The sequence below is a fragment of the Dyadobacter sp. AC419 genome (genome assembly GCF_979253085.1).
In genome coordinates, this window is the sequence record NZ_CEEDCD010000019.1 from 632,140 (window position 1) to 689,810 (window position 57,671).

The window sequence follows — 57,671 nt, forward strand, 5'->3', positions numbered from 1 at the left end:
ACTTCTGCCAGTTCCGTCAGCTGCGCTCTGTCCAACTTCCGGGCATAGGAATAGCCGGTGATCGAACATTCGTGGAAGGCTATGACCTGCGCGCCTTGCGCAGCCGCTTCTCCGGCTAGTCTGTCGATTGTTTCGAGATTAAAATTTTTGTCGCCGCTCTTATTTTCAAACTGTGCGGTAGCGACTTTAAGATTTTCCATGGTCGTTTTTATTACAAAACTAGCAGCACACGGACAGCGTGCATTGTAAAAATCCGACAAAAAAGGAATGCTTACTTATTAGTGATTTGCATCAAATTAACCGCCAGCCGATTGGTGCTGAGATCATATTGTGAAGGTGTAATGCCTGCCAGATCGGTGAAATCTTTGATGAAGTGCGCCTGATCGTAATAGCCAGCTTCGTATCCGAGTGCAGTCAGTGAGGTTTTAGGATTGGCTTTCCGAAGTTTCAAATAACGCTGTAAACGCGCAATGCGAGCGTAAGTTTTTGGCGAAACCCCAATGTGCAGATCAAATGCGCGTTCCAAACTTCTTTCACTAACAGCCAAATGATCCGCAAGTGACCGTACAGAAACAGGCGAAACAGCATGATCCATCATTTGGGTGCAGGCTGTGACAAGTCGGAGATCATGCCGGTTAGCAGCCAACTGACTTACCAGGAAATTTTCGATCACCTTAATACGGTTCGAATGATCGCGCGCAGAAAGCACTTGCTCTGTTAATGTGTTCGCCGAAGCCGGGAAGATCTCATTCAGTGCGAGCGTCTGATTGGCCAGCAGCTTTGCGGGAATTCTGGTAAATGCAGCGAGTCCGGAAGGTTTGAAAACGACGATCAGCATGCCGATCCTGGTCCCGGAAATTAAGTCAAAGTGATGATTAACCTGTCCGTAAACAAAACTTTCGGGATGCTGCACCGGCGATTTGGAAGTCAAATCCTGTTGTAAAAAAGCATCACCAAAATGAAATGCAATGCCGGGATGGCCGTCCGGAAAGAAACGGTGCCGTGATGGCTGACCGGCAAGATCTTCCAGAATAAGATAATGCAGAATGTAAGGGGCCAGGTGCGGGCGATGGATATAATTGCATGGAACGTCTTTCAAACCGTCCATGCAAAGTAACAATTTCCAGCGGAATCAGGAATTTGTGCTTTCCGAATTTTTGTGCTGGACGCAGACAAACCTGCCCGTCTCGCAGCAGATGAAGATTTGGGTATATAGGATTATTTTTTTGAAATATTAGATAAAAATGTTTCCAGGTAAGGTTTGATTAATGTTTTATTAATCATTTCTTAATAAGCCCCGCCTTAATTTGACCCATGGTTTGGCCGACCTGGATACCATTGAAGCTTCACATTGCTGTCACCGACTTTAAAGACTTAATATGGAAAACCGACTTTTATTAGAACGGGAAGTGCTTCGAGCCTTCCGAAAATATCTTGCGTGCATATGTCTGACCCTGAGTTGCACGCTCGCATTTAACCAACCGATTTTTGCGCAATCGGGCAATGAAACCACTGTCTCTGGTGAGATTAAAGATGAAAAGAACAGCGCAATCCCGGGCGCAAGCATTGTGCTGCAAGGTTCGGCGAAAGGAACCACCACGGACGTTGACGGTAAGTTTTCATTGAATATTCCCAGCTCAGGCTCTGTGCTGATTGTGAGCTTTCTGGGTTACAAACGCCAGGAAATCGCCGTTGGCAACCGCACCAATTTTCAGATCCAAATGGAACCGAGCACGGATGATCTGCAAGAGGTCGTTGTGGTCGGATATGGAACGCAGCGGAAGCAAACATTGACCGGCGCGATCTCCAACATTGTTTCGGAAGATATTAAGACGACGACTCACACGAGTTTGGCGCAAAGCTTGCAAGGCAAGGTGGCGGGCGTTCAGATCCGGCAGAATTCCGGTGAGCCCGGATCGTTCAGTACGAGCATCAACATTCGTGGATTCGGCGAGCCGTTGTATGTTGTGGACGGCGTGGCTCGGGACGGCGGTTATGAATTTCAAAAGATCAACCCGGACGACATTGAAAGCATTTCGGTTTTAAAAGATGCTTCTGCCGCCATTTTCGGAATCCGCGCAGGGAATGGCGTTGTCATTGTGACGACCAAAAAGGGCGCAAAAGGCAAACCGAAGTTCAGTTACAATGCAGTTTACGGCCGTCAAAGCCCGACAGATGTTCCTAAAATGACGTCTGCATTGCAATGGGCTGAAATGCGCAATGATGCGGCGAAAAATTTGGGTGAAAATCCTGTTTACACTGCCGAAGAAATCGAGAAGTTCAGGACGGGAGCGCCGGGTTATGAAGGAACGGATTGGTATAAAGAGGTTTTGAACAAATCGGCCTCGCAGCAACAGCATTTCTTATCTGCTTCGGGTGGCGAAGGCGCGGTGAATTATTTCACAAGCTTTGGTTATCAAACTGAAAATGGTCTGCTGAAAAGCAAGGATATGGGTTATAAAAAATACACTTTCAGAGCGAATGTGGGCATTGACCTAACCAGAAACCTGAAAGCCGATCTGATCCTTTCCGGGTTGTTTGACAAGCGGAATCAGCCAGGGGATAACTTTTTCAACATTTACAAAGGAACGAGGATTGCGCTGGCAACTGAACGGCCTTATGCGAATGATAACCCGAAATATCCATCGTTGCTTAGTGGTGGCTACAATCCGGTGGCATTGGCAAATGGCGACCTAACGGGTTACAATGAAGAGGCAAACAAGTTTTTTCAATCGACATTCTCGCTGACTTACACCGTGCCTTTTGTGCCGGGTTTGAAAGTAAGAGGTTTGGTTGCTTATGACAGCAATAATTATCGCAATAAGTCTGTCTCCAAAAGCTATAATCTTTACACTTATGATGCCGCGACGGAAAAATATACGGCACATTTGCAGCGGAATCCTTCGCGCATTGGCAACAATTTTTCTGATAACAACCGCGTCACATTCCAGGGTCAGCTCCTTTACAACACGGTTATTGCCAAAAATCACAACATTGGTGCGACCCTCGTTTACGAACAGCAGGAGTCGAAAAACCGCTGGGCTGGCCTGGGCAGAGAGTATGCATTTTACACCAATGACCAGATTGATCAGGCTGGTTTGAACAACCAGACCACAAGCGGGTCCGAGAGCGAATATGCGAGTCAATCTTACGTGGGAAGGTTGAATTATGACTTTAAGGAAAAATATCTGCTCGAAGTTGCAGCCCGTTATGACGGTTCCTATCGCTATCACCCGGATCGTCGCTGGGGCTTGTTTCCGGTTGTTTCTGCCGGGTGGCGGATCTCGGAAGAGGCTTTCCTGAAAAATGTTTCCCTGATCTCTAACCTCAAATTGAGAGGTTCGTATGGACTTGTGGGAGCTGATGCGGGTGCGCCGTTCCAATATGTTCCGGGCTTCTCGCTCACGGGCGGTGGCGGTTATGAGTTTACCAATGGCAATTATACAACCGGCGCAGCTTCGCCCGCTATTGTAAACGAAAATCTAACCTGGTTTAAGTCAAAAATCAAAGACGTCGGAATTGATATTGGTCTGTGGGACAACAGAATAGATCTTACTTTTGATGTTTACCAAAGGGATCGTAAAGGTCTGCTGGCGAGAAGAAATGTTTCTTTACCCAACACTTTCGGCGGCACATTGCCTGATGAAAACCTAAATAGTGACCGTGTAAGGGGAATTGAATTTTCTGTGGCTTACAATGGTCAGATCAGAGATTTCAAATACGGAATTTCCGGCAACTTCAACTTTGCCCGCACGATGAACCGCTATGTCGAACGCGGTGATTTTTTAAGCAGCATGGACAAATGGCGCGGCGGAACAACCAACCGGTGGAACGATGTCGTATGGGCTTACCAACTCGAAGGCCAATTCCAGAACAAGGAAGAAGTAATCTACGCACCGATCCAGAACGGAGACCTGGGCAACACACGTGAATTGCCGGGTGACTTCAAATACAAAGATGTGGACGGAAATGGCGTGATCGATGGGAATGATGCCATGCCGCTTTTCTTCGGTGGCGATCCAAAAATGTACTATGGCGTAACGCTTAATGCATCATGGAAGGGCTTCGATCTGACCGCATTGTTTCAGGGCTCAGGAAAATACAGCGTGCGGTTCCGCGAAGTGTATGCAGAAGTTTTCGCGTTCCGTGGCAACACGCCTGAATATTTCTACGACAGATGGCACTTGTCCGGCGACAACGAATGGATTCCCGGCAAATGGCCCGCTTCACGCTTCAATTACAATGTGGGAGCCATGTATGCTGAAAGTTCTGCCTGGCGTAAGGATGCGTCTTACCTGCGTTTCAAAAGTGCGCAGCTGGGCTACACATTCAATCTTCCCTGGCTGAAGAAAATTGGAATCGACGACGTTCGCGTCTATGGCAATGCGCATAACATTTTCACCTGGGCAGATCCGTTTGTAAAACCATTTGATCCGGAGAAAATTGAAGGATTGTTTGGTGCAGGGCTTACATATCCGGTGACCAGAAGTTACAACTTTGGAATTAACGTTACATTCTAACAAAAGAAAATATGAAATTGACCAGACATATATTATTGCTTTTTGTGCTGTTGACCGCGATCAGTTGCGACAATGTGCTCGATAAGCAGCCATTGGACAAATTGCAGGGGGAAAACCTTTTTTCCAATCCGGAAGGCGTGAAGCTTTACATGGCTAACCTGTATTATCAGCTGCCGATTGAAGATTTTACCTTTTTCAGACAAGGTTTTAATTGGAATACAGGCGACCCGAATAATGGAGGTTTCGCACCTGCGATGATCACGGACGAGGCCGTTCACACGGAGTTTGGCGACTTCATCGGCAATGATGATTTTCAATGGTGGGACCAGGGTTACAAGTTGATCCGCGACACGAACATTCTGATTGATATCATTCCAACATTGGATGTTACGGAGGAAGAAAACAAAGCTTTGGTTGGAGAAAGTGCATTTATACGCGCCTATGCCTATTTTGCTTTGGTAAAACGTTACGGTGGTGTTCCGCTTATTTCTTCTGTACAAAAATACGAGGGTGATGTAGAAGCATTGAAAGTGCCGCGCAGCACTGAAAAAGAGACCTGGGATTTTGTAATGAAAGAATGTGATGTGGCCATTGCAAATCTGGCAGAATCCTGGCCCGGCGGAGAGCGTCGTGCGACCAAATGGGTGGCATATGCGCTGAAATCGAGGGCTGCATTGCATGCTGCATCGTTGGCAAAATACAGCGATCGGGCACCGATTTCTGGAACGGCTGTGGATCAGAAATTGGTGGGAATGGATAAATCTGCGGCGGCTGAATTTTACAAAGCGGCTATTGAAGCATCTGAGGCAATTATTAGTTCAGGGAAATTTGCGCTTTACAAGCCAACGCCTGCCAATCCGGAAGAGGCTGCTGAAAATTACCGTAAGCTGTTTGAAGATCCCAACATTGCACCGAGCGAAGCCATTTTTATCAAAGGTTATGCGCGCCCGGGCTCTGGCACGGGTCATAACTATGGCATTTGGTATCAGCCCAATCAGACCGCAAATGGCTGGCCGCATCCGGGACGCATGAACCCGACGCTGGACCTGATCGACGCTTATGAAACTTACACCAATCCAGGCCAGAGCGCACCGATTACCACCACTGTTGCCGGCAATGATGTGAGTGACTACAACGGTTTTGATCCGGCCAAAAATTACAAGCGTTATGATGATCCGGCAGGCATTTATAAAGACAAAGATGCGCGTTTATGGGCGACTGCTATCTTACCGGGAACGGCTTGGAAGGGTCAAAAGATCATCATTCAGGCTGGATTTGTGAAGCCGGATGGCAGTGCGCAACTTTTTGGCGGAGATCCGATCAAGGTTGGTAGCACGACTATCTATCCATACGGAGCCGCGGACCGCACGCAATATTCGGGCTTCGACACCTGGGGCGGCAATAACACCCGGACGGGCGTGAGTTTCAAGAAGTTTTTAAATGAGGGTGTGAATGTGGCTCCGGGCTGGAATCAGACCGTGTCGGATTGGGTGGATTTCCGTTATGCCGAAATTTTGCTGAATTACGCCGAAGCCATTGTTGAAAGTGGAACCGGTCCTGCTGCAAAAGGCGCGCAGGCTTTGAACGACATTCGCCGCCGCGCGGGTCACACAAAGGACATTCCGCTTACGATCGATAATGTAGTCCGTGAAAGAAGGGTCGAGTTGGCTTTTGAAAACAAGCGTTTCTGGGACCTGATCAGAAGGCGGGAATATCATACGCTTTTCAACAATCGGGTGAGGCATGCATTGATCCCGGTGTTGGATCTGCGTGTGACGCCTGCGAAATACATTTTCCTCCGCCAGAACATCGCCCGGTTGAATCCATCGACGTTCGATTACAAACAATATTACCGATACATTCCGGGCATTGGTGCCAATGGTTTGGTTCAAAATCCCCAGTATTAATCTGCATAGGGCAGTCGGCAATCAACTTTTAGATGTATGTGCCGGCTGCCAACTAACGACTTTTGACGATAACAATTTACTATGAAAAAGATACAGATATACATTTCGGTTTTGGCAACAATGCTGTTTGCCACAAGCTGTAAAATAGACAATTATCCTGCGCCTGACGCCCAGCTTTACGGGACATTCCTGGATGCAGAAACCAATGAACCTGTGGAGCAGGATATTATTCGTGGGAGTACCATTGAGTTTATCGAACATGGATATGCTTCTCAAACCAAGCAGGTAATGATCGTTAAAAACGATGGGACTTATCGTAACAACCTGATTTTTGCCAATCAATACACCATTACGCCAGTTAGAGGAAACTTTGTTCCTACGGAGCCGAAGGATGTGACCGTCTCCGGTGAAACGCAGCTCGACTTCAAAGTGCAGCCATATATTCGTGTGAAAGATGCTAAGATTGAGAAGTCAGGCTCGAAAGTGGTTGCAACCTTCAAAATTCAGCAAACTGTCATTAATAATGTGAAAAAAATCGGCTTGTATGTGCATCCGGAGCCTTCGGTCGGGGAGCCGATGCGAACCGTTGTGTCGGAACTGGAAATTAACGGCGTCGCTGATCCGAATAAAGTTTACAAACTCGAAATCGACGTCCCAGCCAACAGCAATAACCTGAAAGTGGGCAGCCAATATTTTTTCCGCGTAGGCGCGTTGATCGACGCTCCGGAATCGAAGTTCAACTATGCCAAGGCTGTGCGTCTGACTTTGTGATGGGGATGTTTTCTTAGCTCCCCGGGTTGAAACCCGGGGCCTTGTTATCGGCCGAGCCTATGGGTCTTTGCGTTTTTCCAAGGAAGTAGCATTCCGTCCGAGCAAAAGCCAGAGCCATCGGCTCGACCGATATCCTAAGGACGGATTTTAATCCGTCCGACATCAAAAAAGAATCTTTATGTAAATGAAGAGACTACATGCTAGCTCCCCGGGTTGAAACCCGGGGCCTTGTTATCGGCCGAGCCTATGGCTCTTTGGGGTTTTCCAAGGACTGAGCATTCCGTCCGAGCACAAGCAGAGCCATCGGCTCGACCGATATTTTAAGGACGGATTTTAATCCGTCCGACATCAAACAAAGAAACTTTACATAAATGAAAAGACTACATGCCAGCTCCCCGGGTTGAAACCCGGGGCCTTGTTATCGGCCGAGCCTATGGCTCTTTAGGTTTTTTCAAGGAAGTAGCATTCCGTCCGAGCACGAGCCAGAGCCATCGGCTCGACCGATATTTTAAGGACGGATTTTAATCCATCCGACATCACCATCCGACATCACCATCCACAACCCAAAACCCATGAAAATCTTAAACTTCCTAATACTCTTACCTTTTCTTTCTTTCAGCTGCAATGGTGCTGATAATGCTAAACAAACCGTTGATCCTAAACCAATTGAAGAAGTTAAATACGATGAGACCGGTGTGCTTTTTAAAAGTTACAAAGGGCTGGTGATGGCTGGTTATCAGGGCTGGTTTACGGCGGAGGGCGATGGAGCCGGACGTGGTTGGCATCATTATCAAAAAGGCGGCAAGTTCGAGCCGGGAGCGACTTCGATTGACTTTTGGCCAGACGTTACTGACTATCCTAAAACCTATAAGACGGCATTTAATTACAAAAACCAGGAGCCTGCGCATGTGTACAGCCCGTATGACGAAGAGAGTGTTGATCTGCATTTCAAATGGATGAAGGAACATGGCATTGACGGCGTTTATATGCAGCGTTTTGTTGGAGAAGTGAAAGGAGAAAGTGGCAAACGGCATTTCAACAAAGTGCTGGCTAATGCATTGAAAGCATCCAAAAAGTATGGCAGGGCGATCAGCATTATGTATGATCTGAGCGGTTCCAGTTCAGCGGATATGGATTTTATTGTCAAGGATTGGGAAGAGCTGCAAAGCACTTTTAAACTTTTTGACAACAAAGAGAATCCACAATATCTACGGCATAACGGACGCCCGTTGCTGGCAATCTGGGGCGTAGGGTTCAACGATGGTCGTAAATACACCATTGCAGACATTCAAAAGCTTGTGGAGAAAATCAAAGGGCCAACCAAAAAAGCCTCAATCCTGTTAGGCGTGCCTTACTATTGGAGAACATTGGGCAATGACACTGAAAATTCAACATTGCTCCACACCGTCATAAAAAGTGCGGATGTGGTGATGCCGTGGGCGGTTGGACGTTATAATGCATCGAGTTACACGAGCATTGCCGGGACGCATCTTCCGGGCGACATTGCCTGGTGCAAAGCCAACAAACTTGACTACGCGCCGCTTGTTTTTCCGGGATTTAGTTGGGGTAACTTGAAGAATGATAAGTCGTTATATAACCAGATTCCAAGAGGCAAAGGCGATTTCCTATGGCAGCAAATCGCCGGTGCCAAACTATCCGGCGCAGAAGCTTTGTACGTCGCCATGTTCGATGAAGTGGATGAGGGCACTGCGATTTTCAAATGCAAAAGGGAAGGGGAGCTGCCCGAAAATGCAGATGGAAAGTTCGTAGGCATTGAGGTCGATCTGAAACCGGATCATTATTTGTGGCTCACAGGACAAGGCGCAAAATGGTTTCACGGGGAAGCGGGATTCAGCGCTAGGAAACCTGAAAGACCCAATTAAGAGATCAGAAAGGGCTGTTATGAATGCAAAACTTCGGGCATGTCCTTCTGAAACTCTTCCCCGTAAATCCGGCTGTATTCTCTGGCGAAATTTTCAAACGTGGTTTTTGCCAGAGAATGCTTGCCCAAAAGGGCCAAAGCCTTGCATTTGATCGTCATGGCTTCCTCATTAACCGGATCGAAATAGAAAATGTAATTGGCAACTTTAATCATGAATTCCGGATCATCAGAAACCTTTATCGAGGTCGCATAACGCAAATAAGCATCAACGATTTCATTGGAAATCTCAGATTTAAAGCTGTCCAGCCATTCATATTCGAGGTCAGCGAGGAATGTGCCGCGCTTGCTGATCTGCGAAAGATCCACAATGTCCTGTTTTGAAAGCACACGCTTGTCAGAAACCAGCTTCAAATATTCTGCATAATCGACGTGAATGTGCTCGTCGTCAATCTTCACGCGCCAATAACCGCTTTCCTTTGAAATATGGCAATGTTTCAACTTGTCCAAAATCCCCTTCAATTTCGCAATGTTAACCGCCCGATTGTTCCGCGCGCTTTCCGAGCTTTTATCAAACCAAAGCAATTCTTTAAGCTTTTCAGAACTGATTCCGTCTTTTCGGATTGAATGCAGCAAAATCACTAAAAACAATTCTTTCAGCAAAGGCGTGAACAACCGCGTGATCTCATTCCCTTGCTCGTCAAATAGTTGCAGATTACCAAACAGCATAATGCTGCTGTGCAATGGCGCAATCTTCGTTTCAACGCTTTTTTCGTGATTTTCCTCTGCAACTAATGGCGTTGCCGGGGCGTTGTGTTGCACTTCCGGGTTCCTAAGCACAACTGGCGAAGTTGCAGGTGTTGCTTCCTGCGGTTTGCGGCGTTTGTAAAAGTAAAAGCCAGCCAGCACCGCAACCAGCGTCAAAACAATCCAAAGCGTTGGATCGGACTTGGCAGTCGCTTGCTCAACTTTTGAAACAGCACCCAGCGGCGGTGCGAAAAGCGAATAAATGGAAACCTTTGTCTGATTCTTATCCGTCCTGAACAATGTTACGGCCACAAATCGCCCGGTAGACTGGTCATAAAAAAGATCAGCATAAGATTCTGTATCAATGAATTCAAAAGGGATTTTGGATCCCACGATCTGATATTCTGGCTTGGTGAGTGAGCCTCTGATTAATTGCAGCTCCGAATTGAACTTGTCTTTTGGAAAAATCAATGCATAATAAGTGCCTTCTTTGTCATTAATGACCATTGAACTGGCGCAAACAAAATCTTCTTGCGGTTTTTTTAGCTCATATATTTTTTTGAAAACGCCCGTCTTCGCATTAAAAAAGATCAGATCATACCAATTTCTCGGATTTAGAATCTGCCTGCCCGTTGTGCTTCCATAACCACCCAAAATGTACGCGCCGCCCGTTGCAGTCCCGGCAGCAGCCAGATATCGCGGAGAAAAAACGGAATCCTGCAACGTGATCTGTTCCCATTTATCAGTCGCCGGCTTATATTTTTGAATGGTGTTTTTGTATTCCAAATGTCCATATCCGCCCAGCATATAAATCGTGGAATCAGCTGCACTGTAAAACTTGTTCGCATGCAGAAAGTGCGTTTTCAGCGCTGGGGCAATGTTGTTTCCATCCCACCGGGTAGAAACCGTATCAAAATGCGTCGCTTGTTTTTCGTTAATAAATAGGTTGTAAATGCGGTTCGTCAAGGGTTCGTACAACACCTGATTGTCCATAAAAATGGCCTGCTTAGCTGCATAGGCAAACCTTTTCGTCTGATTCGTGGCAATGCGGTGTGTCGATAAAGTGTCCGTGCCGACAATGTAAACGGTTCCGGCTTTCTGATCTGCGGTAACGCGTGCGGGCCCTTCTACAATGAAATTGAGTAGCGGCTGCCAATCGTGATGCATCTTTTTGATCCATAGCGGATTATCGACGAGGCCGTTTGAGTTTTTCGTTTCACCGATCGCCTGAACTCCGCTCATTTCATCGAGTTTCCAATGAAACTTTGCCTCGCCGTTTTCCGAAATAGCAACATTTCGGATCTTCATCGGCGGGACGTCTGTCGTATTGAAATTCTTGTATTTATTGGCGCCAAAAAGAATTTTGAAACAGCCATCTTTTTCCATAGCAACCGCCTGCTTAAAGCGTTGTGCGCCGTTGAAGACGGTTAATGTTTCTTCTTTTTTACTAAAAACCAATCTTATCCTGTTCCAGCTTTTGTAAAGCTCCTTTTCGTCGATATCAAATGTGATCTTTGAAAATTTGTCGCCGATGACAACTTTGAAACGATCTTTATTCAGCGACGAGTTGTCGTAAAGGATGTCAATGTTCCGCTGGTCATTTTCGATGAGCCGGACAATGTATCCGAAATAATTCTTCTTATGCGGCAGAAATGAGAGTTCAAATGAAAGCTCAAAATCCTTATCAAAGCAAAGCGTTTTGCCCGGAGACAGGTCAAGGCCCGTTCTTTTGTCCTGAACAGATTCAAAACTTTCGAAACCAAGTCCATAAGACTGCGCTGAGCATAGATTGGCAGCCCCGTAAAAAAACTGGATTGTAAGAAGGATAAAAAGGATTTTCAAACGTATACACATATTCAAACGACCACGATCTGGCAAGGGCTTGTTACCGGCTGCTAAGTGAATATTAAGATTTTTTTTCCGCTGTTTTACTTGGAACGGCTTTTATTTGTTTGCGTCACATCTTGCAAGGCATTGATTTAGAACGAAAAAAGGCACCGGAACACTTTCCGATGCCTTTTGCAAGATTGAAACAGAAATACTATTTAACCGGCTTTTTGAACATTGCGGCGTCCACCGGCGTATTTACAGAAACTTTGTTTGTAATAAATGACATTGTGCCCATCTGCGGATTGGTAATGTCCATGGTGTTTGGAAATTTAACACCCTGCACTTCCTTGTAATCTGAAAGCTCAATTTCACCGCTCTGGCCATTCATATCCACTTTCACTTTGCTTACCAGGAACGTTTCCGCATCCAGATATTCGTCCATCGCAGTGCCTTCTTTTGAAGTCACTTTCAGGTGATAAACATCCTTTTTATCGAGTTTTTCTTTTCCTATCAGCTCCACTTTATTTCCTTTTTCCTTGTAATTAACCAGCCCGCCAAATGGATCCAGAGAACTCATTTGTTGCTTCAACTGATCCGCAGGCATATCTTCCGGCTCGCCCGTGCCGCCCATTTGCGTAGGGCGGATCATCCAGCCTTTAGAATCATCCACAACTTGCACCATAGAGTTGCCCATGATCGTAGACTCGTTGCGAAGCGATTTTCCCACAACCAAAACCGTTTTGGTAGGAATCTCCATTCCCTGAACTGCAAGTGAACGCTCTGTGATGACCGTGTTCACCGCCTTGATTTTGTCCATCCCGCCCAACGCAGCCACGTGCTTGTCGACGATTTCATCCACGCTTTGCGCAAAGGAACCTGCTGATATTAAGGCCGCTGCAAACGCAACGAATACTGTGGTTGTTTTCATAACTTGTTTTGTTGGAGTAGTGGTTTGTTTTGTAAAGCCTTGTTTGAATAAATACTACCGGGGAGTCGCGCCGCCAGCTGGTGCCGGACCGGATTGTTGCCCGCCTTCACTTTTAACGTCGTCGTTGTTCACCGACTTCGCCTTGCGTTTTGGCGCATCCATTGTCATTTTACCAATTTTGTAAGTGAATGTCAGCCTGAAACCGCGGTTGTACATATATATGTCGTTCACCTGGTTGAAGTTAAGCGATGCCAGTTCGGTGTGCATTTTGAAACGTTTGCTAAGGAAGTTTTCAGCTGCCAGACCCAAACTTGCTTTTTTGTTGGCAAATTCTTTTTTCACACCCACTGTGTAAAAGCCAAATCCGCCCTGCTGACCCTGTAACTGAACCTGATTTCCCTGCATAAATCCGAATGCTTGTGCGCCCCAGCCATTTTTGAATGTTGCCTGCGAGAACAGACCGCCGCTGATCACCATGCCCGAATTATTGATCGTTTTATTAACGCCGCCTTCCAGCGTCTGGCCGCTCAGTTCCTGATAAAAGATGTTTGAGAAAATACCGAAGTTGATTTTGGTCGTCGCGGCAACGTTGGCAAACAAGTTAAGTCCGTAAGCATTCTGCTTTCCAACGTTTTCATAAGTTGTTATAATGGCACCCGCCAGTGTGTCGGACGGTTGGCGCACTTGTGAAATCGCATTATTCGTAATTCTGCCGAAGAAAGTCGCGTTAATAAATGTTTTTTTGATGTTTTTACTCAATCCCAACTCAAAATTATTGGTCAGCTCCAGGGCGCAGTTCCGGGTTACCAATGGTAATGTTCTGCGGATTGGCCGAGTTGAAGTTAGGGTTCAGCTGCTGCAAACCCGGACGCTGGATCCGGCGGTTATAACCAAGCTTAACGGTCGTTCCTTTGAAAGTTTTAGAAGCATTCACACTTGGCACCAGCACACCATAATTGCCCACGCCAACCGTTCCTTCATTGGTGCTCGCATCGATAAATGTATGCTCGTAACGCAGCCCGCCTTTGAATGTGTAGCGCTTTTTGGTCGTATAAGTGTAGGATGTGTAACCGGCTGCAATATTCTGATGGTAAGTCAGGTCGCCCGCTGGCTGGTCTGTTTCCGGGCGGAAATCACCGGTCGGATCTGCAATCAGGAAGTTGTATGCGCTTGTTACTTCACGGAAAATTGCTTTTCCACCAAATTCCAGCAGCTGGTTTTTCTTGATAGGCGTTTGATAATCAGACTGCAATGTGAATTCCTGGTTAATGCTTTTGTTCAAATTGCGCTGACGGTTCAGCAACTCATTGCTGCCGTTCAAAATATCCGCATCAAAATCATTGGTCAGGTCATTGCGGCTGTAAAGCGTTGAAATGCTCCATTCCTGTTGCGGTTTGAAAGTATGCAGATAATCAATGTTGGCATCAATTGTTCCTGAAAGATTTTTCGCATCCACATTACGCGCAGAGTTGATATCCGTTTCACCCGTTTTCATAATGCGCGTGATCAGATCCTGCTGGCTGCGGAAATTGCGAACACCATAACGAACTCCGGCTGTAATGCTTTGATTTTTAGCCAAATCGTAATCAAAACCAAGGTTGTAGTTTCCAAACAAACCACGGCTTGAACCGTCTCCCGTCTGGCGTGTAGTGCTTTGAACATCGTCTACAATGCTGGTTTGTTCCAAAGTCGTTTTGGTGATCGTGTTATACATTCCACGACCGAAACCACCAATGGTAAAACCAGCTTTTCCCTTGCGGTAACCGCCATTCAGAGACAGGATAGAACCGCGGTTTCCAACTCCTGAATCCACATTCAGGTTCAATCCCTGCAAGCTGTTTTTCTTGGTAATGATGTTAATGATCCCGCCCGAACCTTCGGCATCGTATTTAGCAGATGGGCTTGTGATTACCTCAACCGTCTTGATCTGGTCCGCAGGAATCTGCTTCAATGCATCCGCAACGCTGTTGGCAATAATGGTGCTTGGCTTATTATTTACAAGCACGCGAATGTTCTGGCTTCCACGAAGTGAAACATTTCCGTCCAGATCCACAGTCAGCAAAGGCACTTTACGCAGAATGTCCGTCGCGTCCCCGCCTTTTGCAGTAATGTCTTTTTCTGCGTTGTAAACAAGCCTGTCTACTTTTTCTTCAATCAATGCAGCTTGTCCGGTCACCGTAACCTCGCTCAGCGTTTTCGTATTCGAGGAAAGATTTACGGCGCCCAGGTCAAGCTCTTGCCCTTTAGCAATGGAAATGTTATCAATTGTTTTGTTAGCAAATCCGATGAATGAGATCAAAATTTTATAATCTCCGGCAGCCAGTTTGGTCAATGCGAATTTGCCTTTTTCGTCAGCCACGGTTCCGTCCACAGCTTGTCCGCTGGCTTTGTTATAAAGTGCGATGCTGGCAAATTCAATCCCTTTTGCGGAAGCAGAGTCTACGATTGAACCTGATAATTTGGCGGTTCCTTTCGGGCTTTGGTCGCCGGCAGTTCCCGGCAGGGCTTTGGGTTGGGTTGATCCTCCACCGGTCGGGAATTGTGCAAATGCCGGTGAAAGAAATGACGCCAGAGTGATTAGCGTTGCAAGCAGAAGTTTTGTCATTGTTATGGGATAGTAATTATGCCATAAAAATGCAACGGAATAAAAAAACCTTTTACTAATTTATGATAAAGGCTTGATTAAGCGGGATGGATGTGGCTATGCGGAAGATGGGCTTACTGCGCCAGGTCCTTGTATCCGATCAATGCAATTTTCTTTTCCTTAATCGCTGCTTTCACCTTCGGACTGGTAAAAAGATCCGTAACGCCCTGCCTGTCCTGTGCCACATCTTCATAGCCAATGTGATGGATCGCGCGTAATTCCGCATCGTCCAATCCAGGGTGGTCCACAAAAAGATAAGTTTTGCCTGGTTGCAGCTTATCGAGCATCTTGATAAAGCTGGTCACCTTTTTCTTCGGCGGTCTTGTGCGGCCCTTCATAGCCAGCGTAAGTGAGTCCGGCAGGTTCAGCATCGATTGGGATCTTGTATTCCTTCGCAAGTCGCCGCGTCAATGCGCGCACTTCTTCGGATATGCCCGTGCAGCCCATGTGAGACGAAATGTGGCTGATCGTCGGAAGTTTTTTCAAAGCCATTTCAATCTGGGCACGCAGTTCTTTTTCAACATCTTCAATCTTCCACTTATTTTCCATGATCGCGCGATTCGGATAATTTTTATTAGCGCGCACCATCGGATAAAAATAGCCGTCTTCATCACGCAGGCTAGGGCAGTCCGACACCGGCCGCCATTTCACATTGTCCCATTCGCTGGTAAGTGCAATGTGAATGCCAATGTCTGCACCAGGATTTTCCTGCAACATTTTCACCGCCTCAGGAAACCAGGGCGAAGGCACAATGATCTCAATAGAGGTCTGAAAACCTTCTTTAAAGCATTTAAGCAAAGCAAGATTTCCCGAATGCGAATAACCCATGTCATCGCCCCGCACAATCAGGCGCGGCGCATTTTGTGCATAAGCGGCGCAGCAAATGAGCACCAGGGCAATCGTATTATATATTTTCGACATGGATTTTATCGGTTAAATGTTATTTCAAAGCCAGGTAAATGGATCGCCGGAGGCAATGTGCGCCACCTTAATGCCTTCCAGTTTCGGTTGCAGCCATTCTACAAACAATTCCATCCCAGGCTCTTCGCTTACGGCATGTCCGAGAATGATCAGCGCCGTTTTGCCGCCCAGTAATGTGCTGTCCCGCATGTATTCGGCCGTTTCCCATTCAGACAATTCGCCTACGATCAGCACATCAGGATGCTCTTTTTCGACGACGCTCACGTGTCCTTTTCCGCCCGAAGCGCCCGGCATCAGCGAAACACGTTCACAGGATTTGTTCAAATCTCCAATCACCCGCAGCTGCTTGATTCCCAACGATTTCTTCAAATGCGCAACGAGATTTTGCAATGTGATCGCGGGGATGGTGAATGTCCTTTCGTCTTTTGGATAATAAGCCGTCCAGTTCAGTTTCTTGGCCACGCCATACGAAACCTGGTCCGGGTTGAGCGAATGGCAATAGTCATGAAAACGCCAGATTGCGATCTTATGTTTGTCTAAAAGTGCTTTCTTTTGTTTCACAACAGCATTATTCGGCACCCAATCCAGATCGTCGCGGTGGTTATAAAAGGATGGCTCGTGGGCGATGATAAAATTGGCATTGCGTTTGGCCGCTTCCTCGATCACCGTAATCGTGGGAAACATGGTCGTTACAATTCCTGTCACCGACTGTTGAGGTGTCCCGGATTTTAGTGTGTCCACCGTGTCCTTAATCGGCGTAAGCTTTCCTTCTTTTAATATCAGATCAATGACGCCCTGAACGGTGTAAGATTTTTGATGCGCTTCCAAAATGCCTGCCTGAGCGCCTGTCAGGCTTGCTAATGTCAATATGCCAGCGGATTGAATGCTTTTGATCAAAAAATTCCTTCGGTCAGTGGATAGGTTCGAAGCAGTCAGGGAACGGTGTTTCATTTCAGTTTTGGTAAAATAAGCGAGAGGCAATGCGCTTGGCGCATTTCGCAAATATAGGAATAGGAGAAATAATTAGGACAAAACTTTGAATGCTAAGAAGAAATTGACTAAAATGTAATTGCCTGAACGCCAAAAAGATTTGAAAGTGACCAAATCCATCTTTTTCCTCAAAGCTGCGCTGACCATTTTCCTCGGAGTCGGGCTCGTTTCCTGCGGGCCGGATATTCCGGAAGATGTTGAAGCGGCATATGCAGAATTGCCGGAAAAGCTGGATTACAACCAGCATGTGAAACCTGTGCTTTCGGACAAATGCTTTGCTTGCCACGGGCCGGATAAGGCGAAGCAAAAAGCAGGATTGCGGCTGGACATTCAGGAAGCGGCATATAGCGAGCTCTCCGAAAACAAGGGCAAGTTTGCAATCGATCCGGGCGATTTGCAAAACAGCGAAATGTTTCATCGCATTATCTCTGCCGACCCGGAATATATAATGCCTACGCCATCCTCGCATTTATCCCTTAATGCTAAGGAAAAGGCGATTTTGGTCAAATGGATTAAAGAAGGAGCTGAGTATAAGCCACATTGGGCATTTGTAAAACCTGTAAAAACGGAGTTGCCCGAGGTGCATAATGCAGATTGGGTTAAGAATCCGATCGATGATTTTATTCTTGCCAAGCTGGAACAGGAAAAATTGAAACCGGCACCCGAGGCGAGCAAAGAGTTGCTATTAAGACGGTTATCCCTCGACCTGACCGGCTTGCCGCCAACATTGTCTGAAATCGACGCTTTTTTGAATGATAATGCTGCCAATGCTTACGAAAAGCAAGTTGACCGGCTGCTGACCTCGCCACATTATGGAGAAAAAATGGCCGTCGATTGGCTTGATCTGGCGCGATTTGCGGATTCGCACGGTTACACGGTCGACCGGCTGCGGGACATGTCGCCTTACCGCGATTGGGTGATTAAGGCTTTTAACCAAAACCTTCCTTATGATCGGTTTTTGCATTGGCAGCTTGCGGGCGATCTCATGCCGAAGCCAAATAAAGACATGCTGATTGCCACCGCGTTCAACCGGAATCATCAGCAGAATATGGAAGGCGGCATCATTGAGGAAGAATTTCAGACTGAATATGTGGTGGACAGGACCAATACATTTGGTGACGCCATGCTCGGTTTGTCTGTGGGCTGTGCCAAATGTCACGACCACAAATACGATCCCATCTCGCAAAAAAACTATTATGAGCTTTTCAGCTTTTTCAACAATGTAAAAGAAGCCGGGCAGATTTCCTGGGACGATGCGCTGCCGACGCCCACATTGATGTTGCCGACCGACCGGGAGGAAAAGATGCTGGATTTCCTCAAATCACAGGAACTGGAACAGCAAAAAGTAGTGGATCAAAGCAGAAGCCATGTTCAGCCGGATTTTGAGAAATGGTTAAAAAGTGCCGATTTAATGAAATTAGTCACTGAAAAAATTCCGCAGGCTGGTCTGCAAGCTCGTTTTTCGTTTGACAAAAACACCTTATCCCGAAGCAACCTGACCAATGATGCGAATCCCAAACAGACGGGAACAATGAAACGGGAATCGGGGATGACGGGCGATAAACCCGTTTTCGTGACGCATGGAGAAGGTTATGCGATGCAATTTAATGGGGATGTGTTTCTGGATTTAGATCAAATCGGCGTTTTCCGGAAATCGGAGCCGTTTAGCATTGGCATTTGGGTGAATGTGCCCAAAGAAATGAAGGAGGGCGTAATCTTGCATAAGAGCCAGGCGGAGCGGCTTTACAATTTTCGCGGCTATCATCTTTATCTCAAAAACAACAAATTAGAACTGAATATGGCACACACAGCGCCTTCTAATGCGATCACCAAAATTTCAAAAAGCAACATTCCGCGTGATAAATGGATGCAATTGACGGTCACATATGACGGCTCGTCGAAAGCGGCTGGTTTTAAACTGTTTATGGATGGCCGTGAAATGATGATGGAAACGGAGACGGATCAGTTGACAAAAGACATTTTATTCAAAACCAAAACGCAGCCTGGATTGCAGATCGGCGCGTGGTGGCGCGGAAATGGTTTCAAAGATGGTTTGGCAGACGACATTGTGGTCTATAACCGTGCGTTAACACCATTTGAAATTGAAATATTGGCTGGAAAAGCAGACTGGAAATCCTTAGCTTCCAAGCAATATAATGCAATGACTGCAAGTGAATTGGCGATTGCAAAAGCTTATTACGAATTCGCAGTTTCGCCGACCATGCGAGCAGAAGAGAATAAACTTCGCGGTATACGAACAACATTGGCCGATTCAACTGAAAATATCCGCGAATTAATGGTGATGCAGGAAATGCCGAAGCGGAAAAAGGCGCACATTCTTTTAAGAGGCAATTATGATGCTTTTGGTGAGGAGGTTTTTCCAAACACACCGAAGTCGATCTTGTCGTTTCCTGCGCATTTACCCAAAAACCGATATGGACTGGCGCAATGGCTGACCAGCAAAGATAATCCGCTGACAGCGCGGGTGGCTGTCAATCGATTATGGCAAAATTTCTTTGGGACAGGGCTTGTTAAGACGACGGAAGATTTTGGAAATCAGGGCGAGCTGCCGAGCCATTTGGAGTTGCTGGACTGGCTTGCTGTGACTTTTCGGGAGTCTGGCTGGAATGTGAAAAAGCTTAATAAACACATTGTAATGTCGGCCACTTACCGGCAGCGCTCGGAAACTTCGCGCGAAGTGCGGGACAAGGATCCTGAAAACCGGCTGCTGTCGCACAGTCCGGCAAATAGGCTAACGGCTGAAATGATCCGCGATAATGCACTGGCAGCAAGTGGATTACTTAATAAGCAAATTGGCGGCAAAAGTGTAAAACCTTACCAGCCCGATGGACTTTGGGAAATCAATAACACGACTTACCAGCCCGATTCGGGCACGGCGGTCTATCGCAGAAGCCTGTATGTGCTTGTAAAAAGGTCCGTCCCGAATCCGACATTGGCAACATTCGACGCGACTTCCCGCAGTTTTTGTGTGGTAAGAAGGCAAAAGACGAACACGCCGTTGCAAGCGCTCGTAACCCTGAATGATCCGACATTTAATGAAGCCATGAAAGTGATGGGCCAGCAAATGACATTGGAAGCCAACCCGGAAACCGCATTAATAACCGCTTACCGTAAGCTAACGGGCAGAAAACCTTCTAAACGAGAGGTCCTATTATTATTGGAATTGAGAAATAAGCAATTGGTCAATTTCATAGCGAATCCAGCAAAGGCGGCTGGCTGGATCGCCGAGGGACAGTTTAAAATTGATAAGAAAACGGATTTTGCCCAGGTTGCCGCCCATGCGGTGGTCGCGAGCACGATTCTGAATTCGGATGCATCCTTAACCAAGCGATAAGCATGGAAAATCACCATAATGAGCCATTCAGGATCAACAATCCTGATTTTGATATGCTCAATAAAAGACTTGAAAGGCGTAATTTCCTGGTAAAAACATACCTCGGATTGGGTGCATTGGCGATGGGGTCATTGTTTGGCGTACAAAAACTATTTGGTTCCGGCACTTCACAAATGGCTGAAACCAGCGGTTCTCTGGAACAGCAGGTTTTGAATGCATTACCGCATATCGCACCGAAAGCGAAACGTGTGGTTTATCTCTTCATGGCCGGTGGTCCTTCGCAATTCGAAACATTTGATTACAAACCTAAGCTCGTTAAAATTGGCTGGTCAGAACCTTCCCGATTCCGTGCGAAAAGGGCAGCGGTTGACCGGCATGAGTGCGAATCAAAGCGTACTGCCTGTTGTGCCATCGATTTTCGGCTTCAGTCAGCATGGCAAAAGCGGGACGTGGGTGAGTCGAGCTGATGCCTTACACTGCAAAAGTGGTCGACGAGCTGTGCATGATCAAATCCGTTTATTCTGAGGCCATTAACCACGATCCGGCGATTACGTTTTTTCAGACCGGTAACCAGTTGCCGGGCCGGCCGTCCATTGGTTCGTGGGTGAGTTATGGGCTGGGCACAGACAATCAGAATCTGCCCGCATTCATTGTTTTGGTTTCCAAAAACGGCGCCAAGGATCAACCTTTATATGCAAGACTTTGGGGAAATGGATTTTTACCATCCAAACATCAAGGCGTGCAGTTCAGATCAGGCAAAGATCCGGTGCTTTTTTTGAATAATCCCGAAGGTTATGACGGCAGCGACCGCAAAGAAATGCTCGATTATACTGGCAAAGCTTAACCAGCTGCAAAATGAGCCTTATGGCGATCCTGAGGTTGACGCGCGCATTGCGCAATACGAAATGGCTTTTCGGATGCAGACTTCCGTTCCGGAAGTGATGGACACGGCAGGCGAACCGGATGAAGTCTTCGAACTTTATGGGCCCGACAGCCGAGACTCTGGGACTTATGCCGCTAATTGCATTCTGGCAAGAAAGCTGCTTGAAAAGGATGTCAAATTCGTGCAGTTGTATCATCAGGGTTGGGATAATCACGGCGGCTTACCCAAAGGCATTGCGCATCAGTGCAAAAACACGGATCAGGCGACTGCTGCATTAATTATGGATTTGAAACGCAGAGGTTTGCTTGAAGATACGCTGGTTGTCTGGGGTGGTGAATTTGGCCGGACTGTTTATTCGCAAGGCAAGCTCACAGCCGAAGATTATGGCCGCGATCATCATCCACGCTGCTTTACAATGTGGATGGCTGGCGCGGGTGTGAAGCCGGGGATAAGTTTCGGGGAGACGGATGATTTCAGTTACAACATTGTGAAGGATCCCGTGCATGTGCACGATTTTCAGGCAACATTAATGCATTTAATGGGCGTCGATCATGAGAAGTTGACTTACAAGTTTCAGGGCAGGCGTTTCCGGCTTACAGATGTCCATGGCAAGGTGGTGAATAGCATTTTGGCCTAAAATTGCATGATCCAACCGTTTTCTCAAAAATTGTGTCTGTTATTTTGATGGCTAAAAATTGTGCTTTCTTACTGGTAATGATGATATTTCATTTGGCTGGTTGCAAGTCCGCCGAATCCACGATTGCTGTACATAATCTGAAAAACTATGATGCGAAGTCTGCCAATCACATTCTTTTTCTGGATTTTGAATTAACAAAAAAAGGGAAAAACAGAGAGACGGCGGAGTTGGTGAATGCTGTTTCGGGAAGTGGGAAAATGAAGGCGCTGGTCCCGCCGGTTCACAGCCCATATCAGATCCGTGTGGTCCCGCATTACGCGAATGATCGCCTTGAAATTCCGTTGGCATTTGAGCATCCGTTGTATAGATCGGTGGAAGTGGCCAGCGTGGATGGGAAACTTAGTAAACAGGATCTTTCTGCTAAGAAAGGCACATTATCCTTTCGTATACAAGATGATAAAGCACTGGAAAAAGTGGAAATTTACAGTGTGACGCCGGAAAAAGGAAACATTAAAATCTACACGCTAACCTTGAAACAATGACAAAATTTTTTACCCTCATTCTATTATTTGTTTGTTCGCATTGCTTTTCGCAGATTTTTGAAGTAGACACCATTCACAAATCCGGCCCCATCGATAACCGCATTAATGTCGTGATTCTGGGCGATGGTTTTACCCAGGCTGAGCTTCCGCGATTTAAGGAACAGGCGACACTCTTTGCAGATTTCTTTCTGGCTTATGCGCCATATAGCGCTTACCGCAATTATTTCAACTTCTTCTCCGTGCCTACGCCGTCAAAGGAAAGCGGTGTCAGCAATCCTGGCAATGCGCCGGATGCTTATCCGGATCAGCCTGTTGGCATGAAGGACACTTATTATGGCGCAAGTTTCGGTGAATCCATTCACAGATTGGTGACAATCCGTAATTATCAGGCATTAAGCAATGTGCTTGCTTTTAATTTCCCGTCATATGATCTGGTTGTGGTGCTGGTTAACACGCCTTTTTACGGCGGCTCGGGCGGTTCAATTGCTGTGCATACGCTTCATTCACAGGCTAATACAATTGGCGTTCATGAAATTGGTCATACATTCTCTTATCTTAATGATGAATATTGGGCCGGTCCGCAATATGGCTGGGAAGCAGCAAATATGACTGCGGAAAGCAATCCCGAGCTTGTGAAATGGAAGAACTGGCTGAACGAAACCAATATTGGCGTTTTTAAGCACGGAGAAGGCGAGGCGGCCAAATGGCATAAGCCTACGGAAGCCAACTGTTTAATGGAATATTTGAACAAAGAATTCTGTGCTGTTTGCAAGGAGGCAACTACTGAGCGGATATTGCAACTGGTCAATCCGATTGATAAAATGGAACGCGACACGACGGATGAATCAGTGCTTTCAGCGGATGCAAGGACATTCAAGCTTGATCTCGTTGAGCCTGAGCCTAACACATTGCAGATTGCATGGGCATTGAACGGGAAACCGATGAAAGCGACCGGGAACGAGGTTAGCCTTTCGATTTTAGATCTTGCCGAAGGCAGCGGCCTGCTCACAGCCACCGTTTTTGATTCCACACATTTGAGCAGGCACGCATATGCGAAAGGCGAGCGCACCCGGACTACCCAGTGGAAATTGGTTAGAAGCAATGCGCCGCAGGTTTTTAAGCTGCGCGTTTCAGAGCCAAACATTTGTCCAGGAACATTCAGCGTGCTCACGGCGTCCGGCTGTGCAGGCAACATTAGCTGGTCAACCGGAGCCACGGGCAATTCCATCTCCGTTTCACCAAAACAAAACACTGAATATGCTGCGACCTGTAAAACCGCAGGGGAGCCTGATGTGACTTTGAAAGCGAATGTGCTCGTTTTCGCCCAACCCGAAGCGACCGCAACGAACACAGGTCCTTATTTCGAAAAAGCAACAATTGAAATTGCTGCGAGCGGCGGATCGTCCTATTACTGGACCGGCCCGGATAATTTTATGTCTCAGATTCAGGTTGCACAGATCGAGAATGCAACTGTTAAAAATGCAGGGATCTACGAAGTGCGGGTGGTGGATTTTAATGGTTGCGCTGATACGGCGCGCACAGAAGTGAAAGTGGAGCCGATCCTGAGTGCCGAAAACCCTGTTGATGCAATAGTGCAGGTTTCGCCAAATCCGGCAAAGGCTTTGGTAAAAGTGGCCACGGAGCTAGGAGGTGAATCGTTGTTTACAATTTTTGATATCAATGGCAGAAAGATTTTGGATAAGCGCTTTATGCTGAAAACAGAAATTGATTTGCACAAAAGGAGCTCGGGAATGTATTTGTACAGGTTCACCAATGGTGAAAAAGAGATCTCGGGAAAATTGCTGATTGAATAGCGGATTTGGGAATGCTATAAAACGAAGAAAGTCTCCGGGTGGGAGACTTTCTTCGTTTTATTCACCGGCAGATTTTGGCTTGCGGCCAACTTTCGTCCGGTTTCTGATTTTATCCGGCCGCGGACGGATTTCTTTATCTTGAAAATATAGCTTTAAGGATTCCAGAATGATGTCTTTTTGCGTGAGCCCTTCCCAGTAACCGTAATCTTTCATGTTTTCCATTAAAATGTAATCACAATCGAAAGTTACCTTAGTCGGTGCTCCATCCGCCACCTCATTGGGTTTGTTGTTGTCGAGCTCTTCCTGGATGTCAGCAACCAGTGGAAGCGGCGCAAAATCAAATTTCCTTTCCTTAGCCATCGTGTCAGTTATTGATTCGTTCTAAAATTTCTTTGGTTAACTTATAATAATCTTCCGCGCCATTGCTGTTAGGCGCATAGTCAAATATCGTTGTGCCATTGGCCTGAGCTTCCGAAAGTGCAATGTTATCCCGAATGTAAGCCGTCATGAATACATCTCCAAGCTGCTCCTTCGTGGCATTGATCAACTCGTGGCTGATCTTCTTCCGGATTTTCGGGTTGTAACGCGTTGCAAACACACCGCCCAGGTTTGTACTCGGACTTATCTTTTTAATCTCCGCAGAATAAACCAGGAAGTTGCGAAGACCTTCATAACTTAAAAATTCAGCCTGCAACGGAACATAATACTGATGACATGAAACCAAAGCCAGCCGCGTGTTTCCGTACAATGCAGGCGGGGCAGTCGCATGATCACGAAATCGTACCGGTCTTTAATTTTTTCCAAAGCAATTTTCAGGTTGAAAGGAAATACCGGAGCCGCCTTGATCGTGTCTTCGCGGTGGATCAATTCCGCCGATCCTGGCAGCGCATCAATGTCACCACACATGCTTGACGATGTCATCAAATTCATATTCGCCGGTGATGAATGTGCCGCTGTCTTTTTTAAGTCCTGTATGTCGAATGCCGAAACTTTTGGTAGACTTCACCTGCGCATCCAAGTCAATTACCAGCACACGTGCATTGGCAAATTTGCTGAGACCGGCAGCAATACTTTGAGCAGAAGTGGTCTTTCCCACACCGCCTTTGTTGTTGACAATACTAATGATTTTCATTTAAAAGTATTATATGTATAAAATGTTAAAAGTTTATCTAACGTCTGATATGTAAATAAACGTAAAATAATTTTATACCATAATCTTTATAAATAGAAAGAACGAAAAGTTTTTGTCTTTGTAAATGTATCGATCTTTTTAAAAGAATAATAAGTATTAAATGAATTTATTTTTGTGAAAAATGTAAGTTGTTGATAACCAAGTTTATTTTGCTCACTTCGATCATTACACAACTGGCTTAGCTGCATCAACAGGAGCGGATTCTGCCACCTTTGCAGTGACATTTTTATGAATGCGATACATCAGCAAGGCAGTTACGACAACAGCTGCAACAACCACATTCCCTAATGTAGGATAATGTTCGATGAAACCGGTGCTGGTTTCGGAGACGATAAAGCCGGCAAGAAGTGAAGCGAGTCCACCTGCGATCTGCTGAATGGAAGAGTTGATGCCCATGAAAGCACCGCGGTCCTGCGGTTCGGGAACAGCGGTCATTAATGCTGAGGCTGAAATCATCCGGCCTGTGATTCCTACAAAAAGCAAAACGTTCAGGATAATGATGATCCAGAGCGGCGTGACACTCAGATTAACAATAGATCAAAGTCATCACGCAAGTGATCGCCGAGCCTGCGAGAAACACTTTGTATTTGCCAATTTTGTCACTCAGTTTTCCGATGAAACGGACTAAACACGAGCATGCAAATTCCAGTGATCATATATAATGTAGGGAGCTGCGTTTCCTGAATGCCGAGGTTGTTGACACCATAAGCTGTTCCAAAAGGCATAAGCATGAAGCCTCCGGTTGCGAGCAATGTCGTTGCGGCGAACGCCTGTAAGTAGGAGGGGCGGGAAATTGTTTTTCCCAAATGCTTGAATGCATTGCCTTGCGACTGGATCTGCAAATGTGCGTTGATCGGCTTCATGTAAATAAAAACCAGCGCAACAACAACGATGCTCAATCCCACAATCATTAAAAACGGCGCGTGCCAGCTAAATGCTTTCGCCAGATAAAGGCCAATTGGAATGCCTAAAACCTGGCTGCTCGCAAATGCCATTTGCACAAAACCCATGATGCGCCCGCGCACGTTGATTGGGAAAAGATCTGTGATAATCGCGAAACTAATGGAGCCGATAACGCCGCCGAATAACCCGGTAAAGACACGGGCCATCAGCAGAAAATGATAAGTAGGAGCAATGCCGCAAAGAAAAGTGCCGATGATAAAGCCGCAATAGAAAAATAGGAGCAGCTTTTTTCGGTCAAATTTGTCTGCGAATCCGGCTGTAAGCAAGCCCGCAGCACCTGCGCTGAACGCATATGCGGACACCACAAGTCCGAATTGGCTCGTCGTAATGTCCAGCTTGTCGAGCAAAATGTAGCCCAATGGCGAAAGGACCATGAAATCGAGGACGATTGTAAATTGCAGCGTAGCGAGGATGGCTATGATGAACTTTTCATAGCCGGAAAATGTGGTTTTTTTTGTTTCGTTCATTTGGTTCGAGTCTGGTTTTAGTCAGTTAATTCCTCGCATGCATATCCCGCTTGTTTTACGAGATGGATGACGTGGGCGTGGTCTTCATGGGTGGCTTCGATGCGTAAAACATTGTCGCAATCGGACAGATCGACATTCCATTTTAGAATTTAGGGAACATCCATTCAGTACGGGCGTCAGTGATTTTACGTCTTTTTCTTGTTGATATTGGTCCGGAAAACCAATACAAATTGCTGTTCGTTGAAGTTATCTTTCATACTCGGCTAATTTATCGGCGTATTAAGTAACAATTGTGGTCAGGGTTTCAAGGCCTTAATGACCAAACCCAATGTCAGATTGATTTTTTCCTCGTCGAAAACGAACGGCGGCCTGCCGGGCATGCTCGATTTGGAAATGTGAAACTTTACCAGTTGATAAAGCGGGGCAAATGCAATGGACCAGTAAATCTCAACAGGCAAAGGAATCAGCTCTTTTCGTTCAATTGCATTGTGCACAAACCGGGACATCGCGTTCAAAAATCGCATGTCCATTGTCGACCGATCGATCAGCGGTGAGTGCTTAACCTGTTCCATAAAGGTCATGCTGGTGGGATTTTCGAAACAATAATTCATCCGATTGAGCCACTGAATCTTCAACCCTTCATCAAAATGGGCTTCCGGGTCGAAATTTACCAGCGTCGCATCCGCCATTTTTTTCGTTTCCTCCGTATAAAGCTGCTGGATCAGGTCCTCACGATCTTTGAAATAAATGTAAATCGTAGCGACCGAAACGCCCGCAGATTTTGCAAGTTTGTGCATGCTCAGCCCATCAAATCCGTGCGCCACAATCATCTCAATTGCCTTTTCACGAATTAATGCTTCCTTATTTACGTCCCTGGTTCTCAACGTGTATCAACATTTATAATCATACAAATATAAATGAACGTTCGTTTATTAATGTTGAACGGAGCAGTTCTTTTTAGGGCAGTTTGAAGTTCCAAGAAAAAGAATTGTGTGTAGACTAAACTGGCAATGTAACGATAAAGTTCTCGATCACTTTCTTGTTATAACCTTTGTAACCTCCCTGAAAATCACGACCTGCGACAGCAATAAATTCCGCCATTCGGGGTGAATTCAATTGTTTCAAAAGAGCCTGATAATCACCATTATACTTTATAAAATAGCCGGAATAAACCGTTACTTCCGGATTTTCGTAGAGCACGAAATTGGGTGACAAATTCATCGGAGAAAAAACAATTTTCTTGCCAAAAGCACTATCCAATCCTTGCGCACGGCCAAACGCATACCATGCCACTCCATTAGGCTTCCCATTATCACGACGATCGAGCAATGGTTTTACTTTAAGCAAGTATGAAAAAGTTAGTGGAAATTGTTCTTGGAGTGTAATTTCAGGGATAATGCGCTGTTTACCAGTGCTATCCTTCGCATAAGGGAAAAGAATATATTCGGTGACCGGCTCGTTTGCGTGTTTGAGTTTTGATGCTTTGATGATTGGCTTTAAGATTGCCTTTTCAAGCTGAACTTCGGTGCCGGCTTTGTTTTTCGCCAATATAACCTCCCCATTTTCTTCCATAATGTTGAACAAATAAAGCGGATCCGCAAGCGTCGTTACGCCCACAGAAATCTGGCAAATCTCACCCAACTTTATACCTATAATTGGATTGACTTCATTTACAGAAAGTTGCCAGGGCCGGCTTTCCTGCAGTTCTGCGAAAGAGACTTGCCGGCTAATGTATTCAAAGTCTTTATTCAAGCATTGCTCGAATTGGAAGTGATCCTTTTGATTTTTACCAAATATCGTGATGGCTGAATAAGTGGCTGTGCTTCCGAAAATAGGCACGGACCCGTAATTGGTGATCCTTTTCAGATTACAATTTGCACGAAAATAGGAGCGGAGCGGTTTGCCTGTTTCGGAAGTGAAAAATCCATTGGGTGTAACAAATCCACAAACGCCCCCCGAAGTCAAAAGTTTTGATGCAAGCTCAAAAAACGCCATATAAGCGTCCGTAGAGCCGGTTTTGCAAAACGCATAATGTTTCTGAACAAATTTTCGTTGTGAGAGCGGCAAATGTTGAATGCGTATGTAAGGCGGATTTCCAACGATAAAATCGTATTTGGCTGAATGTTTCAGTTGTTCCAACGCATCACAACATTTCAATTTCCACTTTATTGTAATTCCTAATGGCTCTACTAATGCATTCAAATGTTGTTTGCAAAGAGCAATCGCCTGTGGATCAATATCCCAGCCATGAATTTGTTTAAGGCGCTCGGGCAGTTGATCTGGGGAAGTGGTTTTAATGATATGTTCCGCAATCGGAACCAGGAAACGGCCGTCGCCACACGCAGGGTCAAGGATTTTCTTTTTTTCTAAGTCAGCGCTGTAAAAACCAGCATCTTGAAGGATTTTCTCAACAATGTGAAGCGGTGTGTAAACTTGACCAAGGAGTTTGGTTTTGTTGTAAGTGCGTGTACTTTGTCGAAGCCATTACATTAAAAGTCAAACCCCTGCCCGCATTTTGAGGACATTATTGATAAACTCTCTGGGCGAAAGGATTTGAATCCCCTCTTTGGCAAAAGGTTTGAAATCGACCACATTAGAGGTGATCAGATAATCGCATCCAACCTTCAAAGCATTCATATACTGATATGAGTCTTCTAAATCTTTAAAATTGGAAGCAAGGCCATCTCTAAAAATGTGCTTATCTGTTTCACAAAGATGAAACATGGTCAAATATTGACCGATAGTCTCTTTCAGGGTTTGTCCTCTAACTCCCTGCTTATGAAGGATGTAAGTGAATGAATATATACAACACGGAAGATATCAGAATTGGAATATCATTCTTTTTGGCCCAATAAATCAGAAATGAAATTTCTACCGGTTGCCCGGTTTCGCGCATCAAAGCATGGTGGATTATGACATTTGTGTCAAAGAAAAGCTTCATAATCCGAAGCGATCCTTAACATACATGTCTTTGATTTCGTCGACGGTCATATTATCCAGCGGTCCGCCCTTGGCACAACCCATTAACTGATATGCAAGCGAACCTTTAAAATCTGATTGCTCAGATTCTTTGTTGATTTTGAATATTCAACCAGGTAATCTTCGACAATGTTCGATAATGATGAGCCATCGAGCTGTGCATATTTCTTCGCATTTTCAATGGCTGATTTCTTGACTGTTAGCGTCAATTTAACCTTAGGCTCTTTTGTAGATTTCATTTTATACGTGTGTTTAGTGATTAAATGTAATTAAATATACGTATAAATTTTTATTTCAATGCACAAATTCGGAATCCTGGCAGCCGCTTGATGTGATTTGTGACAACGGGCGGATCGATGTCTTGAAATAGAACTTCGTAAGTGTCTTCGTAGAAAGTGAATGACGTTCCGTCTGTGCGGATGCGTTTTGTGCCACGTTTGTAAAATGTTCCCACCTCGCCTTTTTCCAAAGCGGTTTTGTCAATGAAGCCTAATAGGGAAGCGACGGTCCCGTCAGTTGGACATTGATGGAAGGAAATGCAAAAGTAATGTGAAGTTTTCGACTTGGGCTTATGCAGTTGAGAGGATGGAATGTTGAGCACGTAATCTGAGCTAAGCTGGCCGGACTTGCGCTTCATGGATTTAATGTCAACCGAAAAGTTGTGTTCTTCCGATTGATCAAAAAATCCTGCCCCCAGTCCTGACCATCCGTCGCGCCGAAAGATTTCGAAGGTCGGGGCAAATGGTACGCAGTCCGCAAAAATGATTTCGCCTAAACTTCCGGTGAAGCGCATCATCCGTGTTTGGGAAAGCTTGTCGTAATGCTTATCCCAAATATTGGCGACCTGATGATGACGAAGCGAATGCTCCACCAGCTCGCGGGCAAAAATGCGCTGATTTTCGCCTATTGAGATTTGAATATACGAGCCCTTGGTCAGAACAGTTTGCTCCATGCAAATCTAATCGCTATCAAAGTGAGTACAAAACCGATTAAAATGGCACTAAATGGAACGTAAGTCCATGCTACTAAGTGAATTCTGTCAACAAACCACATGACTCCGATGAGCGCAGCAATGAGTGTTAGAAATCCGGAAATTTTACCAAAACCCGGGATTAATGAAAATGGGATCTTGCTTTTGATCAACATTAATGTGATTCCCATAGAAACGATTGGCAAAAACTGCATAACAACATTTGCCTGCCACACGCTTTGTCTTTCAAACAGGAAAAGGTGAAATATTCAGTGTTACTGCGAAAATCCCCGGAATGCAAACGGCGTAAACAGAGGATCGCATAAATGTAACTCCAAAATTTAACGTCGCGACTTCCATCTGCCGCCATGCCCACAAGCCAGGCCGCCAATGGCAATAACAAAAAGTAAATGACGAGTGGCCAGGGATTTTGCGAAACTGAGTTGAAGAGTTGGGATAATGTCATAGCAGAAATGAATGCGCTGGAAAGATACAAAAAACCGGGAGGGAAATTTACATATGTAAAATTCCCTCCGGTCAAGCAAATCAAGCTCTTTTCAATTATAGTCCAAGCAAAAACCCTATGGTAAAATTGGCATCCCAGTCAAAAACGAATTGCTGGCAGCCAGTTGCATCGGTCACTGCTTTGTAAATGTTGACACCTGCTTTTGACTTTGCATTGGTCAACTTCGAGTAAGCAAGCGGTGCGCTCAATGTGGTGTAACGCTCTTTTCCTTTGCGCACTTCTTTGGCCATTTCAAAAGGAACACCGCCGATGATGAAACACGTTTTTCTCAAATCCTCTGGAATTTGTTTTGCCTTGGCGCTTACTTCCTGATACACTTTCGAGTCGTCCGTTCCTTCCTGGAAATACTTGGCGCCATATGATTCAAGTGCTGAAACTTTTCCGTTTTCCATCCAGGAAATTTTCGTGTTACCCGATCCGATGTCGACAACAAAAGCCTTGTCCACGTATTCAGCAGGCAGCACAGATTTCAATGCCAATTGGCCTTCTTGTTCCGCAGTAACCTGATTTACAACGTAACCCAATGATTTCAAAACGCGCGTAATCTTCACAGTAACATCAGCCTTAGCAGCTCCGGAGCTCACAACGAAGTGAATGTCTTTGCTGCCCACGCCGTAGTCCAACATGCCGGCAATGTATTTTTTCAAACCAATCCTTACATCTTCGTCCGTGGCCATATTCTCAGTAACAAGGCTATTTCCGAATTCAGATTTTTCCAGTGACCAGCGTTTCTCTTTGTCAACTTTGATTATAAACGAATTGAAACCACTTGCACCCAATTCCACAACGCCGCGCAATTTGCCGTCGACCGGGGCAGGGGGTGTGTAGCTGAATGCAGAAACTTCATTGCTCGTTGCCTCACTGTTTTCGGCCGGTGTTTCCTCGGAAGCCGATTCTGTATCACCCGTTGTTGCTTCCGTTTGCGGGTTTTGCGCCTGATCTTCGGCCATTTGGTTTAGCGCCTTCTCGCCACCCAAATATTTATATCCCAAAAATATGGCTCCTAAAATGATGGCGGTGATAATTAGCCTGCCTGCAACTGTTAGTCTTTTCATTGAAATTTTGTGTAAAATGAATAATGTAAATCGAAGTAAGGAAGTAAATTAATCGAGAAGTCCTTTGTAACTCGAATCTTTCGGTGTTTCGATCGAACGGTTTACAGGTTGCGGATTTTCCAGCTGGATAAGTTTAAATTGTCCTGAATTATAAGCTTCCAGCATGGCTTGTCCTTTGTCAGATAACAGGCCGTTTTGCACATCAACACCATTGATAAAGTCCAGTGACAAGTCCATTGCGCGTTTCATTTCGCCCAATTTCTGGCTCATATCATCCTGAATGTATTCCATCGACTCATCGAAATAGAACTTCTTGTCCGGATTTCCTTTAAAAATGCTGATGGCAGTCCGCAACGCATTCGAGCTTTCTTTCACAATCCGGTATTCCGCTTCTTCCAGTTTTACCTTGATTTCAGTTTCCTTAATAATGTAGTCAGCGCTTTTGTTGACCTTTTCCATAAATTCAAGCACCGTCTTCATGTTGCGCTGCAATGGGAACAGTTTCTCGTTCATTTCCTGCAAACCTGCTCCTTCAATGGTTGCTAAAGAAGCCGTTTCCTTCATCCCCGGACGGTCAAGCATGGTGCTTGCCTTGTTGGCCTCAGCGAATTTCTGTTTGATCTGCTCGTTGTTTTCATTAATGTTCTTGTTCAATTTCACGAGCTGACCAGCCAGCGTGTTGATCTGACCTTGCATCTTCTCCCGCTTTTCTTTCAGATCGTCGATATAGATTTTCATGATCGCAATCGGATCCAGCTTGATAATGAGGCCGGTAATGTTGCGCATCAATGTTTTGAACAAAAAGAAAACGGCTGTTCTGACGTCTTTGCTCGTAAATAGAAATATAACGAGCGCTAAAACGGCCATTAAGAAGCCTAAATAGAGTGTGCTTTTGGTCACTTCTATCAGGAAAGCTGCGATTTTGTTCCAAAAATAAAGGGTTACAGCGCCCGCCGCTCCAAGAAAGAGCAGTGACGTGATGCCTTCCGGTTTACTCCAGTATGACCGCTTGGAGCCATCTTCCTGCGAGCCGCCGATTTGTGTAAAATCTGGTGTAGCCATTGTTGATCGAAATGTTAGGTTATTTTAGATATTGATTGATTTTCATTAAATCCGATTTGATCTGCTCCACAAAACTCAGATAAGTAATTTCAAAACTATCCTTGTTTGCATTGATCTTCGCGCTCTGTTCGGTGACTTCGCCGGCAATCTGTCCGAGCCTGTTTTCTACTGTCGTCCAATTTCTTTTGAAGATCTGCAATTTGCTGAATAACAGCCTTGTTTGCCTCTTCAAGCCGTTTTTCTTCATCCTGTAATGCGCCGACACGATCCTTGATCGCTTTTTCTACATCCTTTAAAAACGAACTGCGGTCTTTGTCCAGAATGCTCAGATATTGATTGGCAGATGTGTTCAAAATCGTCGTTTCCTTTTTTTACTCCGCCCATTGCTTTGAAACTGGCCCAGGCAGCCTGGAACTGTTTTTCTTCTCCCCAGTCCGAGGCTTTCCATATTTTGAAGTGCTTGCTTGTATTCAAAATAATCGGGGCCGGGGAGATTCGCTTTTTCGAGCAGACTTTACGAAATGTTCAACGAATTTTTTGTCAACGTTGCCAGTCCCGGCTGCATTTGGAATCGCATTAGCGACAACTGGTTTGGTAACTTCCGGAGCCGCTTTTATCACTGGCGACACAGCTTCCGCCTGCTTTTTAATCGGTTCCTCGCCTTCCTTGATAAAAAAGCTGAGTATTTTCTTTCCAATGCCCGGTTCAGAAATCTGCCATATTGCTGTAAAGTGTTAAGATTCATTGATTTTTGTCAGGTCAATATTACTAAAATTAAAAGGATTTCGTACCGTACGATAATTACCAATGGTGCCCTGAATTGATGAAGCCTTAGAAAATTTGGATGGATTCGGATGCTATTCTTGAATGCCCGGGGTTTTTTAGTGAAGTTTACCCCAAAAACTAGATCCCTTATGCTTAAATTAGGTTTTAACAGTGCCATATTGGGTGATTTTGGCTTCGAACACGTTGTCAGATTTGCAGGCGATCACGGGTTTTCTTGTGTTGAAATGATGTGCTGGCCGTCCGACAATGCGGACAGTCGCAGATATGCGGGCGTAACGCACATTGATGTCAGCAACCTTACGCCTGAGCGCGTTTCGAACATTAAGCACACGCTCAAACAATCCAACATTTTTATATCTGCATTGGGCTATTATCCCAATCCGTCAGATCCGGATGAAGCGCGTTCCGGTTATTATATTGAGCACGTTAAGGAGGTGATATCCGCGGTGCTGCTAAGCTGGATATTCCGGTTGTTACCACCTTTATCGGTCGCGATCCTTCCAAAAGCATAAAGGATAACCTGGCGAAATTTGCAGATGTGTGGGCCAGCCATTGTGAAGGTTGCGGAGGAGCATAATGTGAAAATCGGCATTGAAAACTGTCCAATGTTCTTTACGGACGACGAATGGCCGGGAGGGAAAAATCTGGCGATCAGCCCTGCGGTTTGGGACAGAATGTTCGAGATCATTCCAAGGCCCGATACTTCGGATTGAAACCACGATCCGTCGCACATGATCTGGCAAATGATGAGTGTGACCAAGCCGATTTACGATTATAAAGAGCGGCTGCACCACATTCATTTAAAGGATGCGAAGATTTACAAACAAAAATTGGATCGCGTGGGCATTATGGCCAATCCACTGGAATATCATTCTCCGAAACTGCCGGGCTTGGGCGATGTAAACTGGCGCGAATTTTTCGCCGCACTGACGGATGTTCGTTACCGAGGTCCGGTCGTGATCGAAGTGGAGGATAAGGCTTATGAAGCCAACATTACTGACGTTCAGAGTGCAATCCTGACCAGTAGAAACTATTGAAAACAATTTTTGGCCTGATATTAAGAACAAAAGAAAATCGCTTCGAATTCAAAGCATTTGCTCTGCATTGGAAGCGATTTTTTATAACTGAATGTGATCAGTTGATCTTCGATTTTGCTCTTGACGAAAGGAAGGCGGTCGACGAGGGCCGGATGCCGACGATCCCGAACGACCATCTCAAATCCGCAAACTGCGCAACAATCCCGATGGATGGAGGCCCGATAAGGAAACCAATAAAGCTGATCGAAGAAACAGCAGCCAAAGCCGTCCCGGGCGGACATGGTTGTTGATTTTCCTGCCGCGCTGTAAACAAGCGGAACTACGGAAGAATTTCACCGAATCCAACCAAAAGGAAGCCAAAAGTGGCCGGAACTAAAACCGGGAAAAGCACCGCAATGGCAGAGTCCCCAATCCCATTAACGAGCCGCTAATCTGCAACATTTTCTTTCTGCCGATGCGGTTAGCAAGCCAGTCACCTGCAAAACGTCCACCTGTCATGGTGCCCATGAAGGCCACATAGCCCAAGGTCGTTAATGACTCCGGAACGTGAACTGCTTCCTGGAAATCAAACACCACTCCAGCTCAAACATGGCGCCCTTCGCAGACCATTGCACAAAAGCCCCGATCAGACCAAGCATTAACAAATCGCGGTCAGGGCTTTACAAACATTGGTTGCGCTTCGCCTTCGTTCTTCTCGCTGTCTGGCATCGTGTGCTTGTAAGCCGTGAAAATGATAATGAATGCGGCTAACGCAATGACACTGAAATGAATATGAGGAGGGATATTAACCGAAATGAAAAACGAACCGACCATGGCGCTCACAAAACCAGCTAAGCTCCAAAGCCCATGAAATGAGGCCATTATAGATTTGCCATAAACCTGCTCGACCGCCACAGCTATGTGTATATAACCGCAATGTTGGTGAGGTTACCCCAAAGTCCAAATGCGAAAAGTGCGATGACGAGTTGTTCTGTTCTGGTTACAAAGCCGATGAATGACAATGTTACAGCATATAATATGGCACCGATCAAAACCATTTTTTTGCTTCCCGTAATGCGTAACCATCCAGCCGGAGATCGGCAAGCTGGCCATTAAACCAATCGGAAGCGCAAGCAGCACAGTTCCCGAGTCCGCCCTCCGTGAGGTGGAGCATGTTTTTGATATCCGGAATGCGGCTTGCCCATGCGGCAAAACTAAGGCCCTGCACAAAGAAGAAAGCGGCTACGGCCAAGCGTAAATACTTTCGGGAATCTGAGGGGGCGAATATTGAATAATTCATAGGAGTGAAAATTTTTGCAGAAACATTTCCCGCACTATCAATTCGTATTTATAAGTTATAACTTTTCTAAGATGTCACTTTTAATGTCTAGTGAAAAACAAAGATGACTTTTTTTGTTGAAAACACTTACAGATGCAAAAATAACGGTTTATTGCTAATTTAAATTCACTGTTGTTGTACTTTTTAAATAATATTAAAAAGTCAAGTGTTGTACAAAAGTCAGAAATGGTATTTTTGACCTTTCCTTTCGCAGATTAGCCACAGCCATTTCGTAAATTGACCTTTTTCGGTATCGCTAACATGATTCCTGAATGAGATTAACCGTTACTTCACTCCTGATCATTTTAATGTCTGCAACCGCTTTTGGGCAAGATTCTAAAAGTGAACGCATCGCAAAAATCAAGGCCACACTTCCTGTCGTGGAGAAAATGTACAATGCATATGCTGAAAAGAACCACTTTCCTGCGTTGGCATTCGGCGTTGTAGCAGAAAACGGTGAGCTTGTGTTGTCCGGTGCAACCGGGTATCTGGAGATTGCCGAGCAAAACCCAGGCTTCTCCCGGTTCTCTGTTCCGGATTGCGTCCATGTCAAAAAGCGTGACAGCGATGGCAATCTTAGCATTAAGAGAAAGAAGGCAAGCTCAAACTGGACGATCCGGCTTACTTATATATACCAGAATTAAAGTCGATGCCTTCGCTTACAAAAGATGCGCCGCCCATTACGGTACGACATTTACTTACGCATGCGGCGGGCTTTTTCCCGAGGATAATCCGTGGGGAGACAGGCAGCTTGACACAAATGATGAAGATCTGATTGCGTTGATAAAGAAAAGAAACTACGTTCCTCGAATGTTCCTGGCGTTACTTATGAGTATAAGCAATCTGGGTTTCGCAATGCTTGGGAAAATTATTAGTAATGTGTCTGGAAAACCTTATCAGCAATACATTAATGAGGTTATTTTCAAGCCTTTGGGTATGAGCAGCACCATTTGGGAATATACAAAAGCATCTAAAAATTTACTTGCGCACGGTTATCGTTTTGAGGATGAAATTTGGAAAGAAGAGGAATTGGAGGCACGACGGAACATACGGTGCAATGGGCGGTTTGATCACTTCCATTGATGATTTTAGCAAGTATGTGCTACTTTCATTTGTCTGCCTGGCCATCCGGAAATGCTCCGGAAAACAGGCCCGGTGCTGCGCAGTGACGTGCGCGAAATGCAGATGCCCTGGAATTTCAGTGGCTTAAATGCGAACTACAAATATCCGAGCGGCCGCGCATGTGCAATGGCGTCTGCATATGGCTATGGCCTGCGCTGAAGCCGAGATTGCGAAGGTCGCACGGGCATCGGTCACACGGGCGGACTGCCTGGCTTTGGCAGTCAATGGCAAATCTTGCCTGAATACGGCATCGGGATTTTAGCCCATGCCAACCGGACTTATGCAGGCATGGCAACGATTAACACGGCAGTCCTTGACACAATCATTTCACTTGCAGGCTTGAAGCCGCTTCCTGTAACGGTTTCACCCATTTTAAAACAAAGGAAAGAGCAGATTGTAAAGCTTTTGCCTGACTGGAAAGGCGCCGAAGCGAGCGGAATTTTTGCAGAGAATTTCTTCCCGGATCGCTCGGTTGGCCATCGTAAGAAGGAGCTGGATGCGGTTTTAGAAAAAACTGGAAACATTACTGGATCAACGGAAATGGTTGCCGAGAATCAACTCAGAGGCACTTTTTTGTTGAAGGGGACGAATGGAAACGTTCGCGTTTATTTCACACTTTCGCCAGAAAACCCTGCGCTGATCCAGCAGCTGGATTTCTCTTTGGCCAAATAAAATTCTAAATATTTCGAAGGCGGATAGGGGTTGTTATTTTGTGAATTGTCTGAAAAGAAACAATCAGAAATCATGAAAAACATATTACTACTCACCATTTGCTTGCTGAGCCTTTCCGGGGGAAAAGCTTTTGCACAAGAAAACCAAACGATCTTCAAAGGTTCCGGCATTCATCGCTCAGGCGGCTATGCGGCTTTTTCAAACAAGTTTACAAAGATAAACGGGAGCTATGCAAACATGCCCGGATTCTATGGGGGCTGGTTTATAAATCGCCGGTTCATGATCGGTCTGGGCGCTGCGGCTACAACGAATCACATTCCGGTTCCGGTTCAGAACCAGGTGTTTCCTGGCAGAAAGATGACTTATCAATATGGCCAGGTCGGATTAATGACTGAATATGTTGTGGCGTCTACTAAATGGGTGCATTTCAACTTTAACTTGTTAACTGGAACCGGATTTACATTGCAATACGATCGGAGGGAGGTGGATGACTGGGACTTTGATTGGGACGCTAATGACGATAATCAGGATCCAAATTTCTTCTTCTTAATGGAGCCCGGTGTGCAAGTTGAATTTAACTTATTAAAGTGGATGCGTTTCAGTCCTGGTGTTTCTTACAGGCAGGCATTTGGTGCAAAAGGAGACGGTCTGATAGATGGTGATCTTAGTAATGTGACCTATAACCTGACGCTGAAATTTGGTAAATTTTGATGTGGGGCATCACATTTCTAATAATGGCCGCATGTTGGGAATAATGCTTCATTAATCCCCACCTTACTAAAAAGGATGTCTTGAAAATCGGTGTTTAGCATCCCAAAAGGCTGATTATCTTTAATAAGGGCAATAGGAACAATAGTTTAGAGTTATATTACCTAAGTGCTATTCCAGACGCAAACGAGATTAAGATGAGGGTTAAAGGATTTTTGGTTTTCGGCATATTAATATTGTCATCTGCTGCCGTAAAAGCGCAAAATGTCTACGACGTAATCGTCGCAGGCAGGACCATCGGATCATTAAAAGTGTTCGATGACGTTGGGAAGGACAACACGGAGCAGCATCGCATTGAATCTGATTTCAAGATTATGTTTTACAAGGGCAAATATGCGACGCAGGCAAATTACGCACAAGGCAAGCTCGTTTCCGCAACCTGTGCGCATCATGTCAATGGTGATTTAAAAGAAAAGACATTGACTAAAAGTGGTGCGAAGAGTGGATATGAAGTTTTGTTTTCAGGAGAAGATGGCGAAGACAAACCGAAGCTTTCTTTTAACACGCCCATTAGTGAAACCATTACGGGTCTTTATTACAAAGAACCAGTCAACATAAACGAGGTCTACTCGGAGCGATATGGCAAGATGTGCGGCGTGAAGAAAATCTCTGATGGAAAGTATGGCGTAACATTGCCAGACGGAAAGCAGGGAATTTATACTTATAAAAATGGCCTTTGCAGGGAAGTCAAGACAGACCTGGCAGGATTCAAGCTCCGAATCGTGCTGAACGAAAATAAGAATGTTTCAGGGCTCTGAAACAAAAAATCCCGGTACGCGACCGGGATTTTTTTATGACCTAACAATTTCAACCGGGCTTAATCGACGGTTGGATAAACTGATTTGTCAGAATTGTTATGGTAATCAGCCACCTGGGATTTATTGCTGCTGCCTGTGTTTGTAGGCGTTTTGTAATTCCTTGGCGACAGTAACGGATTAATCTCTATCCCTTCCGCATTGTATTTACGGGTAACCACCAGCGTAACGGGCCTTGGCGCATACTTTGGTGTGCTGCTCGCATAACGGTGTTGCTGCTTACTATAATTCTCAACTGTTTTAAGATTGTAAACAGCAACGGAGTTACCGCGTTTGGCTTTCGCCTGTGAAGCCTTATTCGGGTGCTTGTAATTATGCGTTGAAACGCCCGGGTCAACGATCGACTGGGCATTTACATTAAATACCAGCGTACTGGCGGCAAATATGATGGTAGACAAAAAAGCTTTCTTATCCATGATTGTAGTGGTTTAACTTGCCTTTAAAAAACATCCCTGTAACTGGGATCTGATGAATTTAACAACTTTTTTGACTAAATGTTTGCCAGCCGGTTTTATATTAAAACATCGAATTTGAAGAAAACATGGTGAAATTTTCTACAATTATTTGGCAAAGACTGTTGGTAAGACAATAATATGTTTCAAGTCAAAATCGATTTAAAAGAAAATTTGCTTTTTTCGTAAAAACCGGTTTTCAACAACGCCGAACATTGTTTGAAAAAAAATTTCAATTTTAATCAAATTCTCAGGAGTTTCTAATTAATCACTAATAAATCTGGGTTATTGGAGCAATGCGCGAGCGGAAGTTTGTATGCCATTGCAGATCCGTTCCATGGGTAAATCATTGCTGTCTTCCCCAAAAGGATCCTCAATTTCTTCGGCAATCACTTCAAGACTCGCGAGGATATAAAATACAAACATGACAAATGGAACAACCAGAAAGTGCAGGCTGAACACATAGCCTATTGGAAGCGTAAGGCAGTAAATGAAGATGAATTTCTTGATAAACGAGCTGTAAGATAACGGAATAGGGGTGTTCTTGATCCGCTCGCAGGCGCCGCAAATGTTCGTAAAGGATTCTAATTCATGGTTTAGCAAAATGGTGTGCTCGGGCAGGAGTGTGCCGTTCTTTTGCAATGTGATAACCTTACCAAAGATCGCAGACGCAATCTGATTGGGAATGTGCTCGTGTGTGTTTAAAGCGGTTTTTTGGAACTGATCTGAATCCTCAAATTCTTCTGGCCTGTAATTGTTCCGCAAATGGTTTTTCAATGCGAATGCATAGTTAGGGATCATTTTCATGAAGAAGCGTCGTTCCGCGACCTGGTCTTCACTGAGCAATGCGTTCAATTTCAAGGCGAGATTTCGGCTGCTGTTCATCAGTGAACCCCATTGTTTTCTGCCTTCCCACCAGCGGTCATAGGCCGTGTTGGTCCGGAAAACGAGCAACATGGAGATCACAAATCCCAGCAGCGAGTGCATTAAGGAGATGTTTTTAAGATCTGTGTTATCTTTTAATTTGAAGTGGATAAGCAGCAGATAGGCGACAACGGTTGAGTAAACCGCTATCGTCAAAATCAGTGGGGTCAGCTTGCGAACCGTATCGCCTTTTTGGAAATAGAAGATGTAGCGAAACCACTCCTTCGGATTGTAATCAATCATATTAATTTAACTTTGTCAATCAATTTAAAAAATTCAATTAAGCATTTTGCAGTTAATCTCGCGTCTTCGAGTGCATTATGCGTCTCTTCTTCGCGTTCAAATCCGAAATAACCGGCACACAGAGTGCAGGCTTAACGAGCGTGGAACGGCCTTACCATTGCGTTCCAGGATTTGAAAAAATAAATAAGACACTGTGTGCAAATCTATGAGCTTATTGGAAAAGCCCCATTTCATCTTTTCGTTGCGGTAAGCGTAGCGCAAAAAGTTGATGTCGTTAATGACGCTCTGGCCGCAAATGATAACATTGGAAAGATTAGGCTTCCCTGCATTCAGTTTCTTCACCCAGTTTCAAACTCCGGCAGAACGTCATAAATCATGGGTGCATCTTCGAGGTCAGCCATGGAAAGGCCATGAATTTCTTCGGATTTGACGGAAAACGCTTCCTCATTTTCGGGATAAACATTTTGCAAGTAAGTCCCCAGCGGCCGCCAGTTGTCGTCGAAAAGCTCTGCTCCAATCTGTATTATTTCATTCCAGCCCGGCTCAGGACCGGTCATTTCAATATCTAAAACAAGGAATGCCATACGATGGATTTGAAAGGTGACGGAAAATTGGACGTGAATTGAAACTCAAACTTATACTTTTGTGTACAAAATTAGACAAACAATACATTTTAGCTGATCCATCATCATTCATTTATATAAAATGCCCATCGATTACAATCAAATCCCGTCGCCTTGTTTCGTGCTGGACGAAGCACTGCTGCGCAAGAATCTGGCCCTGATCGATTCCGTGCAAAAGGCTGCGGGTTGCAAGATCATTCTTGCACTCAAAGGGTTTTCCATGTTCAGCGCATTTCCGATCGTGAAAGAATATCTTTCGGGCGCCACAGCGAGCTCGCTGAACGAAGTGAAACTCATCAATGACTTCATGGGTTACCCAGCGCACACTTACATGCCAGCGTATCTGGATCAGGAGTTTGACGAGATTTTGGAGCGCAGCAGCCACATTACATTCAATTCCGTAAGCCAGTGGGAAAGGTTTCAAGATAGGGTGGAGGCGTTCGAGCAGGCAAATCCGGGGCATGACTTGTCTTGCGGCATCCGCGTGAACCCGCAATATTCCGAGGTTGCCACGGACATGTACAACCCATGTGTTCCCGGATCAAGGTTAGGCGTTAACGCGTGACAAGATGCCTGATATTTTGCCCAAAGGAATTGACGGCATTCACTTTCACACGCTTTGTGAGAATGGGTCGGATACATTAGAGCGAACACTGGAAGCGCTGGAATCCCGTTTTGGTGATCTGTTGCATCAGGCGAAGTGGCTCAACATGGGAGGCGGGCATTTAATGACGCGTGAAGGTTATAACATTGAGAAGCTAATCGAGTTAGTTAGCAGCATTCGGAAGAAATATAATCTTGAAGTTATTCTCGAACCGGGGTCAGCAATTGCATGGAGAACCGGCGTGTTGGTTACGACAGTTTTAGATGTAATGGACAGTCAGGGAATCGACGTCGCTATCCTCGATACATCCTTCGCAGCGCACATGCCGGACACTTTGGAAATGCCTTATAAGCCTGTGATCTCAGGCGCACATCAGGAACCTGTTGCAGGCAAACCAACCTATCGCATGGGCGGCATGACTTGCCTCGCCGGAGACTTTATGGGCGACTATTCCTTCGACAAACAATTAGAGGCTGGAGATAAAATCATATTTGAAGACATGATACACTATACCATGGTGAAAACGACAACATTTAACGGTGTTAACTTACCTTCCATTGGTTCAGTGCGATCTGATGGGGTTTTTAAATTAATTAAAACTTTCGGCTATGAAAGCTTCAAAGACAGGTTATCGTAGTAAACACGTGATTTTTTGATTGAAATCAAGGCATATAACAAAGCCTCGTTCGAGTAATCGTCATATTAGCGCGATTCGAACGAGGCTTTAATTCTATAAATTTGCAGAAATAGTTTGTCAAAAATTTGGTTCAATTTCCTTTCGGCAGCATTGGAAATAGCCTTCTGATTTCGTCTGATGAAGGCTGTTTTCCATATTCGGTTATCTCAAAAACCTCCACGAATTTGATCTTCTCGGCCTGCTCTTTTCCATACCATTTATCAATCGACAATTTGATTTCGGGCGTAATGGAACTGCGCTTTTCAGTTGCTGTTAGCAGCCATTTTTTACGGTCTTCCGCACCCTTGGGAACATTAGCAAGTTCTCCACTTGTCCAAGGAAGCCACTCGTAAAACTGAGATACATGTGCATCCAATCCATGCACTTTTTTAGTAATGGCTTCCGTAATGTCGATAGCGATATCAGGTCGGAAGGGGTTAGGCCGTTGGAAACGATCCCGGAAGTAGAGAAACACCGGGTTTTTGACCAACGGAGGCACACTGCTAAGAATGTTGGGCACAATAACGAGATAGGAAGCATCCTGCACAACCACGCCTGTGTTTCGATGATCGGGGTGATAATCGTTGGTTCTTGGTGCGATAACGACATCAGCATTCCACTCCCGTATTTTCCTGATGACGGCAAGCCTGTTTTCAAGTGTTGGGAAAAGCTCGCCGTCGTGGTTATCCAGCACATCGTATTCGATGCCCAGCCTTTTAGCGACTTCCTTGGTTTCATTAAGCCTGCGTTTGGCCAGTTCTCCGCCGCCAATGTCCTGATGCCCCGCGTCACCATTGGTAAGCGAAACGAATTTGACTTTGTGACCCATGGACGAGTAAATGGAAGCAACACCGCCGGCGCCAAGATCACAATCGTCGGGATGCGCACCGAAAACGATGATTTTGAGCGGGGTTTTTGCAGTTTCTTGCTTGGCTTGGGAAAACGCCTGTGATTGCCACATCAGCAGAATGGGCAGAAATAGAAATTTTTTCATTTTGGTTAAATTGAATTTAGGTTGGGAATGCTGCAAAATAGGGATTAAAATTTGTAGTTTTTTTTATTAAAAACTTTGTGCATTTTATGAAGTCATTATGCTGGTTAAAAGCACTGTAAAACTGCGTTTGAAGAAAATGAGCGCATAATTTTTTACGCTTGCTAACATGCCAGATTAACAACTATTTAATGGTTGGACGGCAAATATTTAAATTGCGTCCGCTTAGATTCTTCTAATATTCCTGTATCTTTGTATCCCGTAATCATAGAAAAAAAGCAACGTCTTATGGCTTCCAAAGCACGAAAGACCGCGAAGTACATTTTCGTTACGGGCGGTGTTACATCTTCACTTGGCAAAGGAATCATTGCCTCTTCATTAGCAAAATTACTGCAAGCCAGAGGGCTTTCTGTTACGATTCAAAAATTCGATCCATATCTGAATATTGACCCGGGTACAATGAATCCTTACGAGCACGGCGAGTGCTATGTGACGGACGACGGTGCTGAAACGGATCTGGATTTAGGACATTACGAACGTTTTTTAAATGTTCGCACTTCCCAGGCTAATAACGTCACAACAGGACGTATTTATCACAATGTCATTACCGCAGAACGCCGGGGCGATTTCCTTGGAAAAACCGTTCAGGTGGTTCCTCACATTACGGATGAGCTAAAAAGGAATATGCTTCTTTTGGGCCAAACGGGTGATTATGACATCGTTATTACCGAAATCGGCGGTTGCGTAGGGGATATCGAGTCACTTCCGTTCCTGGAAGCGGTTCGTCAGGTTAAATTTGAAATGGAGGAACACGACACGCTCGTGATCCATTTGACATTGATCCCTTATCTGAACTCAGCCGGCGAGCTGAAAACAAAACCGACACAACACTCGGTAAGAATGTTGCAGGAGTCGGGAATCCAGCCAGACATTCTGGTTTGCCGCACGGAGCATCCGCTTCCTTACGATATCCGCAAAAAAATCGCGCTCTTCTGTAATGTTCAGGTTAACTCCGTGATCGAGGCTATGGACGCAGACACAATTTACGCCGTGCCTTTGCTGATGCTTAAAGAAAGGCTTGATCAGCGCGCATTGTATATGCTGGATATTTACAATGATAAAGACGTGGACCTGGATTCCTGGAAGACATTCTTGTCTCGTTACAAAATCCGGTTGATTCCATCCGCATTGGTTTGGTAGGAAAATATGTGGAACTGCACGATGCGTACAAATCGATCGTGGAATCATTTATTCATGCCGGTGCTGCCAACGAATGCAAGGTTAACATTGAATGGATCCACTCCGAAAGTCTGACAGCTGAAAATGCAGTTGAAAAGCTTGAAAACCTGGATGGGGTTTTGGTCGCACCCGGTTTTGGGGAAAGAGGGATGAGGGAAAAATCGCAGCGATACAATATGTGCGTGAGAACAACATTCCTTTCTTCGGAATCTGTCTAGGCATGCCAAATGGCCGTTATTGAGTACGCCCGTAATGTAATCGGCTGGAATGGTGCGCATTCCGTTGAAATGGACACTAACACCGATCATCCTGTGATCCACTTGATGAAAGATCAGAAGGATGTTTCCAACAAAGGCGGCACAATGCGTCTGGGTGCTTATCCTTGCAAGATCAAAAAGGAATCGCTGGCTAGCCGGATTTATGGAAAAACCAACATTAGCGAGCGTCACCGTCACCGTTATGAGTTCAATAACAAATATTTGAAAGATTTCGAGGATAAAGGACTGATTGCGACAGGGATTAACCCGGACAACAATCTGGTTGAAATGGTCGAGCTGCCAAGTCATCCGTTCTACATTGGCGTGCAGTTCCACCCGGAATTGAAAAGCACGGTGATGAACCCGCATCCGATTTTCGTGCATTTTGTGAGCGCTGCGCTTACTTATTCGCTGGAAAAGAGGTCTGTCGGTTCGCTGAACACATCAATCCACTGATCACAAAAAAGGCCGATAAGGAAAAAACTTATTACCTTTGCCGTCCCGTGACGGGTATACTATTTCAATCATTTTAAGTAAATAATGGATAAAAATTTTATCATCGGCTTAGTACTAATCATGCTAATGCTGATTGGCTACCAGATTCTGGTTCCGAAACCTGTGGAACCGACACCTGTGGCGCAAGTAAAACAAGTTCCCTCAAAAGCCTCTGTTTCTTCATCAACAGTTTCGGATTCAACAGATTCACTCTCCTCGTCTAATGACTCAACCGCGGTTGCACCCGTTGCACGCCGAGGACCTGATTATTGAAACACAAGATACCCGGATCGTTTTCTCCAATAAAGGAGGTGTGCTGAAAGAAGTAATGTTGAAAAAATACAAAACATTCGACCAGAAGCCACTCTATTTGATCGCTGAAAAGCACAACAATTTCCGCATCAACTTTCCTACGCAAACGGGCGATGTGCGGTTAACAGACCTTTTCTTCACAACGGATGCAAAGAATCAGGCACTCGGAGCAAAGGATTCGACGATCGTAACATATAAAGTTGCTCTTAAAAATAACCAATTTGTTGAGCAGACTTATGTTGTCCACGGGTCGGGTTATGTGATCGATTATGGCATTAAATCCAATGCAAAAGGTGCTTCTGACAAGCTGGTTCAGCTGGATTGGAATAATGACCTGCTGCAATTGGAAAACGATATGCACAAAAACCGCGAGGTTGTGACGATCAATTATTATACAGAAGATCTGCAAAGCCTTCCCACAAGCCCAACGGCAATGGAGGAAGAGAAAACGGCCGATCCTGTTAAGTGGTTTACAATCAAGCACAAATATTTCCTCGCAGGTTTGATTGCCGAGAAACATCCGTTTGGTAACGTGTCGCTTCGGGCGGATGTTAACCCTGCGGATTCTACGGTTGTGAAAACAATGCACGTTTCAGCTGGCATTCCAATGTCTGCAATTCAAAAAGGAGAAGCGAATTATCAGTTTTTCCTTGGGCCAAATGATTATCACTTGGTTGATAAGGTTAAGGCAGAAAATTTTGATCAGAATGTGTATTTAGGATATGCATTTTTGAAGCCAATCAACAAGTTTTTCCTGGTTCCGCTTTTCAATTTCCTTGAATCATTTGTTAGCAATTATGGTCTTCTGATCATTCTGCTGGTGCTTTTTGTGAAAACGATTTTAACGCCGCTGACTTACAAGTCTTACATTAGTATGGCTAAAATGCGGTTGCTGGCACCGGAACTTGAACAGATCCGCAGCCAGAATCCGGATGACATGGCGAAGCAGCAGCAAGATCAAATGAAGCTGTATCAGGAAGTAGGAGTGAGCCCGCTGAGTGGCTGTATTCCCGTCCTGGCCACGATGCCGATCCTGTTCTCACTGTTCTTCCTTTTCCCCAATTTGATCGAGCTGCGACAGCAATCCTTCCTCTGGGCAAGTGACCTTTCGACTTACGATTCATTTATAAAACTGCCTTTCACCGTTCCTTTCGGCGTAGGAAATCACATCAGTTTATTTACCGTGCTGATGACCGCATCCAGCATTGGTTACGCATATTATAACAACCAGATCACGCCTACACAGCCGGGTCCGGTAAACATGAAAGTGTTGGGTTACATTATGCCTTTGATGTTTATGTTCGTCTTGAACTCGTTTCCAGCCGGTTTGACATTCTATTATTTTGTTTCAAACGTTGTTACCATTGCGCAGCAGCTTTTGATCAAAAGATTTGTGAATGAAGATAAGATCCGGAATATTTTGGACGAGAACAGAAAGAAGAACGCGAACGGCGAGAGGAAGCAGACCAAGTTTCAAAAGTATCTGCAACAGTCGCTGCAAGCAGCAGAAGAGGCTAAAAAGAAACAAGCTGAACTTGACAAACGCGCGAAAAAGAAATAAAAGATTAAATATATCGTACTATACAGGGCAATGTTTCCAACAGGGAATGTTGCCCGTTTTTCTCTCTTAGCCCGGATTTTGTAATTTGTCCGCCAGTACTCAATATTCACCCACTGTTACGATGAAAGTTATTGTTTTAATGATGTTGCTGATTGCAGGTTTGGGCAATGCGACCTTCGCACAAAGCATTGCACAAGCCGAAGGAAGATATAAATCGGCGATCAGCGATTACAAACAAGCACGTTATGCAGCCGCGATGGAAAAACTTTCGCCCCTGACAAGCGTCAATACAAAAACACCTTATTCAGCCTACGCACATTACTATTATGCGCTTTCGGCTTACCAATTAAAGCGTTATAAAGAGAGCAGACAAATGCTTCTGCAGTTGCAAAGTCGCTATCCGGGATGGAACAGGCTTGCCGATGCGCAATATTTGCTGGGCGCCATTGCATTGGAAAACGGGCAAATCAATGAAGGTCTGGATTATCTAAATAAGATCAAGGATTCGTCGCTTGCCAAGGACATTCTGGCTTTGAAACAGCATCACCTGGGCGCAATCACAGATCTTTCCAAACTCAAAGAACTTCAAAAGCAGTATTCCAACGACCGGGATGTTGCATTGACGCTGATCCATTTCATCGAAACTTCGCCAAGCTCTACGCAGACCGATTTGCAGATTGCAGATCAGTTGCAGAAGCAATTTAAGTTTAGCAAGAAAGAAAAAGTGGCCGTTGCCGAGGAAATGCCAAAACGCAGCATTCCTAAAATCCGAAGGCCAGTGGACCAAAGGATACATGGATGTTTCTGTGTTGCTGCCGTTTCGTTTGGATGAATTCAGCACGGCAAAACGTCGTTCGAACCAATTTGCCTACGACTATTATCTAGGCCTCACCATGGCGAAAGAGCAGTTGGCAACCGAAGGGATTACGGTAAATCTTTGGGCATATGACGTAAGTTCAGATGCGAAAACCATGGAATCGATTGTGGATAATAAGAATTTTCAGCAATCTGATATGGTGATCGGACCGCTTTATCCCAGCACATTTGACGTAACGGCCAACTTTATCACCCGCTGAAGTGCGGTCATGCTGAATCCGCTTTCTACGGACGGGAATCTTTTGAAGGCAGGCTCTAATATTTATCTTGCGCATCCTTCTATCGCATTTCAAATGCAGAAAGCGGCGCAATGGATGAAATCACAAGCGCCCGGTTTGTCAGCCGCGATCTATTACGGTGGCACTGCCAAAGATTCTGCAATGGCTTTTTCTTATGCAAATGAATGGAAAAGCAAGAGCGGAAAGGTTTTAGAAATGATGAATTGCGAGCAGATCGTGAGTTTCTGGAAAGCAAAATGTCAACATTTGAGACTGTTAAACCTTCGCATATCGCATTGTTTTCTTCGGACGGTTCCACTGGGGCCATGCTGATGGACGTTGTTAATGGCAGGAAACTCACGACAACGCCGGTTATTGCCACTTCTACAAGCTTTAATCTGCAGCAGTCCAGACTCGGCCGTTTTGGCTCGCGCCTTTATCTGATCGATACGGATCCCGTTGACCGGGAAAAAGATAGCATTCGCCAGTTTCAGAAGAATTACTGGACAAAAACCAGCACTTTTCCGTCGGTTTATTCTTATCAGGGATATGATCAATTGCTGTTTTTGCAGATGCTGAATAAGTACAAAGACGAAATTTCAAGATGGATTGCAATCCGCGAGGTTGGGCGATAAGGAGTATTTGTTGTCCGGATTCAATTTTACCAAAGCAAACGAGAACCAGATTACACCTGTTATGAAGTACAATGGCACCAAATGGACGCCGGTTGACAGGTAAAAAAACTTTTCAAATGAACATTTCAACAAGTAAAGCGCTTTTCGAAAAAGCCCAAAATTTCATTCCTGGTGGCGTAAATTCTCCGGTAAGAGCTTTCAGAGCGGTCGGAGGTTCGCCCGTTTTCATTAAGTCAGCAAAAGGGCCTTATGTGTATGACGAGGATGATAACGAATATATCGAGTTAATCAACTCCTAGGGGCCCGATGATTCTTGGTCATGCCAACGAATTGATCCAAAAGGCCGATTTCAGACGCAATACAACATTCTTTTTCCTTTGGTGCACCGACGCGCAGGGAAGTCGAAATGGCTGAGCTGATTACCAGCATGGTGCCGTGCTATTGAAAAGGTGCGCATGGTCAATTCCGGAACGGAAGCGACAATGTCTGCCGTTCGTGTGGCCCGTGGATTCACAGGAAGAGATAAGATCATCAAATTTGAAGGTTGCTATCATGGTCATGGGGACAGCTTTTTGATCGCAGCCGGAAGTGGAGCCGTCACGTTTGGGACGCCAGACAGTCCGGGCGTGACAAAAGGCGTGGCAAATGACACATTAACAGCTCCTTTTAACGATTTAGATGCTGTTCAGACATTAGTGGATGCGAACAAGAATTCAATCGCAGCATTAATCCTCGAACCCGTTGTTGGAAACATGGGTTGCGTGTTGCCGGAAGAAGGCTTTCTGCAAGGTTTGCGTAAGATTTGCGATGAAGAAGGAATCGTGCTCATTCTGGACGAGGTTATGACCGGCTTCCGTCTTTCAAAGGGAGGTGCGCAGGAAAGGTTCGGAATTGCGCCGGATCTAACAACGTTAGGAAAAATTATAGGTGGAGGAGATGCCGTCGGGGCCTATGGAGGCCGTGCGGACATTATGAACAAAGTTTCACCTGCTGGTCCGGTTTACCAGGCCGGAACATTGTCAGGTAACCCGATTGCCATGGCTGCCGGCCTTACAATGCTGCATTATCTGGATGAGCATCCGAAAGTTTACACGCAACTGGAGCATTCAGGCGAAAAACTGGCAACTGGTTTCAGGACTTCGATGCAAAAGCTGGGTTTAAACTACTGCATTCGAACCAAATCGGCTCGATGTATACATTGTTTTTCACAGAACAGCCTGTAACAGACTTTCCGTCTGCAAAATCATCGGATCTGCCGTTGTTTGGAAGATATTTTCATGCAATGCTGGATCGTGGCATTTACATGGGCCCATCACAGTTCGAAAGCATGTTCTTGTCAACTGCATTGGAAGACAGCCATTTAGATAAAATCATTAAGGCAAACGAGGAATCTCTAAAAGAAATCCTGGGTCTGTAATCCGACATTCTTCATTCCAAATTTTATGCGCCAATATTCCATCATCATTCCTGTCTATAACCGCCCCGACGAGTTGCAGGAATTGCTGGAATGTTTGGTTAGGCAGACTTTGAAGCATTTCGAAGTCATCATTGTCGAGGATGGATCCAAAGTGAAGGCCGATGACGTTGTCCGGTCATTCGAGGATAAGCTTGATATCAAATATTTTTTCAAGGAAAACGGAGGTCAAGGATTTGCTCGAAACTATGGTTTTGAGCATGCATCGGGCGATTATTTCATTCTTCTGGATTCCGATGCATTAATCGAGCCGAACTATCTGGCAATTGTTGAAGCGAAGTTGAATGCGGATTACGTCGATTTATACGGCGGCCCGGATACAGATCATCCGTCATTTACGCCCATCCAAAAAGCGATCAGCTATTCAATGACGTCGGTGTTTACGACAGGTGGGATTCGTGGAAAGAAGAATAATATGGGCGGAACATTCCATCCCAGAAGCTTCAATATGGGGCTTTCAAGGCAGGTTTGGGAGAAAACGGGTGGCTTTCTCACCAGTCGGATGGGAGAGGATATCCTATTTAGCATTGGTGCATTACGACTTGGGTTTCGCTCTGCATTGATCCCGGAAGCCTTCATTTATCATAAGCGTAGAACCAAGTTTATTCCTTTTTTCAGGCAACTCAAATTTTTCGGCCGCGCCCGCATTAACATTGCCCGGTTTTATCCCGACGAGCTAAAACTCGTTCACACATTCCCATTGCTTTTCACCTTGGCCGTGTGCAGCATTCCATTATGGCTGCTGATCTTCAGGCCGTTTTTCTATCTTGGGTTGATTGGTCTGGCCACTTACATTGCGCTGCTTTTCATTGATGCATTAAGACAGACTAAAAGTGTCGAAGTCGCTTTTCTAGGCATTGCAGCAGCCTTCGTTCAGCTTTTTGGCTACGGAATCGGCTTCATGGAAGAAGGATGGAAAAGACTTTTCGAAAAAAAATCGCACCGGGAAACCGGCGCGACTATTGAATATCCATCTTAATAGTTTCTGTTTTCTTCCAATTGCCCCGGGCTTAAGCCCGGGGCAATTGATGAAAACGCTCAGATTTTCTGGCAGAAATAAACAATCTCTTCCCCGGGCAATGCATATTTCGCGACTTCTGCCTTGGTCAGCTCATCCATAACGAATCGGTCTTCCTTAACAGTAAAACCGCCTTTTTCTAATTCCCGGCCGTAGTTTCTTCCAAAAAGCCGCAAATGGTCGTTTTGTAAAAAATATTTTTCTCTTTCCTTCGGATCAGTAATCGTCGCGTCCTCATACGTAACCTCATATTTCATATCCTGCGGCGACTGGATCAATGCCCATCCGCCCGGCTTTAAAACGCGGTGTAATTCACTCATTGCCAAGATGTAATCATCTACATGCTCCATCACGTGATTGCAAAAAGCGACATCGAATGTATTTTCAGGAAAAGGAATAGAATGAATGTCCATTTTCACCTTGGCTAACGGAGATTCAATGTCAGCCGTAATGTAATCCAGATTTTTCATCTGCTCGAAACGATCAATGAAGCAATATTCCGGCGCAACGTGCAGGACTTTGAGGTTAGCGGTGAAAAAATTTGTCTTTCTTTTCAGATAAAGGCCCATTAACCTGTGTCTTTCGAGTGACAAGCAACTCGGGCAAAGTGCATTCTCGCGGCTGGAAGTGTTGCGACCGTAAGGAAGGAATTTGCGGTAATGATGCTCACAAACAGGACATTCCACTTTGTTTCCCATGTAAAAAATGCTGAGGAAACGGGCAACCCAATGGCCAATTAATTGAAGATAGGGACGCGGAATATATCTTAAAACTAAACTAATGATCGCTTTCATTAAATCAATTAACTAAAAATTAATAATTTTCAGGATCATAACCCGGAAAAAAAATACTAAATGATTCCATCCATTGATCCAAAACCACCTGGCAAAAGGCTTATCAAAAGAATGTCCACACGCACCAAATGGATGATATTAGCTCCATGCGGACTGTTGATTTTCAGTTTTGGCCTTACTGTGCTCAGCGAAGCCGCGCATCAGCGACGGATCGGGGAGCCCACGCAGGCTTGGGTTGTATTGGGATTGTATAGTTTAGCGCTCATCAACGGAGGGCTAATCATGTTTGGCGAAGCGCTCCGTTTTCGCATATTACTGGATGTGAGACGGGAAACGCGGCGCAGTATGCGTCAGCTGGTCCGGAAAATTAACATCAAAGCAGCTGCAAAATCCAAATCCGGTAAAAAAGCAAAAAGCCCTACCAAAACAGATTGACAGGGACTAGTTGAGTTTCTTTTCGTAGACGCTAAACTTATTTATTAGCTTCAAATTGAGCCTTTATTGCCTCTACATCGACATTGCGTACTTCTGGCTTGCGTAAAAGATCTTTGATTTTCGCTGTACGATTATTAGCTACTGCCTTGTTTCTGCGACCTTTACGTTTTAATTCCGTAACTCCCATTGTAAAATATTGTTTTGTGAAAGAGCCGCAAAATTAATCATTTCCCTGTAAATAATGCAGACAATACTCACAAATATTGCTTAACCTGCCCTAACTTTACGGTTAAATTGGCCTTCAAGCCAGATTTATTACGATACTGACACCAATTGATTAAAATATTCCCGTCGCTTTATAGCGATGGAAATTTAAAAAGAAGCGTTGTCAGTGCAATTACAGCATCAATTCTAATGAGTAAACCATCCCTTGCCCGCGGAACCCGTGACTTCGGTCCCGAACAAATGGCAAAACGTACTTTCATTTTTGACACCATCCGCCGCTCTTTTCAACGATACGGTTTTCTGCCTTTGGAAACGCCCGCTTTTGAAAATCTCTCCGTATTAATGGGCAAATATGGCGATGAAGGCGATCAGCTTTTATTTAAGATATTGAATTCAGGAGATTTCAGCGGCAAGCTCAGCGATAATGACTGGAATGAAGGTTATAAACCATTGACTGCTAAAATTTCCGAAAAAGGCCTTCGTTACGACCTCACGGTGCCATTTGCACGTTACGTGGTCATGAACCGCGGCACATTGGTTATGCCATTTAAGCGTTACCAAATCCAGCCGGTGTGGCGTGCAGACCGCCCGCAGAAAGGCCGTTACAGGGAATTTTATCAATGTGATGCCGATGTTGTAGGCACGGATTCACTGCTTTGCGAAGCGGAAATCGTCATGTTGCTGCACGAAATCCTGCCTGCATTGGGCATCAACGATTTTACAGTAAAAATCAACAACCGCAAGATCTTAACCGGAATCGCTGACCTGATCGGCGCGCATGGGATGGAAGGCCCGCTTTGCGTTGCCATTGATAAATTAGACAAGATTGGGAAAGATAAAGTGGTTGAGGAGCTGCTTGAACGCGGTTTTTCAAATGAAAGCGTTCAGCAACTTGATCCTGTTTTCAGTCTTCGGACGGCACCGATCCATTTGCTGCATTAAAAAGTTGGCTTGGATCTTCTGAAATTGCCATGAAAGGCGTTCAGGAACTGGAAGAGGTTTGGGATCTGGTAAAATTGCTGGGACTTGAAAATCCGAAGATCCAGTTTGATGTGACATTAGCGCGCGGTTTATCCTGTTCATACAGGCGCCATTTTCGAAGTGAAAGCCAATAATGTGCAAATCGGCAGCATTTCCGGCGGCGGCCGTTACGACAATCTGACCGGCACATTTGGTGTTCCCGGAATCTCGGGCGTCGGCATTTCGCTGGGCGTGGACCGTATTTATGATGTGATGGAAGAGCTTAATCTCTTTCCGGACAATCAGAAAACTTCAACCAAGGTGATGATTTCCAATTTTGATCAGGAAGCATTTCGCTTTGGATTGTCTGTTTTGCCAAAATTGAGAGAAGCCGGCATTGATGCAGAAATTTACCCGGATTCGGTGAAATTGAAAAAACAGCTGGACTATGCAGATCGCAAAAACATCCCTTTTGTTATTTTGATCGGATCCGAAGAAATGCAATCCGGGCTGCTTACTTTGAAAAATGTGAAAACGGGCGACCAGCAAAAGTTGGAAAGCTGACGACGTTATCAATACAATTGCCCTCGAATACAATAACTAACCTTAAATTACTGACCAACCTGTTGCGTACAGAAGCCCACAATCCAATGAATGACAACATATTAAGAATTGCGATACAAAAATACCGGAAGACTAAGTGAAGACTCCCTCAAACTGATCAAAGAATGCGGGATACGTTTTGATGATGGTGCCGGCAAGCTGAAAACGGATGCAACGAATTTCCCTGCACAAATTCTTTTCTTGCGGGACGATGACATTCCGGGATACGTGGAGGACGGCGTGGCACATCTGGGCATTGTAGGCGAAAACGTTCGGAGGAATCCGACCGCGATGTGGACACCGTTCATAAGCTTGGTTTTTCCAAATGCAGGTTGTCAATCGGAGTTTTAAGAGAGCATGATTATAAGGACGTTACGGATCTGGAAGGCAGAGAGCATTGCCACCACATATCCGCGTTTGCTGGAAAAATATCTTTCCGAAAACAATGTAAAAGCACAGATCCACGAGATCAGCGGTTCGGTTGAAATTGCGCCGAGCATTGGATTAGCAGATGCAGTTTGTGACATTGTGAGCTCAGGAAGCACATTACTAAGCAACGGACTGAAGGAAGTTGAGACGATTTTCCGTTCTGAGGCGGTGATGATTGCCAGCAAGCATTTGTCAGACGTTCAGAAAGATCTTTTGGATCAATTGCTTTTCCGCATCAAATCCGTTCAGGTTGCTAAAAATAACAAGTATATTTTGCTAAACTGCCCGACGAGCGCGGTGGAAAGCATAACCAAATTCCTGCCAGGAATGCGTGCCCCAACTATTTTGCCACTGGCGACAGAAGGCTGGTGCTCATTGCATTCCGTTATTAACGAAAATGAGTTTTGGGAAAATATTGAAAAAATCAGGCAGGCAGGCGCAGAGGGGATTCTTGTAATTCCAATTGAAAAAATGATCTTGTAATTGTATGAATATTATTGCATTTCCTGACAAAGAACAATGGCCGGCGCTGCTCGCCAGACCCGTTCAAGACGCTCAGGATATTGAAGCAAAAGTAAGCCCTATACTCAAACAGGTTAAGGATCAGGGAGATGCGGGCATTAAGGAGCTTGCGCTGAAATTTGACAAAACGGCACTCACGAACATTGCCTTTTCGGAATCAGAATTTGCAGGAGCTGCGGATTTGCTGGATCAAAACCTGAAAGACGCCATCGGACAGGCTTATAACAACATTTACCGTTTCCACGAGAAGCAAATACAGTCCCCGGAAAAGGTTGAAACAATGCCCGGTGTTACTTGCTGGCGCAAAAGTGTGGGCATTGAAAAAGTCGGGATTTACATTCCTGGTGGTTCTGCACCATTGTTTAGCACAGTGCTTATGCTGGGCATTCCAGCAAAAATCGCGGGTTGTAAAGAGATAATTTTATGCACGCCATCTGACCATCCGGCAATTTTATATGCTGCTCAGCTGGTTGGTGTTACCAAAGCATTCAGGATCGGTGGCGCTCAGGCCATTGCTGCAATGGCTTATGGGACTGAGAGTGTTCCCAAGGTTTATAAAATATTCGGCCCTGGTAATCAATATGTTACGACGGCTAAAATGCTCGTTAGCAAAGAAGGCGTTGCAATTGATATGCCTGCGGGGCCATCAGAAGTGGCGGTTTATGCAGACGATTCAGCAGTTCCGGCATTTGTAGCGGCAGATTTATTGTCACAAGCCGAGCACGGACCTGACAGCCAGGTTTTACTTGTTTCGACGAGCAAGAAATTGCTTTCATCTGTAAATCTGACATTGTCTTCTCAAATGGACAAGTTGCCAAGACGCGATCTTGCAGCCCAGTCCATTGCAAACAGCAAAGCAATTTTGCTGGAATCACAAGACGATGCGATCGCACTTTTGAACGAATATGCGGCAGAACATTTAATTTTGAGCGTTGAAAATGCTGAGGCTGTTTCTGAAAAAATTACCAACGCCGGCTCTATATTTTTAGGAAATTACACTCCGGA

General features: G+C 45.2%; 56 protein-coding genes and 8 pseudogenes (2 of these 64 only partly in view). 32 read left to right on the forward strand and 32 right to left on the reverse strand.

Going from position 1 to position 57,671, the window contains the following annotated elements; translation table 11 throughout:
• On the reverse strand, positions 1-200 hold the 5' portion of the coding sequence (locus AC0IYG_RS16300) for a nitrilase family protein (RefSeq protein ID WP_471712170.1). The gene continues 745 nt to the left of window position 1, outside the view; 200 of the gene's 945 nt are visible here — the first part of the coding sequence; it begins with the start codon at positions 198-200; the stop codon falls past the left edge of the window.
• Between the two features lie 71 nt (positions 201-271).
• Complete coding sequence (locus tag AC0IYG_RS16305; protein WP_471712171.1) at positions 272-1,099, reverse strand: DUF6597 domain-containing transcriptional factor; 828 nt, start codon at positions 1,097-1,099, stop codon at positions 272-274.
• A 280-nt stretch (positions 1,100-1,379) separates the two neighbouring features.
• Here AC0IYG_RS16305 and AC0IYG_RS16310 point away from each other — a divergent pair, with 280 nt between their 5' ends.
• From AC0IYG_RS16310 to AC0IYG_RS16325, 4 genes are all read left to right on the forward strand, one after another.
• On the forward strand, positions 1,380-4,520 hold the full coding sequence (locus AC0IYG_RS16310; protein ID WP_471712172.1) for a SusC/RagA family TonB-linked outer membrane protein: 3,141 nt from the start codon (positions 1,380-1,382) through the stop codon (positions 4,518-4,520).
• 11 nt (positions 4,521-4,531) lie between these two features.
• On the forward strand, positions 4,532-6,427 hold the full coding sequence (locus AC0IYG_RS16315; RefSeq protein ID WP_471712173.1) for a RagB/SusD family nutrient uptake outer membrane protein: 1,896 nt from the start codon (positions 4,532-4,534) through the stop codon (positions 6,425-6,427).
• Between the two features lie 81 nt (positions 6,428-6,508).
• Positions 6,509-7,198, forward strand: coding sequence for a DUF3823 domain-containing protein (locus AC0IYG_RS16320; protein WP_471712174.1), 690 nt, complete (start codon positions 6,509-6,511; stop codon positions 7,196-7,198).
• A 572-nt stretch (positions 7,199-7,770) separates the two neighbouring features.
• Positions 7,771-9,081, forward strand: coding sequence for a glycoside hydrolase family 99 protein (locus AC0IYG_RS16325; RefSeq protein ID WP_471712176.1), 1,311 nt, complete (start codon positions 7,771-7,773; stop codon positions 9,079-9,081).
• A 17-nt stretch (positions 9,082-9,098) separates the two neighbouring features.
• Here the strand turns inward: AC0IYG_RS16325 and AC0IYG_RS16330 are convergent, their stop codons facing one another.
• From AC0IYG_RS16330 to AC0IYG_RS16355, 6 genes and pseudogenes are all read right to left on the reverse strand, one after another.
• Positions 9,099-11,666, reverse strand: a complete 2,568-nt coding sequence (locus AC0IYG_RS16330; protein WP_471712178.1) for a galactose oxidase — start codon at positions 11,664-11,666, stop codon at positions 9,099-9,101.
• Positions 11,667-11,865: 199 nt separating this feature from the next.
• Complete coding sequence (locus AC0IYG_RS16335; RefSeq protein ID WP_471712180.1) at positions 11,866-12,582, reverse strand: outer membrane lipoprotein-sorting protein; 717 nt, start codon at positions 12,580-12,582, stop codon at positions 11,866-11,868.
• A 54-nt stretch (positions 12,583-12,636) separates the two neighbouring features.
• A pseudogene (locus AC0IYG_RS16340) lies at positions 12,637-15,187 on the reverse strand (TonB-dependent receptor).
• Positions 15,188-15,300: 113 nt separating this feature from the next.
• Positions 15,301-15,513 (reverse strand): hypothetical protein, encoded by a 213-nt coding sequence (locus AC0IYG_RS16345; RefSeq protein ID WP_471712181.1) that lies wholly within the window; start codon positions 15,511-15,513, stop codon positions 15,301-15,303.
• Positions 15,503-16,147: a ChbG/HpnK family deacetylase gene (locus tag AC0IYG_RS16350; RefSeq protein ID WP_471712183.1), complete on the reverse strand. Its 645-nt coding sequence runs from the start codon at positions 16,145-16,147 to the stop codon at positions 15,503-15,505. The genes AC0IYG_RS16345 and AC0IYG_RS16350 overlap by 11 nt, the downstream gene beginning before the upstream one ends.
• 24 nt (positions 16,148-16,171) lie before the next feature.
• Entirely contained in the window at positions 16,172-17,098 is a 927-nt protein-coding gene (locus AC0IYG_RS16355) for a Nif3-like dinuclear metal center hexameric protein (protein ID WP_471712185.1), read from the reverse strand.
• A gap of 145 nt (positions 17,099-17,243) precedes the next feature.
• On the opposite strand from AC0IYG_RS16355, the gene AC0IYG_RS16360 reads away from it, so the two are divergent.
• The 6 genes from AC0IYG_RS16360 (at position 17,244) to AC0IYG_RS16385 (ending at position 24,368) form a co-directional block, all read left to right on the forward strand.
• The gene (locus AC0IYG_RS16360) at positions 17,244-20,492 is read left to right on the forward strand and encodes a DUF1553 domain-containing protein (protein ID WP_471712322.1); all 3,249 of its coding nucleotides are present in this window, start codon (positions 17,244-17,246) and stop codon (positions 20,490-20,492) included.
• Positions 20,493-20,494: 2 nt separating this feature from the next.
• Positions 20,495-20,959: a DUF1501 domain-containing protein gene (locus AC0IYG_RS16365; protein WP_471712186.1), complete on the forward strand. Its 465-nt coding sequence runs from the start codon at positions 20,495-20,497 to the stop codon at positions 20,957-20,959.
• Positions 20,959-21,336, forward strand: a complete 378-nt coding sequence (locus tag AC0IYG_RS16370) for a DUF1501 domain-containing protein (RefSeq protein WP_471712187.1) — start codon at positions 20,959-20,961, stop codon at positions 21,334-21,336. The genes AC0IYG_RS16365 and AC0IYG_RS16370 overlap by 1 nt, the downstream gene beginning before the upstream one ends.
• Entirely contained in the window at positions 21,287-22,012 is a 726-nt protein-coding gene (locus tag AC0IYG_RS16375; protein ID WP_471712189.1) for a DUF1501 domain-containing protein, read from the forward strand. The genes AC0IYG_RS16370 and AC0IYG_RS16375 overlap by 50 nt, the downstream gene beginning before the upstream one ends.
• A gap of 77 nt (positions 22,013-22,089) precedes the next feature.
• Positions 22,090-22,554: a hypothetical protein gene (locus AC0IYG_RS16380; RefSeq protein ID WP_471712191.1), complete on the forward strand. Its 465-nt coding sequence runs from the start codon at positions 22,090-22,092 to the stop codon at positions 22,552-22,554.
• Positions 22,551-24,368: a M64 family metallopeptidase gene (locus tag AC0IYG_RS16385; protein WP_471712192.1), complete on the forward strand. Its 1,818-nt coding sequence runs from the start codon at positions 22,551-22,553 to the stop codon at positions 24,366-24,368. Before AC0IYG_RS16380 ends, AC0IYG_RS16385 begins: the two co-directional genes overlap by 4 nt.
• A 57-nt stretch (positions 24,369-24,425) precedes the next feature.
• Here AC0IYG_RS16385 and AC0IYG_RS16390 read toward each other — a convergent pair whose 3' ends face one another.
• The 11 genes from AC0IYG_RS16390 to AC0IYG_RS16440 all read right to left on the reverse strand — a co-directional run bounded on the left by AC0IYG_RS16390 (position 24,426) and on the right by AC0IYG_RS16440 (position 30,921).
• On the reverse strand, positions 24,426-24,728 hold the full coding sequence (locus tag AC0IYG_RS16390; protein WP_471712193.1) for a hypothetical protein: 303 nt from the start codon (positions 24,726-24,728) through the stop codon (positions 24,426-24,428).
• A 4-nt stretch (positions 24,729-24,732) separates the two neighbouring features.
• The gene (locus AC0IYG_RS16395) at positions 24,733-25,062 is read right to left on the reverse strand and encodes a ParA family protein (RefSeq protein WP_471712195.1); all 330 of its coding nucleotides are present in this window, start codon (positions 25,060-25,062) and stop codon (positions 24,733-24,735) included.
• Positions 25,044-25,298, reverse strand: a complete 255-nt coding sequence (locus AC0IYG_RS16400) for a ParA family protein (protein WP_471712197.1) — start codon at positions 25,296-25,298, stop codon at positions 25,044-25,046. The genes AC0IYG_RS16395 and AC0IYG_RS16400 overlap by 19 nt, the downstream gene beginning before the upstream one ends.
• Entirely contained in the window at positions 25,264-25,500 is a 237-nt protein-coding gene (locus AC0IYG_RS16405; protein ID WP_471712198.1) for a ParA family protein, read from the reverse strand. Before AC0IYG_RS16405 ends, AC0IYG_RS16400 begins: the two co-directional genes overlap by 35 nt.
• A 225-nt stretch (positions 25,501-25,725) precedes the next feature.
• On the reverse strand, positions 25,726-26,043 hold the full coding sequence (locus AC0IYG_RS16410; protein ID WP_471712200.1) for a hypothetical protein: 318 nt from the start codon (positions 26,041-26,043) through the stop codon (positions 25,726-25,728).
• Between the two features lie 116 nt (positions 26,044-26,159).
• A complete protein-coding gene (locus AC0IYG_RS16415; protein WP_471712201.1) occupies positions 26,160-26,990 on the reverse strand; it encodes an MFS transporter in 831 nt (276 codons plus the stop codon).
• A gap of 296 nt (positions 26,991-27,286) precedes the next feature.
• On the reverse strand, positions 27,287-27,874 hold the full coding sequence (locus AC0IYG_RS16420; protein ID WP_471712203.1) for a TetR/AcrR family transcriptional regulator: 588 nt from the start codon (positions 27,872-27,874) through the stop codon (positions 27,287-27,289).
• 115 nt (positions 27,875-27,989) lie between these two features.
• A complete protein-coding gene (locus AC0IYG_RS16425) occupies positions 27,990-29,405 on the reverse strand; it encodes an HsdM family class I SAM-dependent methyltransferase (protein WP_471712323.1) in 1,416 nt (471 codons plus the stop codon).
• A gap of 81 nt (positions 29,406-29,486) precedes the next feature.
• Positions 29,487-29,714 carry a hypothetical protein gene (locus AC0IYG_RS16430; RefSeq protein ID WP_471712205.1) on the reverse strand — a complete coding sequence of 76 codons (228 nt, stop codon included), beginning with the start codon at positions 29,712-29,714 and terminating at the stop codon, positions 29,487-29,489.
• A 299-nt stretch (positions 29,715-30,013) separates the two neighbouring features.
• On the reverse strand, positions 30,014-30,208 hold the full coding sequence (locus AC0IYG_RS16435; RefSeq protein ID WP_471712207.1) for a DUF6364 family protein: 195 nt from the start codon (positions 30,206-30,208) through the stop codon (positions 30,014-30,016).
• Positions 30,209-30,258: 50 nt separating this feature from the next.
• Positions 30,259-30,921 (reverse strand): hypothetical protein, encoded by a 663-nt coding sequence (locus AC0IYG_RS16440; RefSeq protein ID WP_471712209.1) that lies wholly within the window; start codon positions 30,919-30,921, stop codon positions 30,259-30,261.
• Positions 30,922-31,041: 120 nt separating this feature from the next.
• On the opposite strand from AC0IYG_RS16440, the gene AC0IYG_RS16445 reads away from it, so the two are divergent.
• Entirely contained in the window at positions 31,042-31,203 is a 162-nt protein-coding gene (locus tag AC0IYG_RS16445; RefSeq protein ID WP_471712211.1) for a hypothetical protein, read from the forward strand.
• Between the two features lie 297 nt (positions 31,204-31,500).
• Here AC0IYG_RS16445 and AC0IYG_RS16450 read toward each other — a convergent pair whose 3' ends face one another.
• From AC0IYG_RS16450 to AC0IYG_RS16460, 3 genes are all read right to left on the reverse strand, one after another.
• Positions 31,501-32,520 (reverse strand): Ppx/GppA phosphatase family protein, encoded by a 1,020-nt coding sequence (locus AC0IYG_RS16450; protein ID WP_471712213.1) that lies wholly within the window; start codon positions 32,518-32,520, stop codon positions 31,501-31,503.
• Positions 32,521-32,568: 48 nt separating this feature from the next.
• Positions 32,569-33,582 (reverse strand): hypothetical protein, encoded by a 1,014-nt coding sequence (locus tag AC0IYG_RS16455; protein WP_471712215.1) that lies wholly within the window; start codon positions 33,580-33,582, stop codon positions 32,569-32,571.
• Positions 33,583-33,677: 95 nt separating this feature from the next.
• Positions 33,678-33,935, reverse strand: coding sequence for a hypothetical protein (locus tag AC0IYG_RS16460; RefSeq protein ID WP_471712217.1), 258 nt, complete (start codon positions 33,933-33,935; stop codon positions 33,678-33,680).
• 561 nt (positions 33,936-34,496) lie between these two features.
• Between AC0IYG_RS16460 and AC0IYG_RS16465 the strand changes: the two are divergent.
• Positions 34,497-35,405: pseudogene (locus tag AC0IYG_RS16465) on the forward strand (sugar phosphate isomerase/epimerase family protein).
• Positions 35,402-35,695: a hypothetical protein gene (locus AC0IYG_RS16470; protein ID WP_471712219.1), complete on the forward strand. Its 294-nt coding sequence runs from the start codon at positions 35,402-35,404 to the stop codon at positions 35,693-35,695. The pseudogene AC0IYG_RS16465 and the gene AC0IYG_RS16470 overlap by 4 nt, the downstream one beginning before the upstream one ends.
• An 82-nt stretch (positions 35,696-35,777) precedes the next feature.
• On the opposite strand, the gene AC0IYG_RS16475 is transcribed toward AC0IYG_RS16470, so the two are convergent.
• The 4 genes from AC0IYG_RS16475 to AC0IYG_RS16490 form a co-directional block, all read right to left on the reverse strand.
• A complete protein-coding gene (locus AC0IYG_RS16475) occupies positions 35,778-35,981 on the reverse strand; it encodes a hypothetical protein (protein WP_471712221.1) in 204 nt (67 codons plus the stop codon).
• A 75-nt stretch (positions 35,982-36,056) separates the two neighbouring features.
• Complete coding sequence (locus AC0IYG_RS16480; protein ID WP_471712223.1) at positions 36,057-36,266, reverse strand: hypothetical protein; 210 nt, start codon at positions 36,264-36,266, stop codon at positions 36,057-36,059.
• 35 nt (positions 36,267-36,301) lie between these two features.
• Positions 36,302-36,442: a hypothetical protein gene (locus tag AC0IYG_RS16485; protein WP_471712225.1), complete on the reverse strand. Its 141-nt coding sequence runs from the start codon at positions 36,440-36,442 to the stop codon at positions 36,302-36,304.
• Positions 36,433-36,684, reverse strand: a complete 252-nt coding sequence (locus AC0IYG_RS16490; protein WP_471712226.1) for a hypothetical protein — start codon at positions 36,682-36,684, stop codon at positions 36,433-36,435. The genes AC0IYG_RS16485 and AC0IYG_RS16490 overlap by 10 nt, the downstream gene beginning before the upstream one ends.
• A gap of 311 nt (positions 36,685-36,995) precedes the next feature.
• On the opposite strand from AC0IYG_RS16490, the gene AC0IYG_RS16495 reads away from it, so the two are divergent.
• The 7 genes from AC0IYG_RS16495 to AC0IYG_RS16525 all read left to right on the forward strand — a co-directional run bounded on the left by AC0IYG_RS16495 (position 36,996) and on the right by AC0IYG_RS16525 (position 40,043).
• The gene (locus tag AC0IYG_RS16495) at positions 36,996-37,367 is read left to right on the forward strand and encodes a hypothetical protein (RefSeq protein WP_471712228.1); all 372 of its coding nucleotides are present in this window, start codon (positions 36,996-36,998) and stop codon (positions 37,365-37,367) included.
• Complete coding sequence (locus tag AC0IYG_RS16500) at positions 37,355-37,498, forward strand: hypothetical protein (RefSeq protein WP_471712324.1); 144 nt, start codon at positions 37,355-37,357, stop codon at positions 37,496-37,498. The genes AC0IYG_RS16495 and AC0IYG_RS16500 overlap by 13 nt, the downstream gene beginning before the upstream one ends.
• Before the next feature lie 53 nt (positions 37,499-37,551).
• On the forward strand, positions 37,552-37,806 hold the full coding sequence (locus tag AC0IYG_RS16505; RefSeq protein WP_471712230.1) for a serine hydrolase: 255 nt from the start codon (positions 37,552-37,554) through the stop codon (positions 37,804-37,806).
• A 51-nt stretch (positions 37,807-37,857) separates the two neighbouring features.
• The gene (locus AC0IYG_RS16510) at positions 37,858-38,004 is read left to right on the forward strand and encodes a hypothetical protein (RefSeq protein WP_471712232.1); all 147 of its coding nucleotides are present in this window, start codon (positions 37,858-37,860) and stop codon (positions 38,002-38,004) included.
• Between the two features lie 75 nt (positions 38,005-38,079).
• Positions 38,080-38,517 carry a hypothetical protein gene (locus tag AC0IYG_RS16515; protein WP_471712233.1) on the forward strand — a complete coding sequence of 146 codons (438 nt, stop codon included), beginning with the start codon at positions 38,080-38,082 and terminating at the stop codon, positions 38,515-38,517.
• Between the two features lie 72 nt (positions 38,518-38,589).
• A complete protein-coding gene (locus AC0IYG_RS16520; protein ID WP_471712235.1) occupies positions 38,590-39,228 on the forward strand; it encodes a hypothetical protein in 639 nt (212 codons plus the stop codon).
• A gap of 194 nt (positions 39,229-39,422) precedes the next feature.
• The gene (locus AC0IYG_RS16525; protein WP_471712237.1) at positions 39,423-40,043 is read left to right on the forward strand and encodes a DUF6134 family protein; all 621 of its coding nucleotides are present in this window, start codon (positions 39,423-39,425) and stop codon (positions 40,041-40,043) included.
• A 59-nt stretch (positions 40,044-40,102) separates the two neighbouring features.
• Here AC0IYG_RS16525 and AC0IYG_RS16530 read toward each other — a convergent pair whose 3' ends face one another.
• The 3 genes and pseudogenes from AC0IYG_RS16530 to AC0IYG_RS16540 all read right to left on the reverse strand — a co-directional run bounded on the left by AC0IYG_RS16530 (position 40,103) and on the right by AC0IYG_RS16540 (position 42,303).
• Positions 40,103-40,516 carry a hypothetical protein gene (locus tag AC0IYG_RS16530; protein WP_471712239.1) on the reverse strand — a complete coding sequence of 138 codons (414 nt, stop codon included), beginning with the start codon at positions 40,514-40,516 and terminating at the stop codon, positions 40,103-40,105.
• A 321-nt stretch (positions 40,517-40,837) separates the two neighbouring features.
• A complete protein-coding gene (locus tag AC0IYG_RS16535) occupies positions 40,838-41,719 on the reverse strand; it encodes a bestrophin family protein (protein ID WP_471712241.1) in 882 nt (293 codons plus the stop codon).
• A pseudogene (locus tag AC0IYG_RS16540) lies at positions 41,716-42,303 on the reverse strand (3'-5' exonuclease). Before AC0IYG_RS16540 ends, AC0IYG_RS16535 begins: the two are co-directional and overlap by 4 nt.
• 121 nt (positions 42,304-42,424) lie before the next feature.
• On the opposite strand from AC0IYG_RS16540, the pseudogene nspC reads away from it, so the two are divergent.
• Positions 42,425-43,583: pseudogene (gene nspC, locus AC0IYG_RS16545) on the forward strand (carboxynorspermidine decarboxylase).
• 130 nt (positions 43,584-43,713) lie between these two features.
• Here the strand turns inward: nspC and AC0IYG_RS16550 are convergent.
• Complete coding sequence (locus AC0IYG_RS16550; RefSeq protein ID WP_471712243.1) at positions 43,714-44,616, reverse strand: PIG-L deacetylase family protein; 903 nt, start codon at positions 44,614-44,616, stop codon at positions 43,714-43,716.
• 285 nt (positions 44,617-44,901) lie between these two features.
• On the opposite strand from AC0IYG_RS16550, the pseudogene AC0IYG_RS16555 reads away from it, so the two are divergent.
• From AC0IYG_RS16555 to AC0IYG_RS16585, 7 genes and pseudogenes are all read left to right on the forward strand, one after another.
• Positions 44,902-46,565: pseudogene (locus AC0IYG_RS16555) on the forward strand (CTP synthase).
• A 262-nt stretch (positions 46,566-46,827) separates the two neighbouring features.
• Positions 46,828-48,477: a membrane protein insertase YidC gene (gene yidC, locus AC0IYG_RS16560; RefSeq protein ID WP_471712245.1), complete on the forward strand. Its 1,650-nt coding sequence runs from the start codon at positions 46,828-46,830 to the stop codon at positions 48,475-48,477.
• A 121-nt stretch (positions 48,478-48,598) separates the two neighbouring features.
• Positions 48,599-49,309 carry a tetratricopeptide repeat protein gene (locus tag AC0IYG_RS16565; RefSeq protein WP_471712247.1) on the forward strand — a complete coding sequence of 237 codons (711 nt, stop codon included), beginning with the start codon at positions 48,599-48,601 and terminating at the stop codon, positions 49,307-49,309.
• Complete coding sequence (locus AC0IYG_RS16570) at positions 49,272-49,553, forward strand: hypothetical protein (protein WP_471712249.1); 282 nt, start codon at positions 49,272-49,274, stop codon at positions 49,551-49,553. The genes AC0IYG_RS16565 and AC0IYG_RS16570 overlap by 38 nt, the downstream gene beginning before the upstream one ends.
• Before the next feature lie 203 nt (positions 49,554-49,756).
• The gene (locus AC0IYG_RS16575) at positions 49,757-50,206 is read left to right on the forward strand and encodes a hypothetical protein (protein WP_471712250.1); all 450 of its coding nucleotides are present in this window, start codon (positions 49,757-49,759) and stop codon (positions 50,204-50,206) included.
• 116 nt (positions 50,207-50,322) lie between these two features.
• Positions 50,323-51,623 (forward strand): annotated as a pseudogene (gene hemL / locus AC0IYG_RS16580) (glutamate-1-semialdehyde 2,1-aminomutase).
• A 25-nt stretch (positions 51,624-51,648) separates the two neighbouring features.
• On the forward strand, positions 51,649-52,659 hold the full coding sequence (locus AC0IYG_RS16585; RefSeq protein WP_471712252.1) for a glycosyltransferase family 2 protein: 1,011 nt from the start codon (positions 51,649-51,651) through the stop codon (positions 52,657-52,659).
• A gap of 59 nt (positions 52,660-52,718) precedes the next feature.
• On the opposite strand, the gene AC0IYG_RS16590 is transcribed toward AC0IYG_RS16585, so the two are convergent.
• On the reverse strand, positions 52,719-53,492 hold the full coding sequence (locus AC0IYG_RS16590) for a class I SAM-dependent methyltransferase (RefSeq protein ID WP_471712254.1): 774 nt from the start codon (positions 53,490-53,492) through the stop codon (positions 52,719-52,721).
• A gap of 60 nt (positions 53,493-53,552) precedes the next feature.
• On the opposite strand from AC0IYG_RS16590, the gene AC0IYG_RS16595 reads away from it, so the two are divergent.
• A complete protein-coding gene (locus AC0IYG_RS16595; RefSeq protein WP_471712256.1) occupies positions 53,553-53,927 on the forward strand; it encodes a hypothetical protein in 375 nt (124 codons plus the stop codon).
• Between the two features lie 37 nt (positions 53,928-53,964).
• Here AC0IYG_RS16595 and AC0IYG_RS16600 read toward each other — a convergent pair whose 3' ends face one another.
• Positions 53,965-54,114, reverse strand: a complete 150-nt coding sequence (locus AC0IYG_RS16600) for a hypothetical protein (protein ID WP_414617514.1) — start codon at positions 54,112-54,114, stop codon at positions 53,965-53,967.
• Between the two features lie 227 nt (positions 54,115-54,341).
• On the opposite strand from AC0IYG_RS16600, the pseudogene hisS reads away from it, so the two are divergent.
• The 3 genes and pseudogenes from hisS to hisD all read left to right on the forward strand — a co-directional run.
• A pseudogene (gene hisS / locus AC0IYG_RS16605) lies at positions 54,342-55,676 on the forward strand (histidine--tRNA ligase).
• 86 nt (positions 55,677-55,762) lie between these two features.
• Positions 55,763-56,627, forward strand: a pseudogene (gene hisG / locus AC0IYG_RS16610) (ATP phosphoribosyltransferase).
• A gap of 4 nt (positions 56,628-56,631) precedes the next feature.
• Positions 56,632-57,671, forward strand: the 5' portion of a protein-coding gene (hisD, locus tag AC0IYG_RS16615) for a histidinol dehydrogenase (RefSeq protein WP_471712257.1). 229 nt of this gene lie beyond the right edge of the window; the window shows 1,040 of its 1,269 coding nt (coding positions 1-1,040); its start codon is at positions 56,632-56,634; its stop codon lies beyond the right edge, outside the window.

Bases quoted from the DNA above. Each gene is read 5' to 3' on its own strand.
- AC0IYG_RS16310 (WP_471712172.1), top strand. From the start codon at position 1,380: ATGGAAAACCGACTTTTATTAGAACGGGAAGTGCTTCGAGCCTTCCGA.
- AC0IYG_RS16315 (WP_471712173.1), top strand. From the start codon at position 4,532: ATGAAATTGACCAGACATATATTATTGCTTTTTGTGCTGTTGACCGCG.
- AC0IYG_RS16320 (WP_471712174.1), top strand. From the start codon at position 6,509: ATGAAAAAGATACAGATATACATTTCGGTTTTGGCAACAATGCTGTTT.
- AC0IYG_RS16325 (WP_471712176.1), top strand. From the start codon at position 7,771: ATGAAAATCTTAAACTTCCTAATACTCTTACCTTTTCTTTCTTTCAGC.
- AC0IYG_RS16335 (WP_471712180.1), bottom strand. From the start codon at position 12,582: ATGAAAACAACCACAGTATTCGTTGCGTTTGCAGCGGCCTTAATATCA.
- AC0IYG_RS16345 (WP_471712181.1), bottom strand. From the start codon at position 15,513: ATGCTCGATAAGCTGCAACCAGGCAAAACTTATCTTTTTGTGGACCAC.
- AC0IYG_RS16350 (WP_471712183.1), bottom strand. From the start codon at position 16,147: ATGTCGAAAATATATAATACGATTGCCCTGGTGCTCATTTGCTGCGCC.
- AC0IYG_RS16355 (WP_471712185.1), bottom strand. From the start codon at position 17,098: ATGAAACACCGTTCCCTGACTGCTTCGAACCTATCCACTGACCGAAGG.
- AC0IYG_RS16365 (WP_471712186.1), top strand. From the start codon at position 20,495: ATGGAAAATCACCATAATGAGCCATTCAGGATCAACAATCCTGATTTT.
- AC0IYG_RS16370 (WP_471712187.1), top strand. From the start codon at position 20,959: ATGCCTTACACTGCAAAAGTGGTCGACGAGCTGTGCATGATCAAATCC.
- AC0IYG_RS16375 (WP_471712189.1), top strand. From the start codon at position 21,287: ATGACGGCAGCGACCGCAAAGAAATGCTCGATTATACTGGCAAAGCTT.
- AC0IYG_RS16380 (WP_471712191.1), top strand. From the start codon at position 22,090: ATGATGATATTTCATTTGGCTGGTTGCAAGTCCGCCGAATCCACGATT.
- AC0IYG_RS16385 (WP_471712192.1), top strand. From the start codon at position 22,551: ATGACAAAATTTTTTACCCTCATTCTATTATTTGTTTGTTCGCATTGC.
- AC0IYG_RS16390 (WP_471712193.1), bottom strand. From the start codon at position 24,728: ATGGCTAAGGAAAGGAAATTTGATTTTGCGCCGCTTCCACTGGTTGCT.
- AC0IYG_RS16400 (WP_471712197.1), bottom strand. From the start codon at position 25,298: ATGAATTTGATGACATCGTCAAGCATGTGTGGTGACATTGATGCGCTG.
- AC0IYG_RS16405 (WP_471712198.1), bottom strand. From the start codon at position 25,500: ATGAAAATCATTAGTATTGTCAACAACAAAGGCGGTGTGGGAAAGACC.
- AC0IYG_RS16415 (WP_471712201.1), bottom strand. From the start codon at position 26,990: ATGAACGAAACAAAAAAAACCACATTTTCCGGCTATGAAAAGTTCATC.
- AC0IYG_RS16430 (WP_471712205.1), bottom strand. From the start codon at position 29,714: ATGTTTCATCTTTGTGAAACAGATAAGCACATTTTTAGAGATGGCCTT.
- AC0IYG_RS16435 (WP_471712207.1), bottom strand. From the start codon at position 30,208: ATGAAATCTACAAAAGAGCCTAAGGTTAAATTGACGCTAACAGTCAAG.
- AC0IYG_RS16440 (WP_471712209.1), bottom strand. From the start codon at position 30,921: ATGGAGCAAACTGTTCTGACCAAGGGCTCGTATATTCAAATCTCAATA.
- AC0IYG_RS16445 (WP_471712211.1), top strand. From the start codon at position 31,042: ATGAGTGTTAGAAATCCGGAAATTTTACCAAAACCCGGGATTAATGAA.
- AC0IYG_RS16450 (WP_471712213.1), bottom strand. From the start codon at position 32,520: ATGAAAAGACTAACAGTTGCAGGCAGGCTAATTATCACCGCCATCATT.
- AC0IYG_RS16455 (WP_471712215.1), bottom strand. From the start codon at position 33,582: ATGGCTACACCAGATTTTACACAAATCGGCGGCTCGCAGGAAGATGGC.
- AC0IYG_RS16480 (WP_471712223.1), bottom strand. From the start codon at position 36,266: ATGGCCTCATTTCATGGGCTTTGGAGCTTAGCTGGTTTTGTGAGCGCC.
- AC0IYG_RS16485 (WP_471712225.1), bottom strand. From the start codon at position 36,442: ATGGTTTTGATCGGTGCCATATTATATGCTGTAACATTGTCATTCATC.
- AC0IYG_RS16490 (WP_471712226.1), bottom strand. From the start codon at position 36,684: ATGAATTATTCAATATTCGCCCCCTCAGATTCCCGAAAGTATTTACGC.
- AC0IYG_RS16495 (WP_471712228.1), top strand. From the start codon at position 36,996: ATGAGATTAACCGTTACTTCACTCCTGATCATTTTAATGTCTGCAACC.
- AC0IYG_RS16505 (WP_471712230.1), top strand. From the start codon at position 37,552: ATGAGTATAAGCAATCTGGGTTTCGCAATGCTTGGGAAAATTATTAGT.
- AC0IYG_RS16510 (WP_471712232.1), top strand. From the start codon at position 37,858: ATGCTCCGGAAAACAGGCCCGGTGCTGCGCAGTGACGTGCGCGAAATG.
- AC0IYG_RS16520 (WP_471712235.1), top strand. From the start codon at position 38,590: ATGAAAAACATATTACTACTCACCATTTGCTTGCTGAGCCTTTCCGGG.
- AC0IYG_RS16525 (WP_471712237.1), top strand. From the start codon at position 39,423: ATGAGGGTTAAAGGATTTTTGGTTTTCGGCATATTAATATTGTCATCT.
- AC0IYG_RS16530 (WP_471712239.1), bottom strand. From the start codon at position 40,516: ATGGATAAGAAAGCTTTTTTGTCTACCATCATATTTGCCGCCAGTACG.
- AC0IYG_RS16535 (WP_471712241.1), bottom strand. From the start codon at position 41,719: ATGATTGATTACAATCCGAAGGAGTGGTTTCGCTACATCTTCTATTTC.
- AC0IYG_RS16550 (WP_471712243.1), bottom strand. From the start codon at position 44,616: ATGAAAAAATTTCTATTTCTGCCCATTCTGCTGATGTGGCAATCACAG.
- yidC (WP_471712245.1), top strand. From the start codon at position 46,828: ATGACTCAACCGCGGTTGCACCCGTTGCACGCCGAGGACCTGATTATT.
- AC0IYG_RS16565 (WP_471712247.1), top strand. From the start codon at position 48,599: ATGAAAGTTATTGTTTTAATGATGTTGCTGATTGCAGGTTTGGGCAAT.
- AC0IYG_RS16570 (WP_471712249.1), top strand. From the start codon at position 49,272: ATGGATGTTTCTGTGTTGCTGCCGTTTCGTTTGGATGAATTCAGCACG.
- AC0IYG_RS16575 (WP_471712250.1), top strand. From the start codon at position 49,757: ATGGAAAAGCAAGAGCGGAAAGGTTTTAGAAATGATGAATTGCGAGCA.
- AC0IYG_RS16585 (WP_471712252.1), top strand. From the start codon at position 51,649: ATGCGCCAATATTCCATCATCATTCCTGTCTATAACCGCCCCGACGAG.
- AC0IYG_RS16590 (WP_471712254.1), bottom strand. From the start codon at position 53,492: ATGAAAGCGATCATTAGTTTAGTTTTAAGATATATTCCGCGTCCCTAT.
- AC0IYG_RS16595 (WP_471712256.1), top strand. From the start codon at position 53,553: ATGATTCCATCCATTGATCCAAAACCACCTGGCAAAAGGCTTATCAAA.
- AC0IYG_RS16600 (WP_414617514.1), bottom strand. From the start codon at position 54,114: ATGGGAGTTACGGAATTAAAACGTAAAGGTCGCAGAAACAAGGCAGTA.